At 71.3% G+C, this 57,671-nt stretch carries 23 protein-coding genes (2 of these 23 only partly in view); 11 read left to right on the top strand and 12 right to left on the bottom strand.

Annotation, left to right across the window (positions count from 1 at the left end):
• Window positions 1-265, bottom strand: the 5' end (the start) of a protein-coding gene (locus KRR26_RS00650; RefSeq protein ID WP_120205358.1) for a helix-turn-helix transcriptional regulator. It extends 380 nt beyond the left edge of the window; the window shows 265 of its 645 coding nt (coding positions 1-265); its start codon is at window positions 263-265; the stop codon falls past the left edge of the window.
• A 132-nt stretch (window positions 266-397) separates the two neighbouring features.
• On the opposite strand from KRR26_RS00650, the gene KRR26_RS00645 reads away from it, so the two are divergent.
• The gene (locus tag KRR26_RS00645) at window positions 398-2,872 is read left to right on the top strand and encodes a DNA polymerase domain-containing protein (protein ID WP_217078877.1); all 2,475 of its coding nucleotides are present in this window, start codon (window positions 398-400) and stop codon (window positions 2,870-2,872) included.
• Window positions 2,873-2,916: 44 nt separating this feature from the next.
• Here KRR26_RS00645 and KRR26_RS00640 read toward each other — a convergent pair whose 3' ends face one another.
• Window positions 2,917-6,204: an Ig-like domain-containing protein gene (locus KRR26_RS00640; protein WP_217078876.1), complete on the bottom strand. Its 3,288-nt coding sequence runs from the start codon at window positions 6,202-6,204 to the stop codon at window positions 2,917-2,919.
• A 231-nt stretch (window positions 6,205-6,435) separates the two neighbouring features.
• Between KRR26_RS00640 and KRR26_RS00635 the strand changes: the two genes are divergently transcribed.
• Window positions 6,436-7,464, top strand: coding sequence for an alpha/beta fold hydrolase (locus tag KRR26_RS00635; RefSeq protein ID WP_236068166.1), 1,029 nt, complete (start codon window positions 6,436-6,438; stop codon window positions 7,462-7,464).
• A 108-nt stretch (window positions 7,465-7,572) separates the two neighbouring features.
• A complete protein-coding gene (locus KRR26_RS00630) occupies window positions 7,573-8,268 on the top strand; it encodes a hypothetical protein (protein WP_233576836.1) in 696 nt (231 codons plus the stop codon).
• Between the two features lie 10 nt (window positions 8,269-8,278).
• Here the strand turns inward: KRR26_RS00630 and KRR26_RS00625 are convergent, their stop codons facing one another.
• Window positions 8,279-10,057: an LVIVD repeat-containing protein gene (locus KRR26_RS00625; protein WP_217078875.1), complete on the bottom strand. Its 1,779-nt coding sequence runs from the start codon at window positions 10,055-10,057 to the stop codon at window positions 8,279-8,281.
• A 228-nt stretch (window positions 10,058-10,285) separates the two neighbouring features.
• Here KRR26_RS00625 and KRR26_RS00620 point away from each other — a divergent pair, with 228 nt between their 5' ends.
• From KRR26_RS00620 to KRR26_RS00590, 7 genes are all read left to right on the top strand, one after another.
• A complete protein-coding gene (locus KRR26_RS00620; RefSeq protein ID WP_217078874.1) occupies window positions 10,286-11,254 on the top strand; it encodes a quinone oxidoreductase family protein in 969 nt (322 codons plus the stop codon).
• 149 nt (window positions 11,255-11,403) lie between these two features.
• On the top strand, window positions 11,404-13,866 hold the full coding sequence (locus tag KRR26_RS00615; protein WP_120205364.1) for a N,N-dimethylformamidase beta subunit family domain-containing protein: 2,463 nt from the start codon (window positions 11,404-11,406) through the stop codon (window positions 13,864-13,866).
• Window positions 13,867-14,036: 170 nt separating this feature from the next.
• Window positions 14,037-15,194 (top strand): MBL fold metallo-hydrolase, encoded by a 1,158-nt coding sequence (locus KRR26_RS00610; RefSeq protein ID WP_217078873.1) that lies wholly within the window; start codon window positions 14,037-14,039, stop codon window positions 15,192-15,194.
• A 228-nt stretch (window positions 15,195-15,422) separates the two neighbouring features.
• Window positions 15,423-17,732, top strand: coding sequence for a thioredoxin (gene trxA / locus KRR26_RS00605; protein ID WP_217078872.1), 2,310 nt, complete (start codon window positions 15,423-15,425; stop codon window positions 17,730-17,732).
• A gap of 2 nt (window positions 17,733-17,734) precedes the next feature.
• Window positions 17,735-19,105 (top strand): FHA domain-containing protein, encoded by a 1,371-nt coding sequence (locus KRR26_RS00600; protein WP_217078871.1) that lies wholly within the window; start codon window positions 17,735-17,737, stop codon window positions 19,103-19,105.
• Between the two features lie 134 nt (window positions 19,106-19,239).
• Complete coding sequence (locus KRR26_RS00595; RefSeq protein WP_120205371.1) at window positions 19,240-19,839, top strand: TetR/AcrR family transcriptional regulator; 600 nt, start codon at window positions 19,240-19,242, stop codon at window positions 19,837-19,839.
• 239 nt (window positions 19,840-20,078) lie between these two features.
• On the top strand, window positions 20,079-21,890 hold the full coding sequence (locus KRR26_RS00590; protein WP_217078870.1) for a CotH kinase family protein: 1,812 nt from the start codon (window positions 20,079-20,081) through the stop codon (window positions 21,888-21,890).
• A 9-nt stretch (window positions 21,891-21,899) separates the two neighbouring features.
• Here the strand turns inward: KRR26_RS00590 and KRR26_RS00585 are convergent, their stop codons facing one another.
• Both KRR26_RS00585 and KRR26_RS00580 read right to left on the bottom strand, forming a co-directional pair.
• Complete coding sequence (locus KRR26_RS00585) at window positions 21,900-24,101, bottom strand: spermidine synthase (protein ID WP_217078869.1); 2,202 nt, start codon at window positions 24,099-24,101, stop codon at window positions 21,900-21,902.
• Window positions 24,102-24,172: 71 nt separating this feature from the next.
• Window positions 24,173-24,772 carry a cysteine hydrolase family protein gene (locus tag KRR26_RS00580; protein WP_217078868.1) on the bottom strand — a complete coding sequence of 200 codons (600 nt, stop codon included), beginning with the start codon at window positions 24,770-24,772 and terminating at the stop codon, window positions 24,173-24,175.
• 98 nt (window positions 24,773-24,870) lie between these two features.
• On the opposite strand from KRR26_RS00580, the gene KRR26_RS00575 reads away from it, so the two are divergent.
• Window positions 24,871-25,782 carry a LysR family transcriptional regulator gene (locus KRR26_RS00575; RefSeq protein WP_120205376.1) on the top strand — a complete coding sequence of 304 codons (912 nt, stop codon included), beginning with the start codon at window positions 24,871-24,873 and terminating at the stop codon, window positions 25,780-25,782.
• Window positions 25,783-25,890: 108 nt separating this feature from the next.
• Here the strand turns inward: KRR26_RS00575 and KRR26_RS00570 are convergent, their stop codons facing one another.
• The 7 genes in view from KRR26_RS00570 to KRR26_RS00540 are tightly spaced (at most 37 nt apart) and all read right to left on the bottom strand, a layout consistent with a single transcriptional unit that may run on beyond the window.
• Complete coding sequence (locus tag KRR26_RS00570; RefSeq protein ID WP_120205378.1) at window positions 25,891-27,411, bottom strand: condensation domain-containing protein; 1,521 nt, start codon at window positions 27,409-27,411, stop codon at window positions 25,891-25,893.
• Window positions 27,408-33,977 carry a type I polyketide synthase gene (locus KRR26_RS00565; protein WP_217078867.1) on the bottom strand — a complete coding sequence of 2,190 codons (6,570 nt, stop codon included), beginning with the start codon at window positions 33,975-33,977 and terminating at the stop codon, window positions 27,408-27,410. Before KRR26_RS00565 ends, KRR26_RS00570 begins: the two co-directional genes overlap by 4 nt.
• On the bottom strand, window positions 33,974-39,529 hold the full coding sequence (locus tag KRR26_RS00560; RefSeq protein WP_217078866.1) for a type I polyketide synthase: 5,556 nt from the start codon (window positions 39,527-39,529) through the stop codon (window positions 33,974-33,976). Before KRR26_RS00560 ends, KRR26_RS00565 begins: the two co-directional genes overlap by 4 nt.
• A gap of 8 nt (window positions 39,530-39,537) precedes the next feature.
• The gene (locus tag KRR26_RS00555) at window positions 39,538-46,140 is read right to left on the bottom strand and encodes a type I polyketide synthase (protein WP_217078865.1); all 6,603 of its coding nucleotides are present in this window, start codon (window positions 46,138-46,140) and stop codon (window positions 39,538-39,540) included.
• Window positions 46,140-54,965, bottom strand: a complete 8,826-nt coding sequence (locus KRR26_RS00550; protein ID WP_217078864.1) for a non-ribosomal peptide synthetase/type I polyketide synthase — start codon at window positions 54,963-54,965, stop codon at window positions 46,140-46,142. The genes KRR26_RS00555 and KRR26_RS00550 overlap by 1 nt, the downstream gene beginning before the upstream one ends.
• Window positions 54,962-56,125 (bottom strand): MDR/zinc-dependent alcohol dehydrogenase-like family protein, encoded by a 1,164-nt coding sequence (locus tag KRR26_RS00545; RefSeq protein ID WP_120205386.1) that lies wholly within the window; start codon window positions 56,123-56,125, stop codon window positions 54,962-54,964. Before KRR26_RS00545 ends, KRR26_RS00550 begins: the two co-directional genes overlap by 4 nt.
• Before the next feature lie 37 nt (window positions 56,126-56,162).
• Window positions 56,163-57,671 carry the 3' portion of a condensation domain-containing protein gene (locus KRR26_RS00540; protein WP_217078863.1) on the bottom strand. 300 nt of this gene lie beyond the right edge of the window, so 1,509 of the gene's 1,809 nt are visible here — the last part of the coding sequence; the start codon falls outside the window, past its right edge — the gene reads right to left on this strand; it ends in the stop codon at window positions 56,163-56,165.

The raw sequence follows: 57,671 nt of genomic DNA, 5'->3' as shown, positions 1-57,671 counted from the left end.
CGAAGCGGCCCAGCGCGACGAGGAGCGCCGCCTCGCGCGCGGTGAAGTTCACCGGAGGCAGGCTGTAGCTGCGGTCCAGCGCGTAACCACCGCCCCGGCCTCGCTCGGCGGACAGCGGCATGGACGCGGCGCGCAGCGCATCCAGGTCCCGGTAGATGGTACGCAGGGTGACGCCGAACCGCTCCGCCAGCGCCTCCGCGGTGACCCCGGTGCGACGGCCTCTGAGGTACTCGGCGATGGCGAAGAGACGCTCGGTGCGCTGCATGGCGTGGAAAGTTGACATACTCCTGTCACGCATCGGGCTCAAGGTGCGAGGCATGAGGCTTCCCTTCACTTCCCTCCACGAGTCACGGGCGTTCGTGTGCGCATTCCGGTAGTCAATGGCGCAGCGACCGGCATGCGCGCGCCATCCACACGAGAAGACGAGTGGCTCTGGGGGTGGGACTCCACGCCCGGCATCGTGTCCGTCTGGGCGGAGCCGGACGGTCGCGCGTTCGTGTGGCGGCGGCTGCCCGGCTCGGGCGGACTGGTGCGCGAGGATGTGCGCTTCCGTCCCTGGATGGTGCTGGCGTCGCTGGAGGACGTGGCGCACCTGGGCGCGCGGCTGCGCCCCGAGGCCGAGGGCGCGGCGCCGAACCGCGTGACGTACCAGGAGCTGCAGGGCCCGGGCGCGCTCCGCTATCTGGTCCGCGCCGAGGATGGCCGGGCGCTGACCTCGGCCGTGTTGCAGGGCGCCACGCGGCGGCTGGGCCGGCCGTTCGGCACGCTGCGCGAGCTGGGGCCGGACGTGGTGCTCTCGCTGCCGCCCGAGGAGCAGTATCTCTGTGCGTCGGGGCGCACGTACTTCCGCGACCTGCGCTTCGACGACCTGCGCCGGATGCAGTTCGACCTGGAGACCACCGGGTTGGATCCCGCGACGGACCGCATCTTCCTCGTGGCCCTGCGCACGCCCGAGGGCGAAGCGGAGGTGCTGGAGGCGCACGGGGATGACGCGGGCGCGGAGGCCGGACTGCTCCACCGGCTGATGGCCCGGGTGCGCGAGTGCGACCCGGATGTCATCGAGAACCACAACCTGCACGGCTTCGACCTGCCATTCATCGCGCATCGCGCGCGCCTGTTGGGCGTGCCCGTCTCGTTGGGCCGGGCGGGGACGCCGGGGCTGCGACAACGGCCGGCGGCGCGCGGCGCGGCGCTGGCGCGCGGGCAGGACGGACGTCAGGCCGAGTGGATGCGGCGCACGCGCTTCACGGTGCCGGGGCGCGAACTCATCGACTCACTGGACGCGGTGCGCCGGCACGACTTCTCCTCGCGGGACTTGCCTGGCCACGGGCTCAAGGCGGTCGCGAAGCACATGGGCCTGGCGGGGCCCGAGCGCGAGCTCATCCCCGGCGCGCGGGTGTACGAGGTCTTCCGCACGGACCCCGAGCGGGTGCGGCGGTATGCGCGTGACGACGTGAATGAGGCCGCGGGCGTCGCGCGGCTGCTCGGTGGGGCCGCGTTCGCGCTCGCGCGGATGGCTCCGCGCCGATACGAGCGGCTCGCGGATGCGGGGCCCGCGACGGGCGTGTTGGATCCGCTGCTCGTCCGGGCCTATCTGCGCGCGGGCGCGGCCCTGCCCGCGCACGAGGCCGGGGATGGAACGCCCCACAGCGGCGCGGCCCTGCACCTGTTTGCCGCGGGCGTGGCACGCCACATCGTGAAGGCAGACGTGGCCAGCCTCTATCCCTCGCTGATGCGTGAGTATCAGATTGGCCCGAGGCGCGACCGGCTGGGCGCATTGCTCTCCATGGTGGACCGGCTGGTGGACCAGCGGCTGGCGGCGAAGAAGCGGGCCAGGGCCGCCGCGCCGGGGTCGCCCGAGCGCTACACGGACGAGGCCCTCTCGGCGGCGATGAAGATTGTCGTCAACTCGGCCTATGGCTACCTGGGCGCGGTGGGGCTCACGCGCTTCGCGGATGTGCACGCGGCCAACGAAGTCACCCGCCGAGGCCGCGAGGTGTTGGATCTGCTCTGTCGTGAGCTGGCCGCGCGAGGCGTCACGTTGCTGGAGGCGGACACGGACGGCGTGTACTTCGCGGTGCCGGAGACGTGGACGGAGGCAGAGGAGCGCCGCGTCGTCTCCGAGGTCGCGGCGCTGCTACCGCCTCGCGTCCAATTGGAGTTCGATGGGCGCTACGCCGCGATGCTCTCCCACGAGCCGAAGAACTACGCGCTCCAGCCCTACGCGGGGCCGCTGGTGCTGCGCGGCGTGGCGTTCCGCTCCAGCCGCGCGGAGCCCTTCGGCGAGGAGTTCCTGCGGCGAGCGCTGACGCACCTGCTGGCAGGGGATGTGCGGGGTGTGCAGGACGTCTATGCCGCGACGGTGACGGCGCTGCGCCGGCGCACCCTCCCCACCTTCGAGGTGTCCGCGCGCGTGCGTCTGACGAAGACCCCGCGAGAGTACGAGGCCCTGCGCTCGCGCCGGCGGGAACTCTCCTACGAGGCCTTGCTGGCGAGTGGGCGGACGCACTGGTCGGTGGGCGAGCGCATCCGGGTGTACCGAGCGGTGGGCGGGCGCGCGGGGTTGGTGGCGGACCCGGAGGCGGATGACCCCGGCGGAACCCCCGGCCCCGAGTCTCCGGGCGTCGCGGCGGATCCGCGTGACTACGATGTGGAGTACTACGTGCGGCTGTTGCGCGAGACGTTCGCGGCGCGGCTGGTGCGAGCGCTGGCCCCGGAGGACTTCGCGACCGTGTTCGCGGATCCGGGGCAGCCCTCCCTCTTCGCGGCCTCGCTGGCCCAAGCCAGGCCCATCCTCACGCAAGTACGAGACGTGGACGTGCGCGCTGCGTCCCGCGACTCCGCGATGGAGTCCGAGAGCGCGGAGCCCTAGGCGCGCTGTCCCAGGGCTGGTGTTCGCAAGCCGGACGTGTCCGCTCAGGGATGGCAGGACAAGGATTGCACCACGGTGGAGGCGGTGTTCACCGCGCACCACAGGGACTTGCTGGACTCGTTGCCCCACTTGTCCTTGGCGGTGATCGAGAACGGAAGGTCCGTCTGGATCGCGAGCGTACCTGGGATGTTCCACACCACGGACCAGGGCGCCTGGGTCAGCGTGACGGAGAAGCCGGGGACCAGGCCGCCCGCGATGGAGACGGACTGGACGCCACGGAGGTCGCCCACGGGCTCCGCGGAGACGACGTACGAGCGGCCCGCGCCCTGGACCGTGAGGTTGAGGGTGGGACCGGTGTTGTCCGCCGTCACCGTGCGGGTCTCCACCGCGCTGGAGACCCCATTGATGTCCGTGCATTGAAACAGCAGCGTGTAGTCGCCGTCCGCGCGGCCCGTCGTGTCGACCACGAACTCATAGGGAGGGGTGGTGTCCATCTGGGTGACGACGCCGCCCTCGCGCAGCTCCACGTGGTGCACGCCCTCCGTGTCCGTGCACTGCACGGTGAACTTCGGCTTCTTCGGTTGGGTGTCGTCCCGGGTGATGCCCGTGATGACCGGTGGAGTGAGGTCCTTGACGAACGACGTCAGGACGTTCGCCGTGTTGCCGCACGCGTCGCGCACGAGCGCCTGGAAGGTGTGCGTCCCCGCGGCCATCGCGTCCCCGAACTCCAGCATGATGGAGGGGGTCGTGGGCTGCGCCACCAGCGTCCCGTCCACATACAGTGAATACGGATACACGAGGCCACATCCGTCCGCCGCGCCGACGTTGAGCCGCACCAGCGAGCCGAGCTGTGTCTTGGCGAAGCTCACCACCGGGGGCGTGCGGTCCAGGGGGGCTGCCTTGGACGCGGTCCCCTTGTTGCCGAAGGCGTCCGTCACCTCCACGGTGAGGTTGTGGGCCAGCGCATCCGGGGGGATGTAGCTGGCCAGATACAGCGTGGCTTCGTTCGTCCGCGTGGCGAAGACAACGCCGTCCACCTTGAAGTCCACCCGCGTCACGGCGGAGATGTCTGTCACGGAGACACCCACCTGGAACGGCGCCTCGGTGCCCGCCGCCACCGTCATCTCCAGGGTGGGCGGCGTGTTGTCCACCTTCAAGTCCGCATGGTGGACCGCGACGTTCATGTATTTGTCGAAGACCTTGATGAACACATCATGGGTGCCGTCTGCCCAGGTGGAGGTGTCGAACTCATTCTCGTACGGGGGCTCGAAGATGCTGACCCTCAGCTGGCCGTCGACGCCGAAGTCCACGGCGAGGATTCCGGAGGCATCGCTCGCCGTGACTGAGTAGCGGGGCTGCTTCGGTGTACCGGAACGGAGGACGGAGGAGGTGGGTGGCAGCTTGTCCATCGCGACCGTCACCGTGCTCGTGCCCAGGTTCCCCCAGTAGTCCCACGCCTGCAGTTGGATGGTGTGATTGCCATGGCCCAGCGCGGCGCCCGGCAGGACCACCCGCTCGAACTGCCAGCCAGGCAGCGTCTTGATCTGCGCGCCTCCGTCCACCACCAGTCGCGGCGCGATGGAGTACTGCTCCGGCACTTCGGCGTCGGTGATGGTGCCGGTGCATTCGATGTCCTGGTTCACCTGCCGGCAGCGCAGCGCCGTCTGGGGCGGCACCGAGTCCGGCGCGTAGCCGACGTTGACGGCCGCGAACGCCCGCGCCACGGTCTTCATCCGGGGGCCGTTCAGCACGCCGTCCCGAGCGGTCGCCGCCGCGAGCGCCGCTTGACGGGCCTGCAGGTAGTCCGTGTCCATCGGCATCAACTGCACCGCCTGCGCCCAGATGCGCAGCGCTTCTGTGGGCCCCAGGCCGTCGAACCCCTCGGACAGCAGCTCGCAGTTCCACGGGCTCTTGCTCCCCGTGCTGCAGCCATAGGCCAGATAGACGAACATTCGCCCCAGGGGGCCCGAGGAGCTGTGCTCATCCTCGTCGCCAATGAACTCGAACCACTCCGGATGGAGGGGCTCCAGGATGTTGCGGGACGGGGAGCCCGTCTCCTCGCCCATGTTGATGTGCGAGGGCTTGAGCACCACCTGATCAATGGTCGTCATCCTCGACTGCGACCGCCTCGCATCGCGCAGCAGCTCGGTGATGAAGCCGAAGATGTCCCCCGTCCCTTCATTCAGCCCGGCCCGCTCCGAGCGGATGTTCAAGAGATCCGCGGGGTCTCCCGCCAGCTCCCGAGCGAAGAAGTCATGGGCCATCTCATGGGCCACGATGTCGACGGTCGTGAGCGGGGCCTTGGGATTGACGGAGGGGTAGCGATAGCCGAATCGGAGCGTCGGACTGTTCAAGCTGGGGACGTAGAAGGCGTTGTCCGAGTTGATGTGCACCTGGACGTCGAAGTGCGTGCCGTTTCCCGACGGGCCCGCGCGCCCCAGGAGGGTCTCGTAGACGGACCATGCCAGACCCACGGCGTGGAAGGCGTCCACCGCCGCGGTCTCCCCGTTTGTCCCGAGCGGGTCTCCTCCGCTGAAGGGGAGCCCATCCCCCAGGACCAGGTCTGCGCTGTAATAGGGTTCGTAGGTGCCTGACCGCGGCGTCTGCGGGACATAGGCGTAATAGTCATTGGAGTAGCTGTCCCGCAGCCGATACCTGCCCCGGGCGATATTGGCCACGGACACGCTGACCGCTCCCGAGTAGTAGCCCGTGCCCGAGGCCGTCGTGAGCACGGAGTGCTCCATCGGATCCAGCCTCAGCACCTCGCCGGTGCGTGCATCCACCTGCGCGCTCCACCGCCGAGGCAGGTCGCTGCCCGTGGTGAGCTTGAGCCGGTAGATGAGCCGCAAGCCTGTCACCACCCGCTCGAAGTCCGCGGCGTTCCGAGGGCCGGCGACGCGCGGGGCGGCCTCCTTCCGGAGCTGACGCATCTGGATGGGCAGCAGCACGAGCCGCGTGGATTCGACCTGCGCGGTGGCGTCCTTCAGGGCCGCGAGCGCGGCGTCCCGCGCCTGGGCCTCGGTGAGCCGGGCCTCCGTCTCCACGGCCCCCGTGGGTTGGAACCGGGCGTTGGAGAAGAAGGCCTGCCCCAGCCCTGACTTCACTTCCAGGCCCCAGACAGGCACGCCCCGGAAGTGGAGCTCCTGCCGCTTCCCCTCCGCGTCCGGCACCAGTGACACGTCCCGGAGGTCGAAGCCTCGCTCCGCCACGAGTTGCTCGGCCTGTGTCCGGACCGGAGCGGGCTCGGACTCCAGCGCGTCCTCCGACGAAGTCGAACCACAGCTCAAGCACAATACGGCAAGGCTGCCACGCAGCCAGGTGTTCCATCGCATGGGACTCCCCCTCTGTTGGACGCGTGATGACATCCAATTGGCGTGATTGCATGAATTGCTGCTTTCATGCAATCGCAGTCCAGCGGGGCCCTGGCGCTCCTTCCTGGCGCAGCGCCCCGGCGCATCCGCGAAGGCGCGGTCGGACGGCAGCGGGCTGATGCGCGTGGTTGGGATTCCAGTCGGCAATTTTCTCCAAGCGGGCGCGGAGCGCGGTGGCTACGAGTGCGTGCCATGAACTTCGAGATGAAGCAGGTGGAGGTGGAGGGCTCGCGAGGGAGTGTCGTCCCGCGACTGGGACGTCGAGAGCTGATGGTGTGGGCCGCCATTGGAGTCGCGGCGGGATGCGCGCCCCGAGGTCTGGGGGGCGGCACGTCCACGGTGGGAGCGCCGCTGGACGCGGCGGCGTACCGCGCGGAGCGGCGCTATGCGAACACGCGGTTCGGGCGCATCGCATATGTGGAGCGAGGGCAGGGGCCCGCCGCGCTGTTCCTGCATGGGTTCCCGCTGAACAGCTTCCAGTGGCGCGGCGTCATCGAGCGGCTGTCGCCGTTCCGTCGCTGCGTCGCGCCTGACTCGATGGGGCTGGGCTACACGGAGGTTGCGCCGGGGCAGAGCGTGGCGCCGGACGCGCAGGTGGACATGCTGGTGACGCTGTTGGATCAGCTCGGCATCGACACCGTGGACCTGATCGCCAATGACAGCGGCGGCGCGGTGGCGCAGCTCTTCGTCACGAAGCATCCGGAGCGCGTGCGGACGATGCTTTTGACCAACTGCGATGTGGAGAATGACAGCCCGCCGCCAGCGGTGGTCCCCGTCATCGAGATGGCTCGCGCCGACACGTTCGTGAGCTCGTGGCTGGGGCCGTGGCGGGCGGACAAGAATCTGGCGCGCTCGGACCAGGGCCTGGGCGGGATGACGTTCACGTATCCGCAGAAGCTCGCGGATGAGACGGTGGAGTACTATCTGGCGCCGCTGGTGAGCACGCCCGAGGGGCGGGCGCGGGTGAATGCCTATGCGATGGGCCTGTCGCCCAACCCGCTGGCGGGAATCGAGGCGAAGCTCCGCACGTGCGCGGTCCCGACACGGATAGTCTGGGGGACGGGAGACACCCTCTTCGCGGCGGCAAGCCCGGACTACTTGGACCGGACGCTGCCCAAGTCGCGCGGCGTGCGGCGCGTGCCGGGCGCCAAGCTGTTCTTCCCCGAGGAGTTTCCGGACGTTATCGCCGAGGAAGCGCGCCGCCTGTGGGGCGTGGACTGACGTCTCGCGCGGCCCGCCCGCACCATGAGCGGGCGGGCCCGTGGAAACCGGATGCTCCGCGTGGGCGCGAGTCCTAGGATTCCTCTCCGACTTTGAGTCGGAGGTGTCATGTCACTCATGCGGCGCGCCGCTGAACCTGCTGTCCGCGATGTGCTCCCGTACCGCAAGCCGAAGCTGGGACGGGACTACTGGATCAAAGACAACGCGCTCCCCAACGCGCTGGAGGTCTACGAGCGCAACCTCGCCCGCGAGGACTGGACGCAGGGCGCACCCTGGCGCAACGAAATCTGGCCGGGCATCCGCGCGCCCGAGGCGCTGCTCCCGCCCGAGCTGGCGCAGGTGGAGGCGTGGGTCTGTCAGCAGACGGGCGCACGAGGGTTGACGCAGAAGACGCCGGTGTCCGGCGCGCTGTCCCACAACCACGTGCAGGTCGTGGGCGAGCGCGAGTCCGTGGCCAAGCCGCACGTCGATTCGCTGGCGCTCTGCGACTATGCGGCCGTCATCTACCTGCATCCGAAGCCGCCCACGAAGAGCGCGGGCACGTCGTTCTACCGACTGCGACTGCCGGGGGGCGGGCTGGGCGGGAACCTGTGTCCCGCGGGCTGCAAGAACCTCACGGAGGCCTTCGGCGTGACGCGGCTGCCGGCGGACGCATGGCAGCAGGACGTGGAGGTGGAGAACGTGTTCAACCGCCTCATCGTCTACCGAGCGGACTTCGTGCACTCGGCGACCCGCTACTTCGGGCAGGGCGAGCGGCACAACAAGCGCGCCACCGCCCTGTTCTTCTGGAAGGCCGTGACGTGAGGGGCCGGCGTCAGGGCTCGTTGAAGATGAGGAGCCCTCGCGCCAGGTCCACCACGTACACGTGGCCATCTCCTGGCGCGCGCACGCCAATGGCGCCGTCGAAGAAGCTGGTGGTCCGGAACGGATCCCCCTCGCGATAGGTATTGAAGTAGGCCACCTCGCGGGGGTGCGGCGGAATGGAGACATCCAACACGCGCAGCCCCTGCTGGTAGTAGGCGATGTACAGGCGTTTGCCCTTGAGCACCATGTTGTGGATGGAGAGCAGGGGGCTCCGGCTGTATTCGCCGATGAGGGTGATGTTCGCGGGGTCGGTGACGTCGAGGATGCGCAGGTGCGCTCCCGCCTGCTCGCCGCCCTCGAAGGCGATGGTCCGCCCCCCGAAGGTGCCCACCGCGTTGGCGTGGCTGTACTCCGGATCGAAGGAGTAGCTCCCCAGGGTCTGAACGTGCTCGGGGTCCCTCACGTCCAGCACGTAGTAGCCGCTCTCCATGAGGTTGACGTACAGGCGCCCCTCGTACGCGAAGGCGTCATGAGGAGAAGAGAAGCCATAGGGCGCGTTGATATGGATGCGATTGAGCAGCACCGGGGACAGCGGCTGCGAGATGTCGAACAAGAGCGTCTCGCCATCGGGGAAGGGTGACATGGCGTAGAGGCGGTTCCCCTCCACGAACACCGTGTGCACATCAAGGGGTGGGCCCGAGGGCAGGTTTCGTACGAAGGCCGGGTGGGCGGGGTCATGGATGTCGAAGACGATGACGCCCGAGAGCGCGCTGGCCACGTACAGGGCATCGTCCTTGGCCCAGACGCCATTCCAGTACGTGTCCATGGGGAAGGTGATGGTGTCGGTGAGGAGCGGGTGGCTCGGGTCGTGGACGTCGTACACCGTGAGCCCACCGCCAGGCCGCCCCGTGCTGCCGATGGACACGACGTAGGCGTGCTGCCGGGTGACGTAGATGTCCACCGGGGTGCCCAGGGACACGAAGGTCTCCGAGAGGAGGTGGATTCCTCCCGAGGATTCCTGCTCGCCTCGGGCCCAGGTCCGCCGCGCCGCGACGAACGTTCCCCGGGCGCTGACCTTCCCGTCGTTGCACTGGCCATAGCAGCCGGTGATGTGGCCCGGCTCGGGAGTGCCGCAGCCGGCCATGACGTACTCGCGCACGCCCGCATCGGGGAGCACGCGGCGGTAGGTGGCGAAGAAGCCCGCTTCGCCTAGCTGGCTCCGCGTGAGGAGGGTGTCGTGGAACGTCCCGGTGCCGCCGTCCGCCGGAAAGTCCAGTGTGCCTCCGAGCGATGGGACCCCACCGCTGCTGCGCAGCTGGGCATCATAGATGCCGTGGGACTCCAGCCCCGTGAAGGCGCCGGGCGCGCAGGTGGACACGTCGAAGAGGGCAGGGTCGTCACACGTCGTGGGGCGCGTGCCCGTGGCGGGCTTGAACGTGCACGTGGAATAGGGGCCCGGGTCCACCCAGTCCGTGCGCTCCTCCAAGGGCGTCGCGCTCCCGTCCCAGGGGTCTGGCTCGGTGCCGGCATCGCTCCCTTCCGTGCCTCCGTCGTCTCCCCCGCCCGCGTCCACTTCGCCCGCGTCCCCCGGGTCGAGGTTCCCCGCATCCGCGTCGCCCGCGTCCCCCGGGCCCGCGTCCACTGTTTCTGGCGCGCCGGTGCCAGAGTCGACCTCGGCGTGGGGCTGCTCGGGGCCGTCTCCCGATGTCGGATTCGACGCGGAACAACCGTGCAGGGCGAGGGCGCAGGCGAGCAGCAGCCCACGCCGGAGTCGGGATCCGTTCTTCATGGAGGGGCTCCATCTGGGGAGTTCAGTGGCTGCTCCGAAGAACGCTCGGGCCTCGAGGACTTCTCGGCCCTGGGCCGGTGCGTGGCAGATGCATGTCAAATGTGTGGAGACCTTCACCGCGCAAGCATCCCTCCGGCCCATGGGGAAGCGACTTGCTTCGGACGGGGAGGTTTGCAACGGCGCGCATCGGGGATGCCGTCGCGCAAAGCGGGCGTTATGTCCGCGCGCATGAAAGCGATTCGCTATCACGAGGTGGGAGGCCCCGAGGTTCTTCGCTGGGAGGACATCCCGGAGCCCGTCCCCGAGGCCGGCGAGGTACTCATCCAGGTGCACGCCGCGGGCGTGAACTTCGCGGACACCGAGCGGCGCCGCGGGCTCTACGACGCGCAGGTGCCGCTGCCGCGCATCCTCGGGAGCGAGGCCGCAGGCGTCGTGCACCAGGTGGGACCCGGCGTGGACCCGAGCTGGCTGGGGCGCCGAGTCGTGGCGTTGACCACGGCGGCCTACGCGGAGTTCACGCGCGCGCCGGTGGGGGAGCTCGTCGCGTTGCCGGACTCGGTCTCCTTCGAGCAGGCGGCGGGCCTGCTCGTCCAGGGGCTCACGGCCTATCACGTGGTGCACACCCTGGGGCGATTGGAGGCGGGCCAGTCCGTGCTCATCCACGCGGCGGCTGGCGGCGTGGGGCTCCTGGCGGTGCAGCTCGCGAAGCGTGCGGGTGTGCGCGTCATCGGCACGGTGTCGGGGGAGGAGAAGGAGCGCCTCGCGCGCGAACTCGGCGCGGACGAGGTGGTCCGGTATGACCGGGAGGCGGTGGCGCCCCGCGTCCAGGCGCTGACTCACGGGAAGGGCGTGAACGTGGTGCTGGACTCCGTGGGCGCGAGCACGTGGAGCGCCAGCATGGAGTCCCTGGCGCCCTTCGGACACCTGGTGAGTTACGGCAACGCGAGCGGCTCGCCGCCTCCCGTGTCCGTGGAGTCGCTCTATGCGAAGTCGCTCCAGGTGAGCGCCTACTGGCTGCGCACGCCGGAGTCACCCGAGTCGCGCCGCCGCGCCCGCGAGGCCTTGTTGTCCGCGATGGCGGCCGGCGAGCTGCGCGTCGTGGTGGGGCTGTCGCTGCCGCTGTCCCAGGCGGTGGAGGCGCATCGGCGGCTCGAAGGGCGGGGCACGGTGGGCAAGGTGGTGTTGCGCGTGCGCTGACGTCGCGGCGGGAGGGCGCGCACCGGACACTCCAGCCGTCACCTCATGCACAGACGCGGGCGCGCGATGTCGAGGCACGCCCACCCCCGCGACCCCGGGGTTGAGCGACCTTCCCGGGCAGGGGACATCGGCCCGGGGAGGTAGCACGCATGCTGATGGCGCTGGTCCTGACGTGGGCGCTCGCGGGCGCGGCCGAGCCCAATCCCATCGACGTGGAGAACACCGCGCCGGGCTCGACCCAGTGGCGGTTGGGGCGCGCCGCGGTCGGGGCGCAGTTGGAGGGCTACGCGGGCGCGACCAGCGTCCAACATGGGGAGTCCATCGACGTCCACGCGCGCACGGACGGCAATCACACGGTGCGCTGGGAGGTCTACCGCATGGGGTACTACCGAGGTGTCGGAGGCCGGCGCGTGGCCTCGGGCGGCCCCGTCCCGGTGGGTCCTCGGCCCACGCCCACGGCGGACCCCGCCACGGGGTTGCTCGAATGTCATTGGCCCACGTCCTTCACGGTGCGGACAGAGCCGTCCTGGGTGACAGGCGTGTATGTCATCAAGCTGCTGCGGGACGATGGGCTCCAGTCCTACGTCCTCTTCGTGGTGCGCTCGGATGAGCGCAAGGGCGCGGCCCTGGTCCAGGTCCCCGTCACCACGTTCCAGGCCTACAACTTCTGGGGCGGCGAGAGCCTCTACAGCGACTCGCTGGGCCTCTCCGGCGGACACGCGAAGAAGGTGTCGTTCGATCGGCCCTATGGCAACGGCGACGGCTCCGGCGAGTACTTCGACTATGTCCATCAGTTCGTGCTGTGGGCAGAGGCGAAGGGCCATGACCTCGTCTATGTGACGAACCCCGACCTGGATCGCGACCCGTCGCTGCTCCTGGGCCAGCGGCTGTTCCTTTCGGTGGGGCATGACGAGTACTGGTCTCGCCCGGGCCGGGAGGCCGTGGTGGCGGCGCTCGCCTCGGGGGTGAACCTGGCGTTCCTCGCGGGTGACACGAGCTGCTGGCTCATCCGCTTGGAGCCCTCGTTCAGTGGCGTCCCGCGGCGCAGGCAGGTGTGCTTCAAGGACGAGGCGCCTGGTGAGGATCCGCTCGCGAACACGAACCTCATCACCGTGCGCTGGCGCAACCCGCTGCTCAACGAGCCCGAGAACGGACTCGTGGGCGTCATGTCGGATTCGTGGGCGTTCATCAACCAACCCTTCGTGGTGCGCAACGCGAGCGCCTGGCCGTTCGAGGGGACGGGCCTGACGGATGGAGACACGCTGTTGGCCATGGCGGGTTATGAGATTGATCGCGAGTGGGACAACGGTCATGCGCCCGCGGGGCTGGTGTCGCTGGCCGCCTCGCCGGTCATCGGCAGCAAGGGGGAGCCCAACTGGCATGCGGCGTCTGTCTATCCGGCGCCCTCCGGCGCGTTCGTCTTCGCGGCGGGAGGGATTGCGTGGTCCCTGGGGCTGTCTCACTTCAACTTCGCGGACCTCCGGGTGCAGCGCATCACGGACAATGTCTTTGCTCGGGCAGGGCTGGTGGCGCCGCATCCCGGAGACACGTTCGGCGCGGGGCGCGAGCGCCCGGTGGACCGCACGGGTCAATCCCTGGGCGTGACGACGTACGCGGGCGCGGCCTTCCAGGAGGGCTGGCGCGATGGCCCGGCGTTGGAGGCACGCTTCCGTCGGCCGGTGGGGTTGGCGGTGGACAGCGCGGGCAATGTCTTCGTGGCGGACACGGGGAACCACGTCATCCGAATGATTGCCAACGACGCGGCGCATACGGTGTCCACCATCGCGGGCACGGGCGTGGCGGGCGTGGGCGAAGGGCCTGGTGTGCAGGCCGCGCTGCGCTTGCCGGAGTCCGTCACCCTGGGCCCGGACTCCTGCTTGTACGTGGCGGACACGGGCAACCACCGCGTGGTGCGCATCGCGCGGGATGGCCGATGGACGGTGTCCACCTTCGCGGGCTCGAAGGAGGGGCGCTCGGGGATGGCGGATGGCCTGGGCACCGCGGCACGTCTCCAGACGCCGATGGGGGTGGCGTTCGCGGGCTCGGACCTGTTCATCGCGGACACGCTCAACCACCGGCTGGCGCGCGTCACGCCGGACGGGAGGGTGACCACGGTCGTGGGGGCGCGAGGCGCGGGCAGCGGAGATGGGCCCGGGGGGCGGGCCCGGCTCAATCGCCCCACGGCCCTCGCGTCGGGCGCGGGCGCGCTGTGGTTGGTGGATACCGGGAACCGGGCGCTGCGACGCGTGGCGCTCGATGCCAGCTTCACCACGTCCACCGTGGCGGGCAGTTATCCCGGTGGGTTCTCGGATGGCACGGGGGGCTCGGCGCGCTTCATGCCCATGTTGGGGGTGACGGTGGCGGGGACGCAGGTGCTGGTGTCGGACACGGGGAACGAGCGCATTCGCGCCGTCTCGGGGGGCTGGGTGAGAACGTTCGCGGGGAGCGGCGCGGCGGGGACGCGAGACGGGCCCGCCGAGCAAGCCACGTTCAGCTTGCCCACGGGCATCGCGGTGCTCCCCGGGGGGGACGCGCTGGTGGTCGACCAGGGGGACTCCACGCTGCGCCGGTTGCGCGTGCCACCTTCGATGACGAACGGGAAGGCGCGCTGACCGCTTCGCCCACCGCGGGAGCGAGCGTGCGCTGGGTTCACCGCGAGCCTGACAGACAGGGGACAGGGCTCGCCTCGCGCGGGCCCGACATGGCGCGAGCGCGCGGGGGCCGCACGGAGCGGGAGTCGAGGCGTTAGAGTGGGGCGTCTTGCTCGGGAGGCGGACGCGGAATGACGTGGCGCAAGCGGTTGGGTTGGAGCGTGGGCGGTCTGGTCGGGGGGATGTTCCTCCTGGGCGGAGTCCTCGTCGCTCAGGCGTGGACGGCGCTCGGGAGCAGCGCCACGGGGGCTCGGCGCGAGCGGATGGAGCACTCGCCCGAGTGGCGCGACGGCCACTTCACCAATCCGCAGCCGCTCATCAACGACATGTGGGGCTCAGTGGTGGGCATGTTCCACCCGAGCCCGGACGTGAGCCCCGCCACGCCGCTACCGACCGTGAAGGGCCACCCCGAGCGCTTCGCCACGCCGCCTGAGTCCGGGCTTCGCGTCACCTGGTTCGGGCACTCCTCCGTCCTCCTGGAACTGGATGGCCACCGCGTCTTGATGGACCCGATGTGGAGCGAGCGGGCGTCGCCGCTGGAGTGGGTGGGCCCTCGTCGCTGGTTCGAGCCGCTCGTGCCGCTGGCCGCGTTGCCCGCCATCGACGCGGTCCTCATCTCCCATGACCACTACGACCATCTCGACCAGGGCACGCTGGCGGCGATGAAGGATTGGGACACGCGCTTCATCGTGCCATTGGGCGTGGGCGCGCATCTGGCGTCCTGGGGCATCCCCGAGTCGCGCATCGTCGAGGTGGACTGGTGGCAGTCCGTGACGGTGGCGGGGCTGGAGGTGGTGGCCACGCCCGCGCGCCACGCGTCGGGACGCAAGGGGTTCGACAAGGACGCCACGCTTTGGGCGGGCTACGCGGTGCGCGGGCCCACTCATCGCGCCTACTACTCAGGGGACACCGGCTTGTTCCCCGCGATGAAAGAGATTGGCGAGAAGCTCGGGCCCTTCGATGTGACGATGATTGAAGTGGGCCAGTATCACCAGGCCTGGCCTGACTGGCACATCGGCCCCGAGCAGGCGGTACGGGCCCATCAGCTCGTCCAGGGCCGTGTCTTCCTGCCGGTGCACTGGGGACTGTTGGGGCTCGCCACGCACGGTTGGACCGAGCCCATCGAGCGCGCGCTCGCGGCGGCCGACAAGGCGGGCGTGGCGGTCATCGCGCCCCGGCCGGGGCAGAGCGTGGAGCCCGGCGCACCGCCGCCGCGAGAGCACTGGTGGCCGAGCGTGCCGTGGCGCACGGGAGAGCAGGACCCCATCGTCTCCTCGCAGCTGGAGTGAGCCCCGCGCGCGGCATCGCCTGTCCCTCTGCCGCTCGGGACGCCCCGCCCAGTCGTCTGACGCCGTACCTCCGAGGTGAGCGCCTCGGGCCTGAAGCGGGGACTCGAGGCGCTCATGTCCTGGCGCGGACGGGGGAATGTCCAGAGGAGGGGATTGTCGTGAGATTCCGAGGTTGACGGGCGTGCGCTCGACCCCTCTGATTCGCGCGCCCCTTGCACTGGAGCCGCCGTGGCAGGACAGCCTCGTGAGCTGACCGAAGAGAACTTCGAAACCGTCACCCAAGGTCCTGGGTTGTGCGTCGTCGACTTCTGGGCGGATTGGTGCGCGCCCTGCAAGGCGTTCGCCCCCATCTTCGAGGCGGCGGCCCAGCGCTTCCCGCACGTCACCTTCGGCAAGGTCGACACCGAGGCCCAGGAAGACCTCGCCGGTCAGTTCGACATCCAGGCGATTCCCACGCTGATGGCGTTCAAGGACGGCGTCGAGGTGCATCGCGCCTCGGGGGCGCTGTCCGCCACCGCGCTGGAGGCGCTGCTCGCGAAGTTGGAGTCGCTGGACGTGAGCGTGCAGAAGCAGCGCGCGGCCTATCGCAGGCTCACCGAGGAGGGCACGCCGCCCCCCGGCGTTCCGCCCGAGGCGACCTGGGACGATGACGAGGCGGAGTGGTCCTTCGGGCCCACGGACGAGGACGGCGAGCTCCACGGCCCGTGGCGCTACTGGCGGGCGGACGGCACGCTCTGCAACGAGTGCATCATGGAGCACGGTGCGCCGCATGGTCCGTTCCGGCGCTTCCATGAGAACGGCGACGTGTCTCAGGAGGGCGCCTTCCACAAGGGCGCGTTGCAGGGGCCGCGGACCTGGTACGCCTCGGACGCGTACACCACCGAGAAGATGCACGAGGGCGGAGTCCACGAGAAGGTCCGCAAGACGGTGATGGTGTACGAGCACGGCCGCGTCACGCAGGTGCTCCACTATGACCGCGCCGGTGCCCGCGTGATTCCTGTCACCGGCGAGCCGTACCCCACGCGCCCGCCTCACCTGCCCGAGGCCGCCGAACTGCGCGAGGACATGAACCAGTGGGCGCTCGTCACGCTCAACGCGGACGGTGAGCGCCACGGGCTCTGTCGCTTCTGGGACCGCGAGGGCCAGCTCATCTGGGAGGCCGAGTACGAGGACGGCGCGCGGCACGGCCGGTACTCGTCGCGGGCCGAGGATGAGTACGCGGATCCGCGCGTATGCTTCGACGAGGGCCCGGTGGCGCGCGATCATGTCTTCGGGACGTGGTCGCTCCTGGATGCGCAGCGGAAGGTCGTGCTCACCCGGGACCTGGGTGACGCGCAGGACGACGACACCCTGGCCGAGTCGACGGTCTTCTCCAATCGGGTCCAGGACGCGGCGAGCTGGCGCGCGTTCGCGAGGCAGGCGCTGTCGGAGCGTCGCCACCGCGAGGCGGTGTTGGCCCAGGCTCGGGCCAGCGCGATGGACCAGGACGTTCGCGAGCTGAAGGCGTGGTTGGAGGAGCACACCCTGCCGCGCACGCCGCGCAGCGCCCTCGAGACCGCGGAGTCCGTGGTCGAGAACGCGGGGCAAGCCTGGGCGCCCATGGCCGATGGGCTCCTGCGTGGTGGAGATCCCGCGACGGTGCTTCGTGGCTACGCGGTGTTTCTGGATCAGCAGGACCGGCCTCGCGCGGCGCTGGACTATGTGCACGCGGCGATGCTCCTGGCGCCCGAGCGCGCGGGCTACCTGTTCACGCGGGGCCTCATCCTGGCGAACCTGGGGATGGCGGAGCAGATGCAGCGGGACGCCGTGCTGCTCGCGGACGCGGAGCCGAAGTCGTCGGAGTTCCTGGCCACCTATGGTCGAGCGCTCTTCCCGGGCTTCACGTTCACCGCGGGGCAGGAGCCGCCCCACTGCACCTATGACGGGCTGCCAGAAGGACCGGCGCAGGACCTGGAGTCCGTGCAGTCCATCATCCGCACCTATGCGACGCGTCTCATGGGGTTGCGCACCGAGATGCTTCGCCGGTTCAAGTCCGGGGCGCGGGTGTCGTGGCTGCCGCCTGATGTGTCCGCGTTGATTCCGGATGGGCCCTCCGAGCTGGTCTCCTCGGAGGTCGAGCTGGGCAATGGCGAATCCGTCGAAGTGGACGAGACCTTGCCGCTGGCTCGGCTGGGGCTGCCGGACCTGGCGCGGCATGCCACGGCGGACTGGAGCGCGCTGACGTGGCTGTTGTGGGCTTGCGGCGAGACGACGGTGCGGATGCCGGCCGCGCTGCGGCCACCCCAGGACTTCGGGCAGGCGGCGGGACAGGCGGCGCAGCGACTGTGGTTGTGCAGGGATCAGCGCATCACGGGAGGGGCGAGCGCTCGGAAGGCGGGCCTGCCGACGTTCACGTTCGTGGGCGTCGCGCTCTCGGAGCTGCCCTCGAACCTGGTGGGCATGGCCGAGCAGCTCTATGCGGAGACGCAGGCGATGTTCTATTGGCTTACCAACGCGGACAACGTGTCTCCATGGCAGAACGACCTGAGGGGCAGCTAGTCATGAACCGGATTCGCCAGACCATTGAGATCGCGGAGCCCCTGTGGCGGGCGCTGGAGTCGATGAGTCGCGACCTGGGAGTGGAGCCCAACGCCCTGGTGGCGCAGGCCCTCTTCCAGCTCGCGCGCCAGAATGGCTATGTGGCGCCGACCGTCGTGGCGCTCTCGGGCCAGGAGTCCGCGCCCGTGCCAGCCACGCGTGCGCCGGTGACGGTCGTTCCCGCGGTGGGCGTTGTGGCCGTGACGCCTGCGCCCCTGGTGGCGGTGTCGGGAGCGGACCTGGGGAGCAGGGCTGAGGCGGGAGCTGCCCTCGTGGAGCCCGCGAGTGAGGCGAGCGAAGCCGTCGCGGCGAAGGGGACCTCCGAGCCAGCGCCCGGCGCGCCCCAAGGCACCGAGTCCCCGAAGCCCGAGCCCTTGTCCGCGGATGCCGTCGCGCGGGTTGTGGACCGGGTGCGTGAGGTGATCGCGGACGTTGATGCCACCGCGGAGCCGGCCGCAGATAACTCCGTGGGCGCAGCCGCCGAGGCCGCGGGCGATGACTCGGATGATGCTTCCGACGAGGACTCGGGCGGCGACGCGGATGCGTCCGACGAGGGCGCCGAGGATTCGGACGCGTCTGACGATGACTCGGATGAGGCGTCCGACGACGACGCGGACGGCGACTCGGATGCGGCGTCCGACGAGGATGCGGGCAACGAGGATGCGGACGCTGCCTCGGTGAAGGCCGGCGGCGCCAGGGCCTCGCGTGTGGATGCGAGCGGAGCGGAAGCGGACTCGGGTGCCGCCGATGTGGACGGCGGCGAAGAAGACGCCGGTTCGTCGGAGGACGACGCCCCCTTGGATGAAGAGGAAGAGGACTCCACGGGCGAGGTGGATCTCGTCGCCGAGCTGGGCCTGGATGACGGCTCGGAGTCGCCGACGGACGCGCGAGACAGTTCGCGAGCGGTCGCCGCGAGCGCGGCTCGAGCGCGGCCTGAATCGTCGAAGTCGGGAGCGGCTAAGGCTCCGGCCCGTCGGACCTCGGACACGGCCCCGCGCGTGCCGCGCGAGGATGCGACGAACATCGTCACCGCTCCCAGCGCGGTGGAGGTCTTCGTGCGGCTGGCGACCGGAGAGCCCGTCGAGGTGAGCACGGGGCGCTTCACCATCGGACGCGGGCCGCAGTGTGGCCTCGTCGTGAAGTCCGAGCGTGTCTCCCGCGAGCACGCGGCCATTACGCGTGATGGCGACGACGTGTTCATCGAGGACCTCAACTCCTCGAATGGCACCTGGTACAAGAGCCTGCGCATCAAACGACAGAAGATCGTGGACGGTGACACGTTCATGCTCGGCAGCGAGGCGGTGGTGTTCTCGTTGCGGCCGAGAGAGGACTGAGAGCGCATCCCGGCCGCTCGGTCCGCGAGCGGCCGGTGTCCTCGGCACGTCAGGGAGAAGCGGCTCCGCGAATTGAAGCCTGAGGGCGGTCAAGTAGGCTGCGTCCGCATGCGGCGTCTCCGGGGCCTATTGGGATGAGCGACAAAGAGCCGAGCGTTCGAGAGCGCATCCTGGTCGCGGCCATCACCTGCATCGAGCGCGACGGCCTGGATGCGACGGGCATCCGGGAGATTGCCCGCGAGGCACAGGTGAACAGCGCGGCGATCAACTACTACTTCCAGGGCAAGGAGAAGCTCATCGCCCTGGCGCTCGAGCAGACGCTGGCTCAGGCGTTCGGGAACGTCCTCGCGGATTTCGACCAGCTGCGCGCCAAGGGGTTGGGCATTCGCGCCGCGTTCGAGGCCCTGCTCGACGAGTTGATGATGCACTGGACGGCGTATCCGCGCATCGCGCACGCGCACTTCCGCGAGGCGCTGGTGCATCAGCGCTACGACGGCGCCGTCATCCAGCGCGTGAACGCGTTCCTCGCGCAGATGGCGCCCCGGCTGGCGCCGGCCACACCGCATCTGTCGGAGCTGGAGCTGCGTCTGGCCCTGTCGCAGCTCTGGTCGTCCATGTACTTGCTCGCGATGATGCCGCGCGTCTTCGACCCCTTCGTCGCGCTCGACTTCCGCTCGGACAAGGTCCGCCGGGCCTGGGTGAAGCAAGCCCTGCGCGGCCTGTTCCCCTCCTGAGCGCCCCATCGTCGGTGCCCCCACGAGCTTCCCTGACAGAGAAGCGGGCTGCTCACGAGGGGATGCTCGGGGTCCTGTAGGTGTCCGGCGCCGCACGGGAGGAGCGTGCTGTCGGGAGGGCACCTCTGCTCGCGGGGTGAGCAGGCTGCGGCGCGGCGGACAGTACGCCGCTTGCAGTGGGGGCCCACAAGGGCGGTGTGCAGTGTCGATCTACGCCATGGGCCGCCCGGGAGAACCGTATGCGTGCAGTCTGGTCCTGGTGCGGGGTGGGTGCGCTCTTCCTCTCGGCATGCTCCAGTTCCTTGCAGACGGAGGATGAGGGGAGTCCCCCACCGGACGGCCTGGAGGACCCGACGCCCTCGACTCCCACAGGAGGGGGGACGGGCACGGAGCTGCCTCCTTCGGATCCACCACCGGAGGAGCCGAACGACAACGGCCCCGAGCCCACCACCGAGGAGCCTCCGCCGGAGGCGCACCCGGTGACGCCCGAGTGGCCCGACCTCCAGACGCAGATCGAGACCTACGAGCTGCGCTTCGACAAGGCGACGTGGGCGCTCATCAGCAGCCCCGAGCATGGTCACGAGTACGGCCCGGGACACTTCATCGCGCGCGGCGTGGACTACGCGGTGGGCCTGCGCCTGCGCGGGGAGTTCGCGCGCGAGCACCCCAAGCTGAGCTGGAAGGTGAAGCTGCCCGACGGCGCCAAGCTCGACGGCGCCAAGAAGTTCAACTTCATGGCCGAGTGGCTGGACGCGGGCAACCTCTCGGATGTCTTCAGCTACGAGTTGATGACCGCCGGCGGTGCTCAGGCCCCCCGCGCGCGCTACGTCATGCTCACCGTCAACGGCAAGCTGGAGGGGCTCTTCACGCAGGTGGAGCAGGTGGACAAGGCCTTCTTGCGCAGCCGCCACATCGACGAGGACGCGAACATCTACCGCTGCGGCGCGCGGGACTGCGAGCTGACGCTCGCGCCCATCGCGGCCTATCAGGACCCGTGGTCGAAGGAGACGAACGAGGACCAGCCCTGGGATGACCTGCACGCGTTCCTCGACCAGCTGGCCCATACCCCGGAGCACGAGTTCGAGGACTTCGCGCGCGACCACCTCGACCTGGATGCCTACCTGCACTACCTCGCGGTGGGCATCGTCATCGGCATCCACGGCATCGACGACTCGGGCAGCTTCCTCATCCATGACCGCGTGAAGGACCGGTGGACGTATGCGCCCTGGGACCTGAACAACAGCGTCCTCGTGTACTGGCGCACCTCGCGAGTGGGCGCCTCGCCGGAGACGACGCGCGTCATCCCCGCCTATACCGCGTATGACTCGCGGACCATCCGGACCTACGAGCACAAGCTGGACAAGTACGGCGGAGCGCACTTCCCCTTCAGCGTGCTCAACCAGCGCATCTGGGACCGTCCCGTGTTCCGCAACAAGGTGCTCGACTACGTGGAGCAGCTGATGGACACCGTGTTCTCTGAGGAGTCGGCCTCGCGGCGCATCGATGCCCAGTACGCGCTCGTGAAGGATCAGCTCGCGCGCGACCCCTACGTCGCGCGGCCCCAGGCGGCCTATTCGCCCGAGTACCTGAAGAAGTACGTGGCTGGGCGGCGCACCTATCTCACCAAGAACCTGCCGTTGGAGCGCCACCGAGGCGAGGGCGGCGTGGTCATCAACTCGTTCGGCGCGCTGCCGCTCGCGCCGGTGGGAGCCAACGGTGAGGTGGAGGGCTACGTGGAGCTGTACAACCGCGAGTCCACGCCCGCTCCGGTGAGCGGCCTCATCATGACCGACGTCATCCGTGACCAGTACAAGTACAAGCTGCCGGCCAATCTGGTGGTGCCGCCCAATGGCATGCTGCGGCTCATCGCGGATGGAAAGTCGGGCACCAACCACCTGCCGTTCAAGCTGTCCACGAAGGGCGGCGAGCTGGCCCTGTTCGACGGCAAGTCCATGACGGGAGTGATTGACCTCACCTACTACGCGCCGCTGTCGCCCGGGAAGTCATACGGCCGCAGCCCCGACGGCGCCGAGACGTGGAGCTGGAAGTAGCGCGTGGCCTCAGGGTGGCTCGGGGCTCGTCACGGATGCTCCCGCCGCCTCGACCACGACGGACTGGCTCGCCGCCGTGCGCGACTGCGGCCACCACCGCACCGCGCGGACCACGCTGCCCAGCTCATCCGTCCACGTGAAGTCCGGCGGACCGCGCAGGGACATGCGCCGCACGCTGGAGGTGCTCTGCTGGAACGCGAGCCCCGAGGTGAAGTCCGCGTCCGGGCTCAACACCATCCACCGACTGCTCGGCGCGTCGCTCGTGGACTCGTTGAAGACATGCGTGGCGTGCAGGCCGAACGCGCGCGCGTGCGCGAGCGTCACGGGGACGAGGTCCAGGTATTGGTTGCTGATGTGCAGCGCCATCACGCCATGCGGCGCGAGGTGGCGCAGGTACAGCGCCATGGCCTCCTCGGTCAGCAGATGGATGGGGATGGCATCCGAGCTGAACACATCGAGCGCCAGCACATCGAAGGACTGGGGCTCGCCGCGCTCCAGCTCCTGCTCCAGCGAGATGCGCGCGTCTCCCTCCACCACCTCCACCTTCGCGGGGGTGTCGCTCAGGTAGTGGAAGAAGCCGTGCTCGCCCTTCGCGAGCGCGATGATGACTGGATTGATTTCATAGAAGCGCAGCCGATCCGCTGATGACATCAAGGCTGCGCTGGTGCCCACGCCCAGCCCGAGCACGCCCACCCGCAAGCCCGGGGAGAGTCTCTGCGCCTCGTGCCGCCTCCGCAGCTCGGCGATGGCCAGACCCAGCCCCGTCTCGCGCGTGTAATAGGCGGTGGGCTCGCGGCGCTTGTCCGCCTGGATGAACTGCCAGCCATGGGCGATGGCGCCGTGGCGCAGCGTGTAGCGGTGCGCGTCTGGCTGTCCTTGGCCCTGCTCCAGCACCTGCACCACGCCGAAGAAGTTGCGCGTGGACAGGCTCATCCTGCGGTACTCGCCCATCCCGATGAGCGTCAGGTTGAGCGGCAGCAGCACCAGCAGCGCGCCGCCCACCACGCGCCAGGCCCGAGCGGGCCGAGACTCGGCGGAGGGCTGACGCATCCGCCCGCCCAGCGCCACCGCGCAGCAGGCCGCCAGTGACAGCGGGTACTCCCAGTAGGCGTGGAAGAACGCGGGCGCCCACAGGCTGACGAACAGGCTGCCCAGCACTCCGCCCAGCGACACCCAGAGGTAGAAGGCGCCCAGGTGCCGAGGCGCGGGACGCAGTCGATATAGCTCGCCATGACACACCATGGCGCCCGCGAAGAGGGTGCCCGCGTAGCACAGGATGCGCGGCAGCAGCCCGAAGCCCGGTCCCGAGGTCTGCGCCACCGCCATCATCGCCACGCCGACGATGAGCAGCGCCGCGTAGACGCCCCGCGCGTAGAAGCCCTCACGCGCGAAGGCGAGGATGAAGGTGAGCAGATAGACCGCGAGCGGCAGGACCCACAGCACCGGTCCGGCCGCCACGTCCTGCGACAGCTGATTCGTGGTGGCCAGCAGCAACACCGACGCGAGGGCGCTCAACCCCAGCCACCCGAGCGTCCTCACCACCCCAGGGCGAGGCGTGTCGGAGCCGGGCGCTGTCGCCACGCTGGGGTCGAGGGGGGATTCCTGGCGCCGCGCCATGTCCAACGCGCAGGCCGCGCAGGCGAGGGTGAAGGCCACGAAGCCCGCGCTCCAGCCCCACGTCTGGGTGCCTCGCGCCACCCAGGGCTCGACGAACAGCGGATAGCCGAGCAGCGCGAGCAGCGAGCCCGCATTGGACAGCGCATAGAGGCCGTAGGGGGAGCGCCCGGGGTGGGCTCTCGCGAACCAGGATTGCAGCAGGGGGCCCGTGGTGCTCAGCACGAAGAAGGGAGGCCCCAGCGTGACGGCCAGCATCGCCACCAGGCGCAGCACGGGCACTCCATCCGGCTGGGGCCGCCACTCCGGGCCTGGCGCCAGCGGCGAGCCGGTGACGAGCGCCCGGGCCACCAGTCCCGCCACCGCCAGGGCCAGCACGCCCAGGTGGAGCTTCGCCTGGGCGCGCGAGGGCAGTCGGGAGGAGACCGCGTGGGCGTAGGCGTAGCCCGCCAGCAGCGCGACCTGGAAGAAGAGCATGCAGGCGGTCCACACACTCGACGTGCCGCCGTACCAGGGGAGCGCATATCGCCCCGCCAGCGGCTGCACACCAAAGAGGAGGAAGGCGCTGGCGAAGATGGCGAGGGCGTATCGGAGCATGGGGCGCTCCCTGCTCTTCCCGCCCGGACACTGTCGGTGTCAACCCCCCGCCCGGGCGAGGGGCGGGCGACTCACGCCCAGGCGCGGGCGTTGGGGACCACCACGGCGATGCAGTCGCCGAGCCCCACCAGCGTCTGTCGGTGCAGCACATCGGCCGGGACGACGTTCCCGTAGACGTCCGGCAGGTCTCGCGTGGCGCACGCCTCCGCGACGATGGTGACGCGGTAGCCCAGGTCGAACGCGGCGTGCGCCGTGGCGGCCACGCAGTTGTGCGTCATCGCCCCGATGAGGATGAGCTCCTTGCGCCCCGTGGCCTGGAGGCGCGCGTGGAGGTCCGTCTTCGCGAACGAGTCCGGCAGGGTCTTGATGATCGTGGTCTCACCCGGCAGCGCCGCGAGCTCGGGCAGCTCCTTCGAGTGTGGGTGGTCCGGGTTGAAGATGGGCGCGCCCGGCGGCGAGTGGTGGACGACGTGGAACACCGGCGCGCCGTGCTTCCGCGCCAGCGCGAGCACCGCCATCGACTCCTTCGTCGCCGTGTCGATGCCGGGCAGCTTCAAGGCGCCCTCGCGGTACTCGCCCTGCATGTCGATGATGATGAGCGCGGCGGACGCGAGCGGGGAGGGGAGGGTGGACAGTCCGGCCAGTTGGGTCAGGGTCGCAGGGGCGTTCATGGGGGCTCCGGGGTGAGAGACGGGCACATCTCTACGCAGTCGCCGCGCGTGCAGGAATGCCTATACTCGCACCGTCCCCGTGCAGAAATTCACAGGCCATGTCCGCGAAGCGTGAACCCGCCGAGGAACTCGTCTGGGACGACCTCCGAGTCTTCACCCAGATCGCCCTCCACGGAAGTCAGTCCGCGGCGGGGCGCGCGCTCGGCCTGGACCACGCGACGGTGGGCCGCCGGGTGCGCCGGTTGGAGCGGGCCCTGGGGCGTGAGCTCGTCGTGCCGCAGTCCTCTGGCTTCACGCTCACCCCGGATGGCGAGGCGGTGCTCGCACGCGCGCGCGCGATGGAGGAGCAGGCGCTGTCCGTCAGCCGCTTCGCCGCGGGCGCATCGTCGCTCACCGGCACGGTGCGACTGACGACCGTGGCGCTCTTCGCGGAGCGCTATCTGGCCCCCAAGCTCGCCAGCTTCCAGGCGGCGCACCCGGGCATCGTGCTGGAGGTCTTCGCCGACGATCGCAACCTGAGCCTGGCGCGGCGCGAGGCGGACATCGCGCTGCGGCTCGCGCGGCCCCAGCACGGCGAGTCGCTCGTGGCGCGGCGGCTGGCGGTGATTGGCCATGGCCTCTACGCCTCGGAGAGTTACCTGGAGCAGTTCGGGGACGCGCCCCTGGAGGCGCGGCGCTTCATCGGGCTCACCGCGACCCATCGCGGACTGCCCGAGGTCCAGTGGTTGGAGACGTTCTTGCGCCAGGGTGGGCGCATCGTCCACCGGGTGAATCAGCACGGGGGCTTGCTGGGCGCGGCGCGGGCGGGCATCGGGCTGGCGGTGATGCCGCACTATCTGGCGCGCGCCTATCCGGAGCTGCGCTCCGTGCCCTTTTCCTCGGAGGGCCCGTTGGTGCGCGAGCTGTGGCTGCTGATGCACCAGGACATGCAGGCGGTGCCTCGCGTGCGCAGCCTCGTGGATCATCTGGTCCTGCACGCCACGCGCGACGCGGCGCTGCTCCTGGGCTGAGTCAGCTTCTGGCGAGCCCGCGGCGGGGAAGGTCTGGAGTCGTGCCCGCTCGGGAATCCGTCCTCCCGCGGGGTGCGTGTGCAGACGCCCTCGGCAGCGCGAAGACGGTCATACGTCGTTCGGAGAGAGGGGCTCCATGGGTGGGAAGACGCGCTGCTCGGGGGCGGAGGCGAAGCTTTGGAGCAGGAACTCGAAGGTGCGAGCCCAGCCCCGCACGAGCGAGGCGTCCAGGATGTCTCGGTCATGGATGAGCTCGCCTCGGAGCGGCCCGTCGGGTTGCTCCTCCAAGGCCAGGGTGAGGTCGTGGAGCGTCGTGTCGGGTTCCAAGGGGAGCGGGGCGCCGCGCAGCGCGTACAGCGTGGGGCGGGGTGTGGCGCCCTTGAAGACGAGCATCGCCTGGGGTTCACGCACGCCCAGGTCCTCGAGCGAGACGTCCGGGTGGGCATACGCGTCCAGCGCCGCGCGGCGCGCTTGTCCGAGCAGGTCCAGGAAGCTGGGGTTGTTCTCGGGCCGCAGGCGCAGCGCGAGGGTGTTGACGAACGTGCCAATCAGGGGCGCGAAGTCCGGGTGCCCACGGTGCACCGAGGGCGTGCCGATGAGCACGTCCCGCTGGCGACCCACGCGCGCGAGGAGCACGTAGTACGTGGTCAACAGCACCATGAAGAGCGTGGCTCCGGCGCGCTGGCCCACCTCGCGCAATCGCTCGACCAGCTCGGCCTCGACGTGCACTTCCACGGAGGCGGCCCGATAGGTCGGGTGCTCGGGCCGGGGCTGTGCGCCGGGCAGGGGCAGCTCTCCTGGCGCGTGCTCCAGCTGTCGCCGCCAGTATTCGAGCTGACGGGAGAGTCCCTCGCCCTGGAGTTGTTGGCGCTGCCAGCGCGCGAAGTCTCCGTACTGGAGGCGCAGCGGACGCAGCGGCGAGGTGCGGCCTTCCACGAAGGCGGCGTAGAGGCTGGAGAGGTCGTGGACGAGCAGGCCGCGCGAGGTGCCGTCCACCACCGCGTGGTGCATCAGCATGAGCATCACATGGCTTCGCGCGCTCAGCCGCAGCAGGACGGCGCGGAACAGCGTGCCGTGCGCCAGGTCGACGCGGCGGCGGCGCTCCGAGTGGAGGTGGCGCTGCAGGGCGAGCTGCTGGGATTCGCCGGTCAGGTGGCTCAGGTCCAGCAGGGACAAGCGGGAGGGGCCCGGGGGGGCGATGCGCTGCACGCACTGTCCTTCGTGCTCGGCCAGGTTCGTCCGGAGGATTTCGTGGCGCTCCATGAGCGCCGTCACGGCTCGGGCGAGCACGTCGAGATCCAACGGGCCCTCCAGGCGCATGGCGAAGGCTGCCATGTGCGCGGGCCCCCGCTGCGGTTCGCGCTGCTCCGTGAGCCACAGCCGCTCCTGCGCGAGCGACAGCGGCGGTGCCCCCTCGCGTGGCGGAACCTCCAGGTGGGGCACCTCCGCCCCCGCCTGCGACTCTGGCTGTTGGAGCAGCTCCAGCAGGCGGAGCTTGTGCGTCATGAGCGCGAGGCGGAGGGTGGCGTCGACCGCGCCTTGCTTCGCGCGTACGCGCAGGTGGCCGGCCTCCGCCCACAGTTGGACGTGGCGCTCGGCGAGGCGGGAGAGAAGTTGGTCCAGGTTCATAGCGTCAACTCGGTGATGCCCTCGGCGGATGTCTCCGCGAGAGGCTCGGTGGGGGCGAGCTGGTGGAGGGCGAGCCGCTGGTGTGCGAGTCCGGCCAGCTCGCGCAGGCTCGCTCCGCCGATGAACTTCTCGAGGGGTACATCCACCCCCAGCTCATGAAGCACGTGGTTCTTCAGCTCGATGGCCATCAGCGAATCCAGGCCCAGCTCGCCGAGGGGCCGCTCCGGTGCGAGCCGCGCCGGGTTCTTCACGCGCAGGACCTTGGACAGGCGCTGGCGCAGGTAGTCGACGAGCAGGCGCTGGGCCTCGGCCGTGGGCGCGCGCGCGAGCTGTTCCAACAGCGCTACATCTCGGGTGGACGTGTGGGGCGCGCCCGCGCTCTCGGGGGCCACCAGCGCGGACAAGAGGCGCGGCACGGCGCCCTTCACCTCGAAGCCGCCGCGCGCGATGGGCATGACGGCCACCTGGATGGCGGCGCTCGCGGAGAGGAGCGAGGTCAGCACCTCCAGGCCCTGCGCGGGGCGGATAGGGTTCATCCATCGCTCAGCCAGTCGCTCCTGCACGCGGGCGCCCGCCGCCGCGCCCACCTGGGACCAGGCGCCCCAGTTGATGGTGAGGGCCGGGAGACCGCGCGCGCGGCGGTAGTGGGCCAGCGCGTCTTGAAAGGTGTTGGCCGCCGAGTGGTTGGCCTGACCGCTGTTGCCCAGCAGCGAGGCGATGGACGAGTACAGGACGAAGAAGTCCAGCGGGTGCGCGAGCGTCAGCCGGTGCAGGTTCCACGAGCCCAGCACCTTCGCGGCGAAGACCTTCTGGAATCGGGCATGGGTCTGCTGCGCGAGGATGCCGTCATCGAGCGCCCCGGCCGAGTGGATGACGCCGCGCAGGGGCGGCAGGCCAGCCAACCCGGTGGCGAGTGCTCGGGCGAGCGCGTCCTCGTTCGACACATCCGCGCGCGCCACCACCACGCGCACGTGCGCGGACTCCAGCTCGCGCAGGTGCGCTGTCGCCTCGGGCGTGGGAGCCCCCCGGCCGAGCAGCAGCAGGTTCCGCGCGCCGCGCTCCACGAGCAACCGAGCCGTGAGCAGGCCCAGGCCGTTGAGGCCACCCGTGACGAGGTACGTGGCATCCGCGCGACACTGGAAGGGAGAGGAGGGCTCCAGCCGCGCATGGTGCACCACGCGCGGGACGCGGCGCACGCCGTCGCGGAACGCGACCTGTTCATCCGAGCGCTCCGAGAGGAGCTCCGTGACGAGTCCTTCCAGGTCGTCGCGTGATGGATCCAGGTCGATGACCGTCCCCCCGAGCTGGGGATGCTCCATGGCGATGCCGCGTCCCAGCCCGTGCAGCGGGGACTGTGCGACGCCGGGGGCTCCGTCCCCCGTGACCGCCAGCGCGCCGCGCGTGACGAAGCTGAGCGCCGGGGAGAGGTTCGCGGCCAGCAGCGCCTGAAGCAGCTCCAGTGCGCCGCCACAGCCGTTGCGGTACGCGGACTCCAGGTCCAAGCCCGCGGCGTCGCCGGGCGCGGGCGAGTCGAGGCTGGTGAGGTGCACGACGTGCGTGGGCGAGCGAGCGTCCGCGAGCAGCCGCGCGCAGTCCGCCGCCGTGAGGCCCGCGCCGGGCACGCGGGTGCAGCGCTCGCCGAGCGCCTCCAGTCGCTCCGCCAGCGCGGCGCCCGTCCCGCGTCGATCCGCCACGATGAGCCAGTGGCGGCCTGGGTCCCGGGTCGATGCCTCGGGCAGGCGGGCGAGCAGGACGGCCGCCTGGAGGCTGGCCTCGTGCTCCTCTTTCGCCAGCGCCGCGCACTCGGTGAAGCCCGCTTCGCACAAGAGCGTCTTCCAACGCGCGCTGGAGATGAGCGGGTGGCTGGGGCGCACGTCCGTGTCGCTGAAGCGCCACCAGCCCGACGTGAGCCCGAAGGTGAGGTCCACCCAGCGCCGTGTCCGCGTGGCCTCGACCAACACGAGCATGCCGGTGGGGGCGAGCAGTCGGCGCGCGTGCCGGAGCGTGTCGCGCAAGCTGGCGGTGGCGTGCAGGACGTTGGCCGCGACGATGACGTCAAAGCCACCCGGCTCGAAGCCCTGGGCCACCGGGTCCTTCTCGATGTCGAGCGCGCGGTACGTCACGAAGCCGTGCGCCTGGAACTCGCGCGCGGCGCGCTGGAGGAAGAGCGGTGAGATGTCCGTGAAGACGTACTCGGTGCGCTCCGGTGGCAGCTCGCGCAGCAGCAGCGCGGTGGTGCCGCCCGTGCCCGCCCCAATCTCCAGCACGCGCAAGGTGCGCTCGGGAGGGAGGCGGGACACGGCATGCGCCAGCGCCGCGCGGGCCTGGGCGTTCAGCTCCTGGGGTCCAGGCGAGTCACGGTAGAGGCGCGCCGCCACGTCTGTGTCGCCACGCGGAAAGAGCAGCTCCAGGGGCTCTCTCCGGCCGAGCAGCGCATCCGCCAGCCCCTCGCCACAGCGGCCGAGCAACGCGTGCTCCGAGTCGTGCGCCGGGTGGCGTTCGCCCAGCCGCTGCCAGTCCTCGGGCAGCGCAGGGCGCTCGGGGGGCCGCGCGATGGCGAACCCGTGCCCTTCGGTGCGGAGCAGGCCGTCCTCGACGAGCATCTCCAGCAGCCGGTGCCACAGCCGCAGGTGCGCGGGGATGATCCCCAGCTCGGCGGCGAGCCCCTCCGCGGTGAACGCGGGGCGCGGCTCGAAGTGGAAGCCCAGCTTGCCGAGCGCCTGGACGACGTAGGGAACGCACAGCGCTTCGAGTTCCTCCAGGAACCGGCCGTAGGCCGCGAGGTCCTCTCGGTGAGACAGGCCGTCGAGCTGGGGCACGACCGCGTCGCGCAGCGCCTCGGGGGAGGGCAGCCACGCGGGGGCGACACGCGGCCCTCGTGGGACGGCGGGACGCCACTCCAGCGCATAGAGCCACTCGTCCAGGCGCGTGTCGCTCGGACCGAGCAGCGCTTCGGGACGGACCTGCCGGAAGCGCAGCCGCTCCACCTCCGCGAGCAGCCTCCCGTCACGGTTGAACAGCCGCAGCGCCGCCACGGCGTCCAGGCCCTCCTGATGGCGCTGGAGGCTCGCCCACACTTCGCGCTCCAGCGGCGCGTGCAGACGGAGCCCCTCGATGCTCGCGGGCAGGTAGGGCACGTCCTTGCGCCGAGGGAAGGTGGCGCCCAGGGCCTGGAAGCACGCATCGAGCAGCACGGGGTGCAGCGCGTAAGGCTCCAGCGCGAGGTCGTCTGGCAGGGTGATGCGCGCGAGCGCCTCGCCTTCGCACCCAGACAGGGCTCGGAGTGCTTGGAACGAGGGGCCGTAGACGAGGCCACCTTCCGCCAGATGCGCGTAGTAGTCGGACGGGTCGATGGCGCTCGTCGGGCGTTGGCGGAGCGAGTCCAGCGATGCTCCCAGCGTGGACGTGACGGCCTCGCCATTGAAGCGCCCCGTGGCCACGCGTTCCCAGGTGAGCGTGCCGTCGGGCTGCTCGCGGCGCAGGAAGATGCGCAGGGCGTGGACCGCGGGGGACTCCTCGGCCCACGTTGTCTGGAGGACCGCGACGCCCTGCTCCGGAAGGACGACGGGGCGCTCGAAGTCGAGCTGTCGCAGGTGGAGGGGAACCTCATTCCCGGGCCTGCTGAAGCGCGCGGCCGCGAGCGCCCACTCCACCAGGGCCGCGGCTGGCAGGAGCACCGTCCCGGAGACGCGGTGGTGCTCCAGGAAGGCGGGGGACTTCATGCTCAGCGCGGACTCGAAGCGCGCTTCAGGGGCATCGGCCAGCTCGACGCGTCGGCCCAGCAGCGGATGCAGTCCGCTGGGCGCGGGTGGCGTGGGTTCGCTGGGGGCTTGGGGCGTGGTCGCGACCCAATACCGCTCGCGCTCGAAGGGCGTGGTGGGCAGGCGCACGCGACGGTGAGAGGCGCGGCCCTCCACCTCGACCCAGTCCACGGGGACGCCGCGGGTGTAGAGGGTGGCGAGGCTCTCCACCATGCGGCGTCGCTCGCCCAACCCCGAGCCCAGGCTGGGGAGCCATTCGCGCGCCTCGCCGTCGTCCGGGACACAGCGCTGCGCGAGGCCGAGCAGCACATTGGACGGCCCCACCTCCACGAAGTCTCGCACGCCCAGCCCGTGCAGCGCCTCCACCGCGCGCGCGAAGTGGATGGGCTGGAGCAGGTGCCGGCACCAATACGACGGCTCGGACAGCTCGCCATCCGCCATGAGGCCGGTCAGGTCCGAGAGGATGCGCACGCGTGGCGGCGCGAAGCGCGTCCGGGTGACGTGCGCTCGGAAGGGCTCCACCATGGGGTGCAGCAGGGGCGAGTGGAAGGCATTCGACACCGGGAGCCGCCGGGCCATCACCCCTTCGCGGGCCAGCAGCTCCTCCATCTCGCTGACGGCATCGCGAGCGCCCGAGATGACCGTGCTCTGCGGACCGTTGATGGCCGCGATGGCGAGCCGGTCGCGATACGGGGCCAAGGCCGCGGCGACACGCGAGGCCGGAGCCCGCAGCGCGCTCATGGCGCCGTCCGAGGACAGCTCCTGCATCAACCGGCCGCGCACCGCGACGAGCGGCAGGACGTCCTCCACGCGGAAGATGCCCGCCACGCAGGCCGCGGCGTACTGCCCCAGGCTGTGCCCCACCACCACCGAGGGGCGCACGCCCCAGGCCCTCCACAGCTCCGCGAGGGACACCTCCAGCGCGACGAGGGCCGGCTGCGCGAAGCGGGCCTCGTCCAGTGGCGAGGCCGCGGCATCCGCCGCGAACAAGACCTCCAACAGCGGGCGAGGCAGGTGCGGCGCGAGGATGGCGGCGCAGCGGTCCAGGGCGGTGCGGAACGCGGGCTCGCGCTCATACAGCTCCCGTCCCAGGCCCGCGTGCCGAGTCCCCTGTCCGCTGAAGAGGAACGCGACCTGGGGCGCGCGCGCGCTGGGCTCGCCGGAGGCGATGAGGCCCGGGGCGGGCGCTCCCGCGGCGAAGGCCCGCAGCTGTGAGCGCAGCTCTTCGCCCGACGCGCAGACCGCGGCCAGCCGATACGGCATGGGCGAGCGCCCGGTGCTGGCGGAGTGGCAGACGTCCGACGTGTCCACCTCGGGGTTGCGCGTGAGGTGTGCGCCATAGCTCGCCGCCAGGGTGGTGAGCGCGGTGGGCGTCTTCGCGGACAGCACCAGCACCTGCTCGCGCCGGCCCTCCGTCACCGAGGGGGGACGCACGACGGGCGGCGCGGACTCCAGCACCACATGCGCATTGGTGCCGCTGTAGCCGAACGCGCTCACGCCCGCGAACCTGCGCGTGCCGCCGGGCCAGGGGCGTTGCGCGGTGACGACGGAGACGGGCAGCTCGCTCCAGCGAATCTCCGGGTTGGGGCGCTCGAAGTGGAGGTTGCGCGGTACCTCACCGTGGCGCAGGCCGAGCGCGGCCTTCATGAGCCCGGCCATGCCCGCGGCGATCTCCGTGTGCCCGATGTTCGTCTTCACCGAGCCGATGAGCAGCGGGGACTCTCGGTGTCTTGCGTCGCTGAACACGCGGCCGAGCGCCTCGACCTCGATGGGGTCGCCCAGCGCCGTGCCCGTGCCGTGCGCCTCCACGTAATCGACCTGGGACGCCGAGACACCGCCATTGCGGAGCGCGGCGCGGATGACCTTCTCCTGCGCGGCGCCGTTGGGCACCAGGAGCCCGCTGCTGTGGCCGTCGTGGTTCACCGCCGAGCCGCGCAGGATGGCGATGACGTCGTCGCCGTCCGCCAGCGCGTCCGACAGGCGCTTGAGCACCACCACGCCGCAGCCTTCGCCGCGCACGAAGCCATCCGCCCGCGCGTCAAAGGTCTTGCAGCGGCCCTCCGCGGAGAGCATCCGCATCTGGCACTCCACGATGGTGCTCATGGGCGACAGGATGAGGTTGATGCCCGCGGCCAGGGCCACGTCGCACTCGCCGCCGCGCAGGCTCTGACACGCCAGATGGACCGCCACGAGCGACGAGGAGCACGCGGTGTCCACCACCAGCGCGGGGCCCTCCAACGCGAGCAGGTGCGCGATGCGCCCCGCCGCCACGCTCAAGCCCGTGCCCGAGCCCGTGTGCGTGTCCACCGCCGCCGAGGTGTGGACCAGGTACGTGTAGTCGCGGTGCATGATGCCCACGAACACGCCCGTGGCCGTGCCGCGCAGGCGCGAGGGCGCGAGGCCCGCGTGCTCCAGCGCCTCCCAGCTCACCTCCAGCAAGATGCGCTGCTGGGGGTCCATCACCACCGCTTCACGCGGAGAGATGCCGAAGAACAAGGGGTCGAAGCGATCCACCCCGCTCACGAACGCACCGTGGCGCGTGTACATCTTCCCGGGCGTGCCGGGGACGGGGGAGTAGTACGCGTCCAGGCTCCAGCGCTCCGAGGGGACCTCGGTGACGGCGTCGCGGCCCGAGCGCAGCAGCTCCCAGTACGCCTCGGGGCTGTCCACGCCGCCGGGGAAGCGGCAGCCCATGCCGACGAGCGCGATGGGCTCGGCGGTGAGCAGCCCCATTCGATTGCGCACCTGCTTCGCCGCGTAGGCGAGCTGGGTGGCGCTCATCTCGGTGAAGTCGTTCGTGCTCACCGGGCACCTCGGGGGCCGCCGGCCTCGGGGCCGCGGCCGGCGGTGAGGGCGTCCGTCACATCGGCTTCGGACATCTGCCTGACCTCCATCAAGAACGAGTCCAGCTCGGCATCGGGGGCGGGTGCCTCGCGCGGCGGAGTGAGCGTCTCGACCGGGGCCAGCTCGCGTGCCAGGTGGTCCGCGAGGGCTCCGATGCTCGGGTGGTCGAAGACGACGCTCGCGGGGAAGGCGCGGCCCAGTGAGGCCTGGAGCGCGTTGCGCAGCTCGGTGGCCATGAGCGAGTCCATCCCGGCCTCGAACAGTCCCTGCTCCGGGTCCAGCGGCTTGCTGGGATCCAACCCCAGCACTCGCGTGACGAGCGCGCCGAGGTGCGCGTGCAGCAGGCGCGGTCGGTCCGCCACGGGCGCGGCGGCGTAGCGGTGGCGGAAGTCGCCGCCTCCGGGGGGGCCGCGCGTCGCCTCGCCAGCGACCTCGGAGAAGAAGGGCGTGGCCGTCAGGCGTCCCAGCGCGGGCCAGTTCACGGCCACGAGGCCCACTTGGGGCCGGAGCTGTCCCAGCAGTTGCTCGAACGCGGCGAGCCCCTGCTCGGGAGACAGGGGCGTGACACCGAGTCGGCGCGCGCGCTCCAGCCCGTGCCCGGTCGCGGCGAGGCCCACCTCCGACCAGGGGCCCCAATTGATGGCCAGCGCCGGAAGACCGAGCGCATGGCGATGATGCGCCAGCGCATCGAGGAAGGCGTTGGCGGCCACATAGCCGGATTGGCCCGAGTGCCCGAGCAGCGAGGCCACCGAGGAGAATAGGACGAAGAAGTCGAGCGGCTGAGCCAGCGTGAGCCGGTGCAGGTGCCAGGCGCCCAGGGCCTTGGGGCCCAGCACCCGGCCGAAGCGCTCCAGGTCCTGCTGGAGCAGCATCCCGTCCTCCAGCACCGCCGCGGCGTGGATGACCCCGCGCAGGGGCGGCATGGTGCGCGCCAGGCTGGCCAGCGCCGCCGCGGCATCGGATTCCACGCCGAGGTCCACCTGGAGCGTGACGACGTGCGCGCCCATGGCCTCCAACTCGCGGAGCACCGCGCCTGCTTCCGCGGTGGGCGGCCGTCGGCCCAGCAGCGCCACGTGCCGCGCGCCTCGCTCCACCAGCCGCCGCGCCACCTTCAAGCCCAGGCCGCCGAGTCCACCGGCCACGAGGTACGTGGCCTCGGCCGGGAGGCTCAACCTCGGCGCGCCTTCGGACGCCTCGGGCGCACGCCTCAGCCGAGGCACGAGCCGTTGCCCTCCGCGCAGGCAGACCTCGTCCTCATCGCCGCGCTGCCGCAGCTCGGCGACGAGCTGCGTGGCCGCGTCTTCGCGTGGCGCGGAGTCGAGGTCCACGCGCAGACATCTCAGCTCCGGGTGCTCCTGGGCGATGGCCTTGCCCAGGCCCGCCACGCACGCCAGCTCCGGCCGCGTGGCCCCGTGGGGGGCTTGCGCGCCGCGTGTGACGAGCACCCAGCGGGGCGCGGTGCCTGTCTCGGAGGCGGCGTGGACCAGGTGGAGCACGCCGCCGAGCAGCGTGCGCCACGCGGACATCAGCGTGTCCGGGCCCACGTCCCGGGTCGCGGGGACGTCCAGCGCCGTCAGGTGCAGCAGCCCCGTGATGGGACCGGCCTCGCTCAACATGCGCCGTGCGCTCGCGAGCGAGTCCAGCGCCAGCTCGATCGTGTCGGACCCGGATGGACGGGGGAGCGCATGGAGGCAGGTGGCGCCGGTGGCTCGCAGCGCGTCACATACCTGCCGGCCCAGGCCCGCCGCGTCGCCCAGCACGAGCCAGCGCTCCGGACTCGTGGGCGCCTCCACCGCACGGGAGGGCAGGGGCACGGGCCGCCACGCCGTCTCGTAGAACCAGCTCCGAGGGACTCGGTCCGAGCTGCCCAGCAGCGCCTCGCGTGGCGCCTGCTGGAACTCCAGCCGCTCCAACTCGGCCAGCACGCGTCCATCGGGTGACAGCAAGGTGAAGTGCGCGGTGTGGACGCGCTCGCCCAGCGCGGGCCCGCCGTCGAGCCGTGCATGCACGAGCACCTCGGTGCCCAAGCGCTCGTGGACGCGCAGCCTCCCGAGCCCCACGGGCAGGTAGAGGCTGCCCGGCGGCCCCTCGGGGAAGATGGCGCCGAGCACCTGGAAGCAGGCGTCGAGCAGCACGGGGTGCAGCACGTAGGCGGACGCGTCAGCGCCCAGTGACTCCGGCAGGGCGAGGTGCCCGAAGGACTCCTGGTGACCGCGGCCGAAGCGCGTGACGGCGCGACAGGTGGGCCCGTACTCGATGCCGTGCTCGGCGATGCGCTGGTAGAAGTCCGGGACGGAGACGTTCTCGGCGCAGCGCCTCGCGAGGGTCAGCGGATCCTCGTGGCGCGAGGCCGTCCCGGTGCTCGTCGCCACGAGCCGCCCCGAGGCATGCAGCGTGAATCCGCCCGGGGCGAGGCTGTGCACCTCGAACGACGCGGGCTGTGTTCCCTCGGCGGGCGTGACGAGCGTCTGCACGGTGCGCGGCTCGCGGTCCTCGTCCAGCCGCAAGGGGGTGTGGAAGCGGACGTCCTCCAGGCACAGCGCGCCGTCGCCGAGCACTTCACGACCGGCCGCCGCGCCCAGCTCGAGGTACGTGGCGCCCGGGACGATGAGCGCGTCATGGACCCGGTGCGCGGCGAGGTACGTGAAGGCCTCGGTGCTCAGCGCGCCCTCGAACTGGTGCACCTTCGCGGCGGAGACGAGGCGGCGGCCGAGCAGCGGATGCCGCGTCGGAGTGCCCTCGCCCTGCGCGGGCCGCAATCGCATCCAGTGACGCTTTCGCTGGAACGGGTAGTTCGGCAGCGGCACGTGCGAGTGCCTCCCCCGTGAGTTGAGACTCGCCAGCTCCACGGGCGCGCCGCGCACCCACAGCTCGGAGAGGCTCGCGCGCGTCTGCTCCAGGTCCGAGCGCCCCGGCCGCAAGCTCGGCAGCCACTGCACCCGCTCATCGCTCACGCACGATTGGCCCAGGCCGAGCAGGACGGGCGCGGGGCCCAGCTCCAGGAGGATGTCCACGCCCTTGGCGAAGGCGGCACGCATCCCCGCGGCGAAGCGCACGGTCTCCCGCGCGTGACGACGCCAGTAGCTGGCGGTGGTCAGCTCCTCGCGTGCGAGCATCCCCGTGACGGTCGAGACGAAGGGCAGCTCGGGCACGCGCGGGCGCAGCAGGGCCACCTCGCGTTCGAGGTCGTCCAGCATGGGCTCCATCAAGGGCGAGTGGAACGCGTGCGAGACCTTCAGCGGTCGGCACTCGATGCCCTCTCGCTGGAGGGACTCCGCCAGGGCTCGCAGGGGCTCGCTTGCTCCAGCGAGGACTCCGTCGGTGGGGCCGTTCACGGCGGCGACGGAGACCTCGCGCGAGAACGGAGCCACGGCGCGCGCCAACAGCTCTTCGCTGGCGCGCACGGCGAGCATGCCGCCGCGTTGCGGCAGGGCCTGCATGAGGCGGCCTCGGAGGGCCGCGAGCCTCAGCGTGTCCTCCAAGGACAGGACACCGGCCACGTGCGCCGCGGCCAGCTCGCCCACGCTGTGACCCAGCACCATCGTGGGCTCTACGCCCCAGTGCCGCCACAGCTCCGCCAGGGCCACGCCCACCGCGACGAGCGCGGGCTGCGTCAAGGCGGTCTCGTCGAGCCGCCCCGCGTGCGTGTCCTCCGCGTGGAGGACGGACAGGAGGGAGTGCTCCAGGTGCGGGCGCAGGAGCGTGTCGCAGCGGTCGAGCACTTCGCGGAAGCGCGGCTCGTGGGCGTACAGCTCGCGCGCCATGCCGGCGTGCTGCGAACCCTGACCCGTGAAGAGGAAGGCCACGCGGGGCCGCCGTCCCGCCGTCACCTGCCCGGACGCCACCCCTGGGGCGGGTTGTCCCGCCGCGAAGGCCAGCAGCCGCTCCGGTATGGACTCGGGAGACGACGCGGTGAGCGCGAGCCGATGGGAGAGCTGCGCGCGACCGGTGGCGGCCGTGAAGCAGACATCCGCGAGCGGGACGTCCTGGCCCGCGCCCGTCAGCCACGCGGCATGGCGTCGAGCCAGCTCGCGCAGCGCCTCATCGCCGCGCGCCGAGAGCGTCAGCACCGCGGGGCCAGGAGCCGCCTCGCGAGCGGGAAGGTCCGGAGCGGGCGCAGGCGCCTCCTCGAGAATGACGTGCGCGTTGACGCCTGAGAGGCCGAAGCTGCTGACCCCCGCGAGACGGCGGCGCGCACCCCGGGGCCAAGGCGTGCGGCGCGTCACCACCGCGACCCGGCTTGCGTCCCAAGCGATGCGCGGGTTGGGCGTGCGCAGGTGCAGGTGCGCGGGCAGTTCCTCGTGTTGGAGCGCGAGCACCAGCTTCATGACCCCCGCGACGCCCGCGGCGGCCTCCAGGTGTCCGATGTTCGTCTTCACCGAGCCGATGAGCAGCGGTGCCTGGGCGGGCCGGTCGCCGCCGAACACCGCGTCGATGGCCCGCACCTCGATGGGGTCCCCGAGCGGCGTGCCGGTGCCGTGCGCCTCCAGGTAGTCCAGGTCGCGAGGTGACACCCTGGCGGACGCCAGCGCCTGTCGGAGCAGCTTCTCTTGCGCGGGCCCGTTGGGAACCGTGATGCCGCCGCTCTGCCCGTCGTGATTGACGGCGGAGCCGCGCACGAGCGCCAGCACCGGGTCGCCTGCGCGCAGTGCATCCGAGAGGCGCTTGAGCACGAGCATCCCGCAGCCTTCGCCTCGCCCGAACCCATCCGCCGCCGCGTCGAACGTCTTCGAGCGACCGTCCGGCGCGGTGGCCCGCATCTTCGACAGGACGATGCTCGTGTCCGGGAACACCATCAGGCTGACGCCACCGGACAAGGCCAGGTCGCACTCGCGCGCGCGCAGCGCCTGACACGCCAGATGCGTGGTGGCGAGCGAGGACGAGCACGCGGTCGCGACCACCATGCTCGGCCCCTGGAGCCCGAGGACATAGGACAGTCGCCCCGCCGCGAAGCTCATGTCGTTGCCGGTGCCCATGTACGGCAGGTCAGCCGGCTCCACACGTTGGAAGGGGATGCGGCCGTAGTCTCCGGTGATGACGCCCACGTAGACGCCCGTGGCGCTGCCCCCCAGTCGGTCCGCCGCGATGCCCGCGTTCTCCAGCGCTTCCCAGGCCGTCTCCAGCAAGAGCCGCTGCTGCGGGTCCAACATGGCCGCCTCGCGAGGGGACAGGTTGAAGAACGGCGCGTCGAACTGGTCGATGCGCTGCTCCACGAAGCAGCCGTGCCGCGTGGCCATCTTCCAGAACGCGTCGGGGTTCTCGTCGTAGTAGGCGTCCGCGTCCCAGCGCTCCGGAGGCACCTGCCGCGTGGCGCACTGCCCCTCGCGCAGCACGCGCCAGTAGCGGGTGGGGCAGTGGGCGCCACCAGGATAGCGGCACGCCATGCCGATGATGGCGATGGGCTCCTCCTGCGCGGCCTGGAGCGCGTCCAAGCGGGTGCGCAGGTCGCGCACGGCGATGGCGGCCTGCTGGAGCGGAGTGGGAGCTTCACGGGGGGGCGTGGGAAGCGTCATGGCAGGCCTCAGCGGGGAACGAGCTGGAACTCCCGGGTGATGAGCGCCTCCAGCTCCGGGTCGGACATGTCCCGCACGTCCCGCTCGACGGGCTCGGCGGGCAGCGCGGCGGCGGGCTCGGGGGGCGGAAACACGCCCAGCACGTCGCGTCCCAGGTGCTCGACCAGCGCTTCGATGCGCGGGAAGTCGAAGAGCAGGGTGGAGCGCAGCGGGCGCTGGAGGCTCGCGGCCAGCCGGTTCTTCAGCTCCACCGCCATGAGCGAGTCCAGGCCCAGGTCGAACAGCCGCTGCTGTGCGCCGACTTCCTCCAGGCTGCTCATGCCCAGGACTCGCGCGAGCTGACCGCGCACGTGCTCTTCCAGCAGGGCCCATCGCTCGCGCGGGGCCGCTGACTCCATGCGCGCGATGAAGCCCGAGGGCTCGGTCGTCGGGGCCCGCGCCTCCGCGAGCAGGAGGGAGAGCGCGGGGCTCGCCCCGACCTTGCTCGCGAAGTCGGTCCACGTGATGGGCATGACGCCGACGTGGGTCGTCCCCGCCGCGAGGACACGTTCGAGGACGTCGAGCCCTTGCTCCGCGCCCAGCGCGCCCATGCCCAGGGCGCGCAGTCGCTCGGGGGCCTGGGCTCGGTCCGCCGCGCCCACGCGCTCCCATGCGCCCCACGCGATGCAGGTGCACGGCAGCCCGAGCGCACGGCGATGGTGCGCCAAGGCATCGAGGAACGCGTTGGCGGCGGTGTGGTTCGCCTGCCCCCACGCGCCCAGCATCGACACCGCCGAGCCGTAGAGGACGAACAGGTCCAACGGCAGCGTTCGCGTGAGCCGATGGAGGTTCCACGCCCCCTCGACCTTGGGCGCCAGCACCGCGGAGAAGCGCTCCCAGCTCATGCCCGCGAGCACGCCGTCATCGAGCACGCCCACGGATTGGAAGATGCCCCGGAGCGGTGGGAGGCGACGGGACAGGTCACCCAGCGCCGCGGAGAGTTCGGCCTCGCGGGAGATGTCACAGGCGCGCGTGAACACCGTGACGCCTCGGCGCGCGAAGTCCTCGAGCGCCGCTCGTGCCTCGGGCCCTGGCGCGTGACGGGAGAGCAGCGCGAGGTGCCGGGCGCCTCGCCCCACGAGCCAGCGCGCGGTGAGCAGGCCCAGTCCCCCGAAGCCTCCCGCCACGAGGTAGGTCGCGTCCGCGTGAAGGCGCAGGGGCTGACCTGGCGCAAGGCGTGGCGCGCGCACGAGTCGCGCCACGTGCCGCTCGCGTCCGCGCAGCGCGACCTCCTGCTCGTCATCGGCGTCGAGCAGCTCTTCCACCAGGGCTTCGACTTCCAGGTCGTCGCGGGGATGCCCCAGGTCGATGGCGCGGCAGCGGAACTCGGGGTGCTCCCGCGCGATGACCCTGGCCATGCCCCACAGCGGAGCCTGCGCCACGCCCGGCAGGATTCCCTCGAGAGGCTGCGCGCCGCGGGTCACCAGCGTGAGCGTGGGGAGCGCCCGACGCTCGCGATGGAGGAGCGCCTGGAGGAGTTGGAGCACGCTCCCACAGCCGCGCGCCTGAGCCGCGCGGAGTTCCTCCGGCGTGAGGTCCGGTGACGTTCCGCTCTCGAGCGACTCCAGGTGGATGATGCCGCGTGGATTCGGTATCGCCGCGAGCACCCGCGACGGTGCTGCGTCGACGGCGCTTCCGACCGCCCCTCGGCACGCGAGGGTGCAGGTGCCGCCCTCTGCTTGGAGCCGGTCGCGGAGCGCCGAGCCGACGCCGCCCGCATCGCCCAGGATGAGCCAGTGCCCCGCGGCGCGACCTTCGCGCGGAGCCCTCGGGGTCCGCGCCATCAACACGGCCTGCTGTCCCAACACCGGCGCGAGCTGTCCCCGAGGTGAGATGACGGCGGACTCCTCGAAGCCCACCTCCAGGAGCGCCTCGCGCCAGCGCTCCGCCGGGAGGAGCGGATAGTCGGCGCGCAGCCCGCCGTCCTCGAAGCGCCACCAGCCCTCGGTCAGCCCGAAGGTGAGGTCCACCCAGCGCAGGGCGGTCGTTCCCTCCAGCAGGACGAGCGCACCCCCAGGCGCCAACAGCGCGCGCAGGTGGCCGAGGGCTTGGCGTGCGTCGCGCGTCGCGTGAACGACGTTCGAGGCGAGCACGAGGTCATAGCGCTCCTTCCCCGTGGGCTCCTGCTCGATGTCGAGCACGTCGTAGCGCAGGAAGGGGAACGCGGCGAAGCGCTCGGCGGCGCGGTCGATGAAGAGCCGAGAGACATCGGTGAAGGTGTACTCGGTCCGCTCGGGCACGAGCCTGGGCAGGACGAACGCGGTGGTCTCCCCCGTTCCTCCGCCGACCTCGAGGATGCGGACCACACGACCGGGGCGTGCCGCGGCGAGCGCCTGCTCCACCGTGCGCGCGGCCACGGTGTTCATCAATCGGATGACGGGCGTGCCGCGGTACAGCTCGGCCACTTCCGTCAGGCTCGCGCCGGGGAACAGCAGGTCCAGCGGATCCTGCTCGCCGCGCAGGACGGAGGACAGCTCACCCCCACAGCGCGCCAGCATGGCGAACTGCGCGAGCGCGGAGGCCGAATCCGAGGGTTGGGGCGGGGAGGGATGCCAGGGTGTATCCGGCAGGACGTGTCGCACGCGCCAGCCCATGCCGACGCGCTCCAAGAGGCCTTCCTCGCCGAGGATGTGCAGCATTCGCCCGAACAACCGACGCTGCGAGGGGACGACCTGGAGCCGTGTCGCGAGCTCACTCGTGCCGAGGTGCTGCCCGGGGCGAAAGTCCGCCCCCATTCGATGGAACGCCGCGTGGATGAAGCCCAGGCTCATCGTCTCCAGTCGGATCAGGACGTCCTCGTAGGCCCTGGTCTCAGCGGGAGAGACCAAGGTCGCGAGGCGAGGCTCCAGGGCCGTGGCCACGTCGGCAGGGCGCGGGATGAAGTCGGCGCTTCGCTCGCCTCGGGGCGCGGGTCTCCACTCCACGGCGTAGAGCCAGTCCGCGGAGGCGAGCCCGCCCAGCACGGCCTCTCGGCGCGCGCGGCGCAGCTCCAGTCCCTCCACGGTGACGAGCACGCGCCCATCTCCGGCGACCAGCCGCGCGTCGACGCGCAGCCGACCCTCGTCGGAGACCGGCCCCGGCTGGGCCTCGCAGTAGGCCTCCGCGTGGGGCGGCTCGTGCACCGTGAGCCGGTGCACGCTCACCGGCAGGAACGCCTCACCCTCCACGGCCGCGCCGAAGCCCACGCTCAGGGACTGGAGGCAGACGTCGAGCAACGCGGGGTGCAGGACATAGCGCTCCGTGAAGGGCGGGAGGACCCCATGCGCGGCCCCTCCGCGCGGTGTGCGCCACAGGGATTGAAGGGCGCGAAAGAGGGGGCCCAGCTCCAGGCCGTGCTCGCGGGTGCGCTGGTGATGCGCCTCGATGTCGAGCCGCGCCTCTCCCGACGTGCCCGGCCTCGCGCGGCGTTCGGGACGGGGCTCCTCCTCGCGGCGCACCGCGCAGCTCATGTGCAGGCGCCAGGCGGATGTCTCGCTGTCGCCCTCTCCCTGGCTGAAGACACGGACCGCTCGCTGGTCGTCCTCCACGGGATCCACCACGGTGTGGACGCGGAGGGTGCCTTCGTCGGGGAGGAGCAGGGGATGGGTGAGCTCCAGCCCTTCCACGCGCAGGGCTTCGGTGCGGAAGGCCTGCGCGCCAGCGGCGAGTGCCAGCTCGATGAATGCGGTGGCGGGGAACACGGCGCGACCGAAGACGCGGTGTTGTCCGAGCAGGGGCGGCGAAGCCGTGCCCAGGTGTGCCTCGAAGTGCAGCTCATCGCGCCCGTGCACGGGCGAGCCCAGGCGGCGCCCGAGCAACGGGTGCTCGGGTGAAGCCTCCGAGGCCGCGCTGCGCGGAGGGACGGTGAAGGGCGTCCGCGCGGTGGGGAGCCAGTGGCGGCGGCGCTCGAAGGGGTAGGTCGGGAGCGCGACGCGGCGCCCTGGCGCACCCGCCTCCAGCCCGGCCCAGCGCACGGGCGCGCCTTGGACGTACAGCGCGCCCAGGCTCTCCAGGAGACGCCGCGACTCGGAGTGGTCACGGCGGAGGCTGGGGAGCAACGGCGCCGCGGACGAAGGCAACAGGCCACGGGCCAGCTCGGTCAGCGTGGTTCCCGGTCCCAACTCCAGGAACGCGGTGATGTCCTCGCGCGTGAGGGCGCTCAGCGCCTCGGCGAAGCGCACGGGCTGGCGGATGTGGTCGACCCAGTATCGGGCCTCGGTCAGCTCCGCGCTCACCGCCTTGGCCGTGACGGTGGACACGAAGGAGTGCCGCGGCGGGCTGTAGCGCACGCGCTCGGCCACGGCCGCGAAGCGCGCCAGCATGGGCTCCATCAGCGGCGAGTGGAACGCATGGGAGACCTCCAACCCGCGTGACTCGACTCCCTCCGCGTGCAGGGCGCCGAGCACCGCGCTCACGGCTGCCCGCTCTCCCGAGATGACGACATGGCGCGGCCCATTGCGCGCTGCGATGGCCAGCCGGCCGGCGTGGGCGGACGCGGCGCGCTCGACGCGCTCGGGCTCGGCGAAGACGGCCACCATGCGTCCGGCTTCAGTGAGGTCTTGCATGAGCCGACCGCGCTCGGCGGCCAGCATCAGCCCATCCTCCAGGGAGAACACGCCCGCGATGCACGCGGCGGCCAACTCCCCCGCGCTGTGGCCCAACACCGCGATGGGCTCGATGCCCAGCGAGCGCCACAGCGCCGCGAGCGCGTACTGGAGCGAGAACAGCGCGGGCTGGGCGCACGCGGTGCGTGACAGCGTGTCGCCCCTGCTGTCGAAGAGGACTTCGAGCAGCGGTGCTTCCATGCGCTGCGCCAGCCCCGCGGCGCAGCGGTCCAGCGCGTCGCGGAAGTGGGGCTCTGTCTCATACAGCTCGCGCCCCATGCCCGCGTACTGTCCGCCCTGCCCGCTGAACAGGAAGGCCATTCGCGGAGGCTCGTCGCTCGCCACGGCTTCCAGGGCGTCGCGGGCGCGCAGCTTGCGCACCAGCTCCTCCGGGGTCCGCGCCACGCAGGCGAACCGGTGTCGGAAGTGCGCGCGCCCCGAGTGGAGCGTGGTCGCGCCATCGCGCAGGGAGCGCGCGGGGTGTGTCTCCAGATGGGAGCGGTGCCGCGCGACGAGCGCGTCGAGTGACTCCGGCGTCGTGGCCGACAGCGTGATGAGGCTCCAGGGCCGCGACATTCCCGAGGTGTCCTCTGGCGCCGAGGGGGCCTGCTCCACCACCACGTGCGCGTTGGTTCCCGAGAACCCGAACGCGCTGACGCCGCCCACGCGACGGCCACCGAGCACGGGCCAGGGCGTGGGCTCGCTCACCACGCGCACACCCAACGCGGTCCAGGGGATGCGCGGGTTGGGTGTCTGGCAGTGCAGGTGAGGGGGGAGGACTCCATCCTCCAGGGCGAGGACCAGCTTCATCAGCCCGGCGATGCCCGCCGCCGCTTCCAGGTGGCCGATGTTCGGCTTCACCGAGCCGACCCACAGCGGGGCCCGGCCCGAGTGGTTTCGGGTCAGCGCCGCGCCCAGCGCCTCGACCTCGATGGGGTCTCCGAGCGCGGTGCCGGTGCCGTGCGCCTCCACATAGCCGATGTGCTCCGGTGCCACCCGGGCCGCCTCCAGCGCGGCGCGGATGACGGCCTCTTGCGCGGCGCCGTTGGGCACGGTGAGCCCCGCGCTGCGACCGTCTTGATTCACGGCCGAGCCTCGGATGAGCGCGAGCACCGGGTCTCCCGCGCGTCGCGCATCCTCCCAGCGCTTGAGGACCACCACGCCGCAGCCCTCGCCGCGAACCACCCCGTCCGCCGCCGCGTCGAAGGTCTTGCACCGCCCATCCGGCGCCAGCATCCGCGTGCGCGACTCAATCATCGCGAGCACGGGGGTGAGCATCAGGCTCACGCCTCCCGCGAGCGCCAGGTCACACTCCCCATGGCGCAGCGCCTGGCACGCGAGATGGACCGCGACCAGTGAGGAGGAGCACGCCGTGTCCACCGTGAACGCCGGCCCTTGGAGTCCCAGCACATAGGCCAGCCGCCCCGCGGCCACGCTCAACGCCGTGCCGGAACCCGTATAGGCATCGATGTCCTCGGGCGCTTGCGTGGACAGCCCGAAGTAGTCGTGGCTCGCCACCCCCATCACCACGGCCGAGCGACTGCCCGCGAGCGCGCTGGGGGGGATGCCGGCGCGCTCCAGGGCCTCCCAGCTCACCTCCAGCAGCAGCCGCTGCTGAGGGTCCATCCGGTCGGCCTCGCGCGGGCTGATGCCAAAGAATGCCGCGTCGAAGTGCTCCACGCCGTCGATGAACGCCCCGCGTCGCGTGACGGGCATCCCAGCAACATCCAGCTCCGGGGCGTGCAGTGCATCCACGCCCCAGCGCTCGCGAGGAACGTCCGTCACCGCGTCCCTGCCGCTGGCGAGCAGCGCGCGGAAGGACTCGGGGCTCGACACGCCTCCCGGGAAGCGACAGCCCATGCCGACGATCGCGATGGGCTCGTGGCGCCCGTTCTCGAGGGCGCGCAGCCGCGACTCCGTTTGCTCCAACGCGCGCAGCGCGCGGCGCAGCAGGGCCTCGGAGGTCGAGGTGGAAGAGGGCGCGCGCATCAGCCCAGGTCCTCCAGCTTCCGCTCCAGTCGCCGGATGACTTCCTCCAAGGGAGGCTCCTGCGCGGTCCCAGGTTCTCCGGCGAGCGTCTGTGGATCCATCCGGAGCACCTCGGTGGCCAGGTAGGTGGCGAGCTGCTCGACGCTGGGATGCTTGAACACCACGACGGAGGGGAGGTCGCACGCGAGCGAGGCCTGCAACCGATTGCGGATCTCCAACGAGCCGAGCGAGTCGAGCCCCAGGTCGAAGAGGCCGCGCCCCATCCCGACCGCCGAGGGCGCCAGTCCAAGGACCGCCGCCACCTGCTCCCTCACGTGCGCGCGGAGCAGCGGATGCCGCTCCGAGGGGGGCATTGCCTCCAGGCGCTGGAGGAGCCTCGCGGCGCCCGCGCGTCGCGGCGCCTCGACCTGGAGTGACATGTCCGCGAAGAACGTCGAAGCGTGGGTCGTGAGGAAGGGCTTCCAGTCGATGGGGGCCACGGCCACCTGCGCGTGGGGATGGCTCCACAGGCGATGCAGCACCGCGAGCCCCTGCGCGGGTGAGAACAGTCCGAGCCCCTGACGACGGAGGCGCTCCGCGGTGGCCTCACCCGCCGCGGCGCCCTCATCGGACCAGGGGCCCCACGCGATGCTCAGCGCGGGAAGTCCTAGCGAGCGTCGGTGTCGGGCCAGTCCATCCAAGAAGGAGTTGGCCGCCGCGTAGCTGGCCTGCCCCGCGTTGCCGAGCAGCGACGCCACGGACGCGAAGAGGATGAAGAAGTCCAACTCCACGCCCTGCGTCGCGCGGTGGAGGTTCCACGCGCCTTGGACCTTGGGCGCCAGCACGCTCGCGAAGGCTTCCCAGGACTGCGTCTGCACGGGGCCGTCCAACACGGTGCCCGCCGCGTGGATGACCCCGCGCAAGGGAGGCATCGCGCGCCGCACGCCATCCACCGCGGCGGCGAGCGAGCGCGGCTTGGAGACGTCCGCCTCCAGGAGCACGACGTTCGCGCCGGTGGCCTGAAGCGCCGCGAGCCCTTCGCTGCCTCGCGGCGGGACACGTCGCCCGAGCAGTGCGAGGTTCCGTGCGCCGCGCTCCAGCATCGCGCGGGCGACGAGCTGTCCCAGTCGGCCAAAGCCGCCCGTGATGAGATAGGTCGCGTCGGGGCGAAGGAACTCGGGCGAGCCCAGGGCCTCGGCGGGGCGCAGGCGTGCCACGCGGCGGCGTCCCGCGTCGAGCTGGACCTGCGCCTCCAGGCTGCCCGAACGCACCTCGGCGAGCAGCTCCGTGCACGCCTCCAGGCCACTCCCCGGGGCAAGGTCCACGCACCGGCATCCCAGCTCGGGGTGCTCCAGGGCGATGACCTGTCCCAGCCCCGACAACGCGGATTGGAGTCCGACGTCCGTGCCCCGCGTGCCGCGCGTGACGAAGTGAAGCGCGGGAGGCGCGTCGCTGCGTCCGGTGAGCGCCTGCACGAGATGCAACGCTCCGCCGCAGATGCGCACGCTCGCCCGCGCGAGCCCCTCGGCTTGCAGCCCGGCGGGCGCGGGCGCATCGAGCGCCCACAGGTACAGCACCTGCCGCAACGGACGTCCGGGAGGCACGGCTTCATCGAGCAGCCGCGTGAAGTCCTCGGGGCGCGAGGGGTCCACCTGGAACTGTCGTGGGCCTCGCCGCGCATACCCCACACCCGCATGGGCGACGATGCAGGACTCGCGAGCCTCCTCCAACTGCGTCGCCAGCGTCTCGCCGAGGCCCTGGTCGTCCGCGAGGATGAGCCACGTGGAAGGCGGAGGCACGACCTCGCGCACGGGGCGCGCCTGCTCTCGCCAGCCGGGTTCGTACAACGCCTCGGCCAACCCCGGACGGGCCTCGGGGACGAGCGCATCGCCGCGCGTCCTGCGCAGCTCGAAGCCCTCCACGCTGAGGTACGCGTTCCCCGCTTCGTCGAAGAGCGCCACGTCCGCGATGAGCGGAGTCCGCTGGGTGACGCGACTCACCAGGCGCGCGGGCAAGGGCAGGTGGTGCACGCGCACCCGCTCGAAGCGCGCGGGCACCCACCACTCTCCTGGCGCGGGTGGCGGCGCCATGGCGACCACGGGCTGGAGACAGGCGTCCAACACCGCGGGGTGCACATGGTGGGGCGCGCACTCTGCCGTGAGGCACGCGGGACTCTCGATGCGCGCCCCCACGCCCATGTCGTCGCGCCACAGCTCGCGCAGGCCGCGGAACGCCTCGCCGAACGTGATGCCCAGGGCCTGGGCCCGTTCGTAGTGCGTGTCCCCGGTCTCCACCTCGCCTGTGCTGGCGCGTGCCGTGTCCAGGCGCGCGGGAGGTTGCTCGTCGGCGCGCGCGGCGCGAAGGAGCCCCACGGCATGGCGCGTCCAGGTCGCGCCACTCCCCGGAGGGTCCTCGCGACGGAAGACCTCCACCTCGAAGGCCGCGTCGGTGCGTGGGCGCGCGACGACCTGCACGGTGAGTTCGCCATGCTCGGGGAGCACGAGCGCGTGTTCCAGCCGCAGTTCCTCGATGACGGGTGCGCGCTCGGGCAGCGCCACGGCGGCCACGGCGAGCAGCAGCTCGACGTGTGCGGTGGCGGGCAGCAGCGCGGTGCCGCGGGCGCGGTGGTCACCCAGGTAGGCCGGCGTCGTGATGCCCAGGCGAGACTCGAAGACAAGCTCCCCAGGCCGCAACGCGGCGGACTCCACGCGTGCGCCGAGCAGCGGGTGCCCCACGCGTGCTGGCCCGGCGCGTGCTCCAGCCTCGTCCGCCCAGTAGCGCTGACGCTCGAAGGGGTACGTGGGCAGCACCACGCGACGGCGGGCACGTCCTTGCTCGAAGCCTCGCCAGTCCACCGGCGCGCCTCGGCTGTGCAGGGCGCCCAGGCACTCCAGCATCTGGCGCCAATCGTCATGTCCCTGTCGCAGGCTGCTCAACCACAACGCGGGCTGCGTGGGCAGACACTCGCGCCCCATCCACAACATCGTGGGCTTGGGGCCCAGCTCCAAGAAGACGTGGATGCCTCGCTCGCCCAGCGCCCGCATGCCATCGGCGAGCCGCACGGGCTCGCGCAGATGGCGAGCCCAGTACCGCGCCGAGGCGACCTCTCGCCTCGCCCAGCGGCCCGTGAGGTTGGACACGAGTGGAACGCAGGGCGGTTGGAACGCGATGCCTCGCGCCAGGTCCTCGAACGCGGGCAGCACGGGGTCCATGAGGTGCGAGTGGGCGGCTCGAGAGGCCTCCAGCCGTTTGGTCTCGATGCCTCGGCCGCGCAGGTCCTCCGCCAGCGCGCGCACCGCGGGGCCCTCGCCCGAGACGATGATGTTCTCGGGCGCATTGAGCGAGGCAATCGCCAGCCGGGTCCCGAACGGTGCGGCGGCCTCGCGGATCCGCGCCTCGTCCGCGAGCACCACGAGCGTCTCGCCCTCCAGTCCCAGCTGCTCGATGAGTCGCCCGCGCGCCGCGACGAGCCGCACCGCATCCTCGAGACTGAAGACACCGGCCTGGAGGGCCGCGACATACTCGCCCAGGCTGTGGCCCAGGACCGCGTCGGGGGTGATGCCCCATGCGCGCCAGACCTCGCTCAGCGCGTACTCCACGGCGAACAGCGCGGGCTGCGCATAGGCGACCTCCGCGAGGCGCCGGCCCTCCTTGCCATAGAGGACCTCCACGAGCGGCGTGTCCAGCTCCGGGCGCAGCAGGCCATCCACGCGCTCCATCGCGCGACGGAAGACGGGCTGTGTCTCATAGAGCCCGCGCCCCATGCCGGGGTGGTGGGCGCCGTGGCCGGTGAACAGGAACGCCACGCGCGGTGTCCCCTCCGCGGTGCCGCGCATGATGCCGGGCGCGGCCAGCCCCTCGCGCGCCGCGCGCAGTTGCTCGCGCATCTCGCGAGGCGTGCGGCCCACGATGGCCAGCCGGTGGGGCAGGTGCGAGCGGACGACGCTCGCGGTGTACCCGATGTCCGCCAACGCGGACTCGGGCGCGTCGGCCAGCAGGTCCTCGAAGCGGCGGGACAGGACCTGAAGCGCGCTGGGGCTTCGCGCCGAGAGCGGCAAGAGGTGCAGCGGGCGCTCCAGGTGCGTCGCGTCCCTCCTGCGAAGCCGCTCGGGCACGCGGCGGGGCGCCTCTTCGAGGATGACGTGGGCATTGGTGCCGCCCACTCCGAACGAGCTCACGCCCGCGCGACGGGGATGGCCATCGTCCGGCCACGGCAGCAGGTGCGTGTTGACGTAGAAGGGCGTGCGCGCGAAGTCGATGGCGGGGTTGGGCGTGTCGAAGTGGAGCGTCGGCGGGATGAGGCCCCGCTCGATGGAGAGCGCGGCCTTGATGAGCCCGGCCACGCCCGCGGCCGTGTCCAGGTGGCCGAAGTTGGACTTGGATGAACCCACCGCGCAGAAGCCGGTGTCCTCGGTCCCCAGTCGGAACGCCTGCGTCAGCGCGGCGATCTCCAGCGGATCCCCCATGGGGGTGCCGGTGCCGTGGGCCTCCACGTAGCGCACCGTGTGGGGTGCCACGCCCGCCATGGCCTGGGCGCGTGCGATGACCTCCGCCTGCCCGTCGCGGCTGGGCGCGGAGAAGCCCACCTTGTCGCCGCCGTCGTTGTTGACCGCCGCCCCGAGGATGACCGCGTGGATGTGGTCCCCATCCGCGAGCGCGTCCTCCAGCCGCTTGAGCACCACGAGGCCCGCGCCGCTCGCGGGGAGGATGCCCTGCGCGCGCGCGTCGAACGGGCGGCAGTGCCCATCCGGCGAGAACATCCCGGAGTCCGGCTCGGACAGGTACCCCAAGTGGTGCGGGACCTTGATGGACACGCCCCCCGCCAGGGCCATCTCGCAGTCGCGGTTCCACAGCGACTGGCACGCCAGCGCCACGGCCACGAGCGAGGTGGAGCACGCGGTCTGGAGCGTGATGCTCGGACCCGTGAGGTGGAGCTTGTAGGAGACCTGGGTGGCGACGAAGTCCTTGTCGTTGCCAAACAGCCGCTGGAAGTAGGGCAGCGGCTGGGAGAGGTCCAAGGCAGGGGTGAGGTAGTGGCCCATGCTCTTGCCACCAAACACGCCGACCTTCTTCCCCGTGGCGTCCGGGCGATAGCCCGAGCGCTCCAGGGCCTCCCAGGCGCACTCGAGGAACAGGCGGTGCTGCGGATCCGTCAGCACCGCCTCCCGCGCCGTGAGGCCGAAGAACCCCGCGTCGAAGCCCGCGATGTCCTCCAGCACGGCGCCCGCCTTCACGTAGCGCGAGTCCTGCAACAACTCCCGCGCGAGGCCCTCGTTGAGCAGCTCCTCGTCGGTGAAGAAGCGCACGGACTCGACGCCGCCGGTGAGGTTGCGCCAGTACGTCTCGACATCGGGAGCGCCCGGGAGCCGTGCGCTCATTCCGATGATGGCGATGGGGCCGCGCTCCAGGGCGCTCGCGCGGGCTTCCAGGACGCGGGCCGCGGGCGCTCCCGCTTCGCCCCGCCGCGCGCGTCCGAGGTGCGCGGCCAACGCCGCCAGGTTCGCGTTCTGGAACAGCTCGGCGGTGGGAATGTCCACGCCCAGCTCGCGACGGATGCGCGCGGCGATGCGCACCAGGTGCACGGAGTTGGCGCCCAGTTCAAAGAAGCTGCGACGCCGGTCCACCGCAGGGACGCGGAGTTCGTCCCGAACGAGCTCCGCCAAGGCCTCCTCGACGTCAGGGGGCGCCGCGCTGGTTTCGGGACCCCGAGGCGCAGGGGAGGGAAGCGCGGTCTCGGGCCGGGGGAGCGCCGCGCGGTCCACCTTCCCGGTGGGGCCCAGGGGGAATCGCTCCAGGAAGACGAAGACCGCGGGGACCATGTGCTCCGCGAGCCGCTCCTGGAGATGGGCGCGCAACGTCTCCGCGCCCAGCGCGGCGCCGGGCTTGTCCACCACGTACGCGACCAGCCGAGGCGCGTGGCGGTCTCCATCCGCCACCACGACCGCGCCCTCAACCTGGGGATGCGCGCGGAGCGCGGCCTCAATCTCCCCGGGCTCCACGCGGTGTCCGAGGATGGAGAGCTGGAAGTCCACGCGGCCGAGAATCTCGATGTTCCCATCCGGCAACAGGCGGCCGAGGTCACCCGTGCGATACAGCCGCTCGCCCGTGACGGGGTGCGTGACGAAGCGCTCGCGCGTGCGCTCCGGATTCCGCCAGTACCCTTGGGCCACGCCCACGCCCGCGCAACACAGCTCCCCCGGGACCCAGACGGGCCGCTCGCGGAGCGCTTCGTCCATGACGTGGTAGCGCGTGTCCGCGATGGGCCGGCCGTAGGGAATGCTCGCCCAGTCCGGCTCGACGGCGCCGATGCGGTACCAGATGTTCCACAGGCTCGTCTCGGTGGGGCCGCCCACGCTCACCGGCTGCACGCCCGGCACGAGCGCGCGCAGTCGCTCCGGGAGGCTGAGCGGAATCCAGTCCCCGCCGAGGAACGCCAGCCGCAGCGTGGGCGCGAGCGCCTCGGGCCGCTCCTGCGCATGCGCCAGGAGCATCTCCATCATTCCGGGCACGGAGTTCCACACGGTGACGCGCTCACGCCGCAGCAGCTGGGCCCAGCGCGAGGGCTCCTTGCGCGCGGCGGGCTCACACAGGACGATCGCCCCGCCCGCGGACAACATCCCGAACACGTCGAAGAGCGACATGTCGTGATGCAGCGCGGTCAACGCGAGGACGCGATCCTCCGGGCCCACCTGGAACTCGCGCAGCGTCTCATCGAGCGCGTGGACCAGTCCGCGATGGGCCAGCATGACGCCCTGGGGGCGGCCTGTTGAGCCCGAGGTGGGGATGATGACGGCCAGGTCATCCGGTCCCTGCGCGGAGACAGGAACGTCGTCGCGATGAACGGGCGCGGCGGGCCCGGCGGTCACCGGCAAGCGTTGGACGCCCTCGGGCCATTCGAGCTGTGCGTCGAGCCAGGGCTGGGTGAGCGCCAGCTCGCAGCCCCCATCCGCCAGCAGCCGCCATCGCCGCTCACGGGGGGCGCCCGCGTCAATGGGCAGATACGGCGCGCCCGCGAGCGAGGCCGCGACCGTGGCCACCACCTGCTCCCAGCCCTTCTCCATGACCACCGCCACGGGATGGTTCCGGCGAGCCCCCTCGCGGCTGAGCTGGTTGGCCAGGGCCGTGGCGCGTGCGAGCAGCTCGCCATGGGTGAGGGTGCGCTCGGGCGCGATGACCGCGAGGCGCTCGGGATTCGCGAGGGCCTGCTCCACGAACCGCGTGTGCAGCAATGCGTCCGTGCCGAGACTGTCGCGCCGAGGCCCGGCCGCCACGCGAGGCGCGGTCAGCCGCAACGGCTGCTCCCGCACGACGTCGGGCTCGGTCACCAGTCGTTCAAGCAGCCCTTGATACGCGGCGAACATCGCGTCGAGGAGCCCGGGCGCGAACAGCTCATCGGCCGAGTCCCAGTTGAAGAAGACGCCGCCGTCCTGGAACACGAGCTGGTGGTCAATCCACACCTGCGGCGTCTGCGTGACGGAGTGCACGACGCGGCCGAGCGCGCGGCCCAGATGATCCACCCAACACGAGTCCCACCCCTCCACGCCGCTGGCGAAGCTGGTGAGCACCACGGGCATGAGCGCGCCGGAGATGCCCCCTCGCTCGCGGAAGAGTTGCCGGAGCACCTCCACGCCGCCGATGTCGCGGTGCTCCAGGTCGCGGAAGAGCTGCGCCTGAAGCGCGCGGGCCCGCTCCTGGAAGGAGCCGCCGGCGCGATGGTCCACCTCCACGAGGAGGAAGGACGAGAACGTGCCCACCATCTTCCCCACGTCTTCATGGAGAGGCAGGCGGTTGTAGAGCGGGACGTTCAGCGTGAAGTGCGGGCTCTTGCTGAAGTGCGCCAACACCTCGGCGTAGCAGGCGAGCAGCAGCCCCGTGGGGGTGAGCTGGAGCTCGCGGGCGCGCTGCACGAGCTGCTCCCATCGAGGGCGCTCCAATCGCGCCTCGCGGCGCACGAAGCGCGGGCGCCGCGCGCCCCGCGCCCTGGGGACGCGCGGCAGGTCCGGCGCTGGTGGAAGCGTGCCGATGCGCTCGCGCCAGTACTCCCGCGAGCGGCGGTAGCGCTCCGTCTCAGGCAGGGCCTGCGTGGCCAGGACGTAGTCGCGGAAGGACGCGCGGTGCTCGGGAGGATCCAAGCGCGCGTCGGGGGTCGCGTAGCACTGCATCAGCTCGCGGAAGAGGATCTGCACGCTCCACGAGTCGACGAAGGTGCAGTCGAGGCTGAAGAAGAGGCGATGTCCGTCTTCCAGTCGGACCGCGCGCAGCTCGAAGAGCGGCCACGTGTCGAGCGGGAGTACCTGATGCTCCAGGCGCTGACGGTGCGCCGCCAACCGGCGCTCACGCTCCTCGGTGGGCAAGGCGCGGTAGTCCTCGACGGCCACTTCGTAGGCGGGGACCTGGGCCAGGATGCGCTGCGAGCCGTCCGGGGTCGCCACCGCGCGGAGCATCTCGTGGCGCTGGATGAGCTGACGCCACGCCGCGCCGAGCCGCTCCGGCTCCAGCGTGGCGCTGTCGATCTCCACGTAGACGTGGATGGCCGCGCCCAGCTCCACGTCGCCCCCACGCCCGACCCAATACGCCTGCTGGATGTCGGTGAGCGGGAAGGGGAGGTGCCGCTCGCGAGGGCGCGACAGCAGCGCCGGCAACTCGGCCGCGCGCGCGTCGCCCTGGCCATGCTCCAGGAGCGCCAGCACCTCGGCCTTGTGCTCGGCCAGCGCCTCGCGAAGCTCCGCGGTGAGCGCGCCGTGAGGCGCGTCGATGGCCAGCTTCCCGTCCTCGATCCACAGACGAATGCCCAGGTCGAACACGCGGGTGAGGAGCGCGGTGACGCCCCCGTCCACGGGCCTCATGTCCACTCCTCCGCGTTGACGAGGAAGCAGGGGAAGTACCCCGTCGCGCCTCGGTGGTAGTCATCGGCGAGCGCCGGCAGCTCGTCGAACCCGTACAGCCGGCTGTCCACCTGCGGCATCCAGCCCATGGCCTCGCCATAGGCCACCGCGTCCAGTCCTTCCTGGTAGCGCGCGAAGTGGGTGTGGATGTGCTGGTGGCGGGTGATGCACTCCCGCGCGCGCAGCAGCGTCAGCTCCATGCCCTCCTTCCAGCCCGCGGTGGCGAGCACGCCCTGGCGCGCCAGCGCCCGGAGCGTGGCCCGGTGGACGGGCGTGCCGATGTAGTCGAGGAACACGTGCACCATCGCGCCCTCGGTGCGGCGCGCGACCTCGGCGAGGAAGGCCGTCTCCGCTTGCTGATAGGCGTGGCGATGGTCGAGGTCCGTCTCCACGCGGTGTGGCTCGTGGCTCAGCCGCCCGAAGGTGTTCCGGTCGATGGCCTCCAACCCCGCGCGCTGGATCTCATCCAGGTGGTGCGGCGAGCCGGACAGCATGACGGCCCGCCAGCCCTGAGCCTTGGCCAGGGTCAGCTCGGCGAGGGTCGTCCCGCCCCCCCAGCCCCAGGCCTGCGGGGTGGGGCACTCCTCCTCGGGGACCTGGAGTCGGAAGACCGCCGAGGCCAGCCGCCAGTTCGCCCACGCGGTGACGTAGCGGACGCTGAACGCGGCCCACTGCGCGGGCGTGTGGCGCGAGTTCTCCGGCACGGGGATGAGCTGCGCGCCGCGCAGCTTCATGAGCGTGGCCATGCAGCCCATCTGCCCCGGCGCCTCGTAGCCGAGCGCCTTGACGGTGTAGCCGTACGCGTCCGTCTCTCCGCTGGGGAACATCATCGCGAGCTGCCCCGTGCGCACCTGCGTGACGGCCTTGCCCGTCTCCAGCACGCGCACCACGCCCGCGTTGCCCAGCACGACCTGGGGCTCGCGCCGGGCCCGGCAGATGTCGATGGGCGTGCGCGCCAGCGCGTGCTCGGTGTTGCCCTCCCAGCAGCCACACACCGGCGCTGCGAGGACCTCGTCGTCGCGGATGGACTCCACGGTGACGCGCGTGCGCTTCAGGCGCGCGCGGCCCGGACGTCCCACCTCACCCGCTTCGATGACCCAGGCATCGGCTTGATAGCTCATGACCTCTCCCCCCAAGCGCGCGCGGCGCCCTGTCGCCTTACAGCGTGACGAACTCGCGGCCCGTCCCCGTCGCCTCGGGCCGAGTCTCGGAGACCTGGGCGCGCAGCCAACGGGCCAGCAGCTCGTCGGCCAGCACCTCCAGGCTCGTCGCCTCGAAGAACCGCGACACGGGCATGTCGATGGACAGCTCCGTGCGGATGCGCCCGGTCAACTCGATGAGCCGGAGCGAGTCGAGCGCCAGCTCTTGGAGCGAGTGGATGGGCTGCTCCGGCCGCTGCCCACGCAGCGCCACCCGCACGAGCGTCTCGTGGAGGTACTCGCGCAAGAGCGCCTTGCGCCGCTCGGGGCCCGCCGCGCGCAGTCCACCCAGCAGGTCCGCCGTCGCGGCCGCGGGCCTTCGGGACGGCACGTCGGCTTCGCGCGGGGACTCGATGCCCGCGGGGCACGTCGGCAGGAACTCGGACGCGTGCCGCTCGGGAGCGGCCATCGCCTGGCTCAGTACGGCCAGGAAGTCCTCCAGCAAGCGCACCGCATCCGCATCGTCCAGCAAGTGGCGCGAGTACTTGAGCGTGCCCGCGATGTCGCCGCCGTCTTCGTGCAGCGCGAGGAAGAGGTCGAAGTCGCACGTCCCTCCGGACAGCTCCACCGGGCGGATGCGCAGCTCCGACAGCGTCAGCGGATGGCGCGGCGTGTTCTCGTAGGAGAAGAGGACCTGCGACAGGGGCTCATTGCCCAGGTCCAACCCGTCCATGAGCTGCACTGGCAGGTCCTGATGCGCCAGCGCGCCCGACACCATGCCCCTTGCCTGCTCCAGCACCTGGTGGAAGCTCGGGTCTCCGCGCAGGTCCGTGGGCAGCACGAGCAGGTTGGTGAAGTAGCCGATGAGCGGCTCCACCTCGCTGCGCTGGCGATTGGCGATGGGGCTGCACACGAACAGCTTGGGCTGATTGCCCGAGTATCGATGCAACAACACCTGGAACGCGGCCAGCAGCGTCATGAAGACCGTGACGCCCGCCTCGCGGGTCATGTGGAGGACCGCCGAGGCCAGGGGCGCGGGCAAGCGCAGCGGCAACACGCCCAGCTCGCGGCTTCGTGCGTGCGAGGTCGCCGCGTCGGGACGGCCCACGCGCAACCGAGGCCCATGCAGGCGGCTCGACAGGCACTTGCGCCAGTGGTCTTGCAGTCCTTCCAGCACGCGGCCTCGCAGCCATGACCGCTGCCATCGCGCGTGGTCCGCGCACTGGATGGTCAGCTCGGACAGGGGAGACGGTCGCTTCAGCCGGAACGCGTCGTAGAGGGCGGACACCTCGCGGAACAGCACGTCCTGTGACCAGCCGTCGTAGATGATGTGGTGGAAGTTGAGCAGCAGGACGTGGTCGTCATCCCGCAGCTCGAACAGCGTCGCCCGGAACAGCGGATCCCTCAGCAGGTCGAACGGGCGCCATGCCTCGCGTGCCAGCGCCTCCTGGAGTCTCGCGGCGAAGCCCTCCTGGCTCGGCTCCAACTCGCGCAGCGACACGCTCGACATTCGGAACGCGCCGGGAGG

The sequence above is a fragment of the Citreicoccus inhibens genome (genome assembly GCF_019039035.1).
GTDB classification, from domain to species: domain Bacteria; phylum Myxococcota; class Myxococcia; order Myxococcales; family Myxococcaceae; genus Citreicoccus; species Citreicoccus inhibens.
Note: the sequence above shows the minus strand (reverse complement) of the source record. Positions and strands in the feature narration are given on the sequence as shown.

What these genes read in the sequence shown, in the direction of transcription:
- KRR26_RS00550 (WP_217078864.1), bottom strand. Translation starts at nt 54,965, where the DNA reads ATGAGGCCCGTGGACGGGGGCGTCACCGCGCTCCTCACCCGCGTGTTC.
- KRR26_RS00635 (WP_236068166.1), top strand. Translation starts at nt 6,436, where the DNA reads ATGAACTTCGAGATGAAGCAGGTGGAGGTGGAGGGCTCGCGAGGGAGT.
- KRR26_RS00610 (WP_217078873.1), top strand. Translation starts at nt 14,037, where the DNA reads ATGACGTGGCGCAAGCGGTTGGGTTGGAGCGTGGGCGGTCTGGTCGGG.
- KRR26_RS00615 (WP_120205364.1), top strand. Translation starts at nt 11,404, where the DNA reads ATGCTGATGGCGCTGGTCCTGACGTGGGCGCTCGCGGGCGCGGCCGAG.
- KRR26_RS00620 (WP_217078874.1), top strand. Translation starts at nt 10,286, where the DNA reads ATGAAAGCGATTCGCTATCACGAGGTGGGAGGCCCCGAGGTTCTTCGC.
- KRR26_RS00625 (WP_217078875.1), bottom strand. Translation starts at nt 10,057, where the DNA reads ATGAAGAACGGATCCCGACTCCGGCGTGGGCTGCTGCTCGCCTGCGCC.
- KRR26_RS00570 (WP_120205378.1), bottom strand. Translation starts at nt 27,411, where the DNA reads ATGAACCTGGACCAACTTCTCTCCCGCCTCGCCGAGCGCCACGTCCAA.
- KRR26_RS00545 (WP_120205386.1), bottom strand. Translation starts at nt 56,125, where the DNA reads ATGAGCTATCAAGCCGATGCCTGGGTCATCGAAGCGGGTGAGGTGGGA.
- KRR26_RS00575 (WP_120205376.1), top strand. Translation starts at nt 24,871, where the DNA reads ATGTCCGCGAAGCGTGAACCCGCCGAGGAACTCGTCTGGGACGACCTC.
- KRR26_RS00590 (WP_217078870.1), top strand. Translation starts at nt 20,079, where the DNA reads ATGCGTGCAGTCTGGTCCTGGTGCGGGGTGGGTGCGCTCTTCCTCTCG.
- KRR26_RS00630 (WP_233576836.1), top strand. Translation starts at nt 7,573, where the DNA reads ATGTCACTCATGCGGCGCGCCGCTGAACCTGCTGTCCGCGATGTGCTC.
- KRR26_RS00640 (WP_217078876.1), bottom strand. Translation starts at nt 6,204, where the DNA reads ATGCGATGGAACACCTGGCTGCGTGGCAGCCTTGCCGTATTGTGCTTG.
- KRR26_RS00645 (WP_217078877.1), top strand. Translation starts at nt 398, where the DNA reads ATGCGCGCGCCATCCACACGAGAAGACGAGTGGCTCTGGGGGTGGGAC.
- KRR26_RS00555 (WP_217078865.1), bottom strand. Translation starts at nt 46,140, where the DNA reads ATGCGCGCGCCCTCTTCCACCTCGACCTCCGAGGCCCTGCTGCGCCGC.
- KRR26_RS00560 (WP_217078866.1), bottom strand. Translation starts at nt 39,529, where the DNA reads ATGACGCTTCCCACGCCCCCCCGTGAAGCTCCCACTCCGCTCCAGCAG.
- KRR26_RS00585 (WP_217078869.1), bottom strand. Translation starts at nt 24,101, where the DNA reads ATGCTCCGATACGCCCTCGCCATCTTCGCCAGCGCCTTCCTCCTCTTT.
- KRR26_RS00595 (WP_120205371.1), top strand. Translation starts at nt 19,240, where the DNA reads ATGAGCGACAAAGAGCCGAGCGTTCGAGAGCGCATCCTGGTCGCGGCC.
- KRR26_RS00580 (WP_217078868.1), bottom strand. Translation starts at nt 24,772, where the DNA reads ATGAACGCCCCTGCGACCCTGACCCAACTGGCCGGACTGTCCACCCTC.
- KRR26_RS00600 (WP_217078871.1), top strand. Translation starts at nt 17,735, where the DNA reads ATGAACCGGATTCGCCAGACCATTGAGATCGCGGAGCCCCTGTGGCGG.